This is a genomic window from Streptomyces sp. CB01249 (genome assembly GCF_001905735.1).
Taxonomy (GTDB): Bacteria; Actinomycetota; Actinomycetes; order Streptomycetales; family Streptomycetaceae; genus Streptomyces.
This window is the reverse complement of sequence record NZ_LISW01000002.1, coordinates 111,132-165,685: the sequence shown is the minus strand read 5'-3', so window position 1 is coordinate 165,685 and position 54,554 is coordinate 111,132. Positions and strand designations below refer to the sequence as shown.

Below are 54,554 nucleotides of genomic sequence, written 5' to 3'. Positions count from 1 at the left end.
CTGACCGCGGCCGGGCACACGTACCTCTCCCCCGGCCAGGAGACGACCGCCGAGTCCCGGCTGACCCTGGTCCCGGCGTCGCTGGCGAAGGGCCTGGAGTACGACTACGTGGTGCTGGACGAACCGGCCGCCGTGGTCGACGGCGAACCGGACGAACGCACGGGCCTGCGCCGGTTGTACGTGGCGCTGACCCGTGCGGTGTCCGGCCTGACGGTGCTTCACGCCGCGCCGCTGCCGGAGGAGTTGGCGTAACGAAGTGAACGGGGGCGGGGGGACCCTCGTCCACCCCCGCCCCCGCCCGGTCATCAACCGGCGGTGCAGGCCCGCCCGTTCAGCTTCACGGTGCCCGGGTCGGCCGCCGGGCCCGTCCGGCTGCTGTTGAACCCGAAGTCGATCGAGGCTCCGGGTGCCAGCGTCCGGTTCCAGGACAGCGGCGCGGCCGTCACCGTCCGTCCGTACTGGCCGAGTTCGGCGCTCCAGGTGTGGCTGAGCTTCTGGTCACCGGGCAGCAGCCAGGTCAGGGACCACGGCGTGACGGCCTTGCTGCCGGTGTTCTTCACCGTGACCGTGGTGGTCGAGCCGGTGTTCCACGGGTGCGAGGAGTACGTCACCTTGCAGGCGCGCTCCGGACCCGTGGCGTCACCCGCGTCGTCCAGGTAGGAGGCGATGTAGGCCAGCGGGGCGTTCCAGTTCACCGCGACCTCGTTGGTCGCGTACGAGCCGTTGTCGTCCAGGTAGCACATCGCGGCCGCGCACCCCTTGAGCTTCGCGGCGGCCTCCGGGTCGCCCGAGGTCGGGGCGGTCAGGTTGGGGCCGCCCGCGAGGGACCCGGCCGGCGGGTGCGGCAGGGACGGGTCGGACTCGTGCGCCCAGAACCGGTGGTGCTGGTTCTGCGAGTACCGCTCGCCGTAGCCGGTGACGTACGACTGGTTCAGCGGGTTGCGCCCGAAGAGGTAGTCCGCGCCGCGCAGCACCGCGTCCCGGTAGCCGGTGTCACCGGTGAGGTCGGCGGCGGTGGCCAGCACGATCATGTTGTTCAGGACCTGACTGTTCGAACCCCAGGCGTAGTTCAGGTCCTTGGGCGCGTACGGCACGCCGTACAGCTGGTCCTCCGTCTGCGCCTTGTACTGGTCGGCGGCGGTCGTCACGACGTTCCGTACGTCCGCGAGCTGGGCGGCCGTCAGGTCGTTCGGGACCGTGGCCAGGGTCAGCACGCCGAGCCCGGCGGTGCCGCCCCACCACATCCCGCCGTCGGCGGGGAAGGCCGCGTCCACGTCACCGTGCAGCGGCGAGTCCAGCAGCGCCTGGCGGTACGTGTCCTTGCCGGTCGTGGTGAACAGCTCGGCGGCGGCCCAGTAGAACTCGTCGCTCACGTCGTTGTCCTCGTACGTCCCGCCCCCGACGCCGTCGGCCGGGCTGGCGTACACCGCCGGATGCGCCTTCGCGGCGGTCCACGCGGCCTCGGCGGCGGTACGGCACTGGGCCGCGAACTCCGCGTCGAACGGGGCGTACAGCCGGGCGCACTGGGCGGCCGTCGCGGCGAGGTTCAGGGTCGCGGCGGTCGTCGGCGGGTGCAGTTCGCGCTGCTCCGGGTCGAGTTCGGGCCGCATCGGGATGCCGGTCCAGTTGGCGTCGTGCACCTTGTGGTGGGCCATGCCCGCCAGCGGCTGCCCGGCCGGGACCTGCATGCGCATCAGGAACTCCAGCTCCCAGCGCGCCTCGTCGAGGATGTCCGGCACGTCGTTGCCGTGCTCGGGCACCCGCAGCGCGCCGTCGCCCAGCTCGGCGGACTCCGCGCCGTCGGCGGTCAGCGTGCGCTCGTAGGTGTCCATCAGCTCGGCGACCGCGATGCCGCCGTTCACGACGTACTTGCCGTGGTCCCCGGCGTCGTACCAGCCGCCGCGCACGTCGAGCCGGTAGTCGCAGACGCCCGGCTGGCAGGGCACGTCCGTGTCGCCCTTGTTCGGCGCCACACCGAGGTGGCCGGCCGGGCGCGCGTACTCCTCGCCGACCAGGTCCGCGTCGATCGCGATGCCGCTGCGGTTCTGGTAGAAGTACGCCAGCGAGTCGGACCGGAGGCTGTCGTAGAGGTCCGCCCGGATCGAGAAGGGCTCGCTGACCTGGCCGTCCGCCTCGATCGTGAAGCCGTCGCCGGTGGCGGTGGCGTCGCTGAAGTCGAAGGTCTGCACGTTCTGCCGCGAGGTCGGGTCCTCGCCGCCGGGCGTGGTCGTCCCGCTCGCGACGGCCGTCCCGTCGGCCGCTTTCAGCGTCCACGGCAGCGGGTCGGTCGCGTCGGTGACCAGGGTGCCGGTCTTGGGGCCCTTGGGCAGATAGCCGACCTGGTTGACCCGCACGGGCGACCCGGTGTCCGGCTCGTAGACGGGCGGCTCGGCGCCCCCGCGCAGCGACACGTCGTCCACGCAGAAGGTCGCCGCTTCCGCGCCGCCGCCGACCTGGAACGCGACCTGCGCGGTGTCCTGGTCGGCGGACGCGGTGAACACGTGCGTGTGGACGGCCGCCTCGGCCCCGATCTGATCGGTCGCGGACAGATCCGCGGTGTACGGATCGGTCGCCATCTGCACGTTGGTGTGAATGGACAGCGGTACGGTCGAACTCGCCGTGTACGTCAGGGTGTACGCCTCCCCCGCGACGAGCGGGATGTCGTTCTGCCCGACGATCGCGTCCCACGGGTTGGCGGTCCCGCCCGGAACGTCGGCACACAGCCGCCCGTCCACGACGGCGACCGGCGCATTGGCCGTCGACCACCAGGGCGCGACCCCCGCGGAGAAGTCACCATTGGTGATCTGCTCCGGAGCGGGGTCGCCGTCGGCGGCGACGGCACCGGGCGCGGTCAGAATGCCGCCGCAGAGCGCGGCAGCGGCCAGCACGCCGAGCGCCCGCCGTCGGCGCCGGACGGAGGAGGGGGGTGAGGAGGCGTTCACCGAGGGCCTTTCGTCGTGGGGACGGAAGAAGACGATGATGGGAGCGCTCCCACAGCAGACGGGCATGCCGGGGAGGCGCGCCATGGGAGCGATCCCATCACCGCGAGGCCATTGTGGGGCGGGGGGCGCGGGTTGCGCCAGGGTCATGACAGGGCGACGTTCCGTCGCGGGGTGACCCCCGGGTGCCCCGGTCCGGGCCGAGGGTTCCGTCCTCAAACGCCGGACGGGCTGGGTTTGCCCGGCCCGGCAATCTCAGCCCCTCCGGCGTTTGAGGAGCGGGGGCCCGGAGGCAGCGCCCCGCAACCACGGCGCCGCACGCGAACGGCGCACCCGAGCCCGCAAAATCAGCCCCTCCGGCGCTTGAGGAGCAGGGGTCCGGGGGCGGCGCCCCCGCAGCAACGGCGCGCGACCGGCGCACCCAGAGGCACCACACCGCCCCCAGCGCCCCGCGCCTAGCGGTCCAGCACCGCCCGCCACTCCCGTACCGCATCCGCGTCCACCGGCCCGCCCCAGCCACCCGGCCGCGCCGCGCCACCGATGTGCACGGCGTCGATACCCGCGTCCAGGAGCGCCGGAAGGTGCTCCAGCCTCAACCCGCCCCCCACAAGAATCCGCGGCTCGTACCCGGGCTCGCCCCGCCGCCCCGCCTCGGCCACCAACGTCGGTATCCCGGCGTCCACGCCCGCCGCCGCCCCGGCCGTCAGATACGTGTCGAGCCCCGGCAGATCCGCGAGCGACTTGCGCAGCGCGTCCCGGTCCGCCGCCCGGTCGATCGCCCGGTGGAACGTCCACCGGCAGCCGTCCAGCGCGGCGACGAGCCGTTCGACCGCGACGAGGTCGGGGTTCCCGTCCGCGTCCAGGAAGCCGAGGACGAACTCGTCCGCCCCCTCCGCCCGCAGCTCCCGCGCCTTGCGTACGAGTATCTCGACGTCACCGGCCGCGAAACCGTCGGCGACCCTGAGCATCACCCGAAGCGGAATGTCCACCGCGGCACGGATCGCCGCGAAGGTCGCACAGGACGGGGTGAGGCCGTCCGCCGCCATGTCGGTGACCAGCTCAAGCCGGTCCGCACCACCCGCCTGGGCAGCGACCGCGTCCTCCGCGTCGAGAGCGATCACCTCCAGGACTGCACGGTTGCTCATGGGATCCCAATCCTCCAGGAAGCAGCTACAGGTCTAGTCCAATGGCCCAGCCTACGGGGCGGTAGGCCGACGGCGCAGCCCTGACCGTGAACGTGAAGATACGCGAGGCCAAACGGCCGACAGGCGACCGACCGACGGAGCCCGTGCATCCGCAAAGGATCACCCTTGCTTCGACATAGGGGGTGGGGGTATATATGAGACGAGAGGTAGATACCCCCAGGGGGTACCCAGACCGGGGTACCCGGGGACCACCACGAGGAGGGCCGCCCCGTGTCAGCGCCCACGCACACCGCGCACCCAGCGCACGCCGCGCACACCGCACAGGCCGAGGTAGAGCTGGCCATCGGCGGCATGACCTGCGCCTCCTGCGCGGCCCGTATCGAGAAGAAGCTCAACCGGATGGACGGCGTCACGGCCACCGTGAACTACGCCACGGAGAAGGCCCACGTCACCTACGACGGCGCCGCCGCCTCCGTACAGGACCTCGTCGCCACGGTCGAGAAGACCGGCTACACCGCGCACGAACCCGCACCCCCGGCGCGTACGAAGGAAGACGCGGCCGTACCCGCCGCGCAGGCGCCCGACACCTTGCGGCAGCGGCTGATCACGGCCGTGCTCCTCGCGGTGCCGGTGGTCGCGATGTCGATGATCCCGGCGCTCCAGTTCGACAACTGGCAGTGGCTCGCGCTCACCCTCACCGCCCCCGTCGTCACGTACGCGGGCTGGCCGTTCCACCGGGCCGCGTGGACGAACGCGCGGCACGGCGCGGCGACGATGGACACGCTCATCTCGCTCGGTACGTCGGCCGCGTTCCTGTGGTCGCTGTGGGCGCTGTTCTTCGGCACGGCCGGGATGACCGGCATGACGCACCCGTTCGAGCTGACCATCGGCCGCACCGACGGCGCGGGGAACATCTATCTGGAGGCGGCGGCCGGCGTCACCGCGTTCATCCTCGCCGGGCGCTACTTCGAGGCCCGGTCGAAGCGGAAGGCGGGCGCCGCGCTGAAGGCGCTCCTCGAACTGGGCGCCAAGGAGGTCACCGTCCTGCGCGACGGCCACGAGGTGACCGTGGACACGGCGGACCTCCACGTCGGCGACCGCTTCCTCGTGCGCCCCGGCGAGAAGATCGCCACGGACGGCACGGTGGTCGAGGGCTCCTCGGCGGTGGACGCGTCCATGCTGACCGGCGAGTCCGTCCCGGTCGAGGTCGCCGTCGGCGACACGGTGACCGGCGCGACCCTCAACGCGGGCGGCCGCCTCGTGGTCGAGGCGACCCGCGTCGGCGCGGACACCCAGCTCGCCCGGATGGCGAAGCTGGTCGAGGACGCGCAGAACGGCAAGGCGGCCGCGCAGCGCCTCGCGGACCGGATCTCGGCGGTGTTCGTCCCCGTGGTCATCGCGCTCGCGCTCGGCACGCTGGGCTTCTGGCTGGCGGACGGCGCGGGGATCACGGCCGCGTTCACGGCGGCGGTGGCGGTCCTGATCATCGCCTGCCCGTGCGCGCTCGGCCTCGCCACGCCGACCGCGCTGATGGTCGGTACGGGGCGCGGCGCCCAGCTCGGCATCCTGATCAAGGGCCCCGAGGTCCTGGAGTCCACCCGCCGCGTCGACACGATCGTCCTGGACAAGACGGGCACGGTGACGACGGGCCGGATGACCCTCCAGGCCGTCCACACGGCCACAGGCACCACCGAGACCGACGCCCTCCGCCTCGCCGGAGCCCTGGAACACGCCTCCGAACACCCCATCGCCCAGGCGGTGGCGACCGGAGCCGCCGAACGCACCGGCGCCGCGCTTCCCACCCCGGAGGACTTCGCGAACGTCCCCGGCCTGGGCGTGCAGGGCGTGGTCGACGGCCACGCGGTCCTCGTCGGCCGCGAACAGCTCCTCGCGGAGTGGGAGATACGCCTCCCGGCCGGCCTGGCCGCCCGCAAGGCCGAGGCGGAGGCCGCCGGACGGACGGCCATCGCGGTCGCCTGGGACGGCGAGGCGCGCGCGGTGCTCGAAGTGGCCGACGCGGTGAAGGACACCAGCGCGGAGGCGATCGGCCGCCTGCGCCGCCTGGGCCTGAAGCCCATCCTGCTGACCGGTGACAACCGGGCGGTGGCGGAGTCGGTCGCGGCCGAGGTGGGGATCGACGAGGTGTACGCGGAGGTCATGCCGCAGGACAAGGTGGACGTCGTCAAGCGCCTCCAGGCGGAGGGCCGCTCGGTGGCGATGGTCGGCGACGGCGTGAACGACGCCGCCGCGCTGGCCCAGGCCGATCTGGGCCTGGCGATGGGCACCGGCACCGACGCGGCGATCGAGGCGGGTGACCTGACCCTGGTCCGCGGCGACCTCCGCGCGGCCCCGGACGCGATCCGCCTGGCGCGCCGGACCCTGAGCACGATCCGGACGAACCTGTTCTGGGCCTTCGCGTACAACGTGGCAGCGCTCCCGCTGGCCGCGGCGGGCCTGCTGAACCCGATGATCGCGGGCGCGGCGATGGCCTTCTCCTCAGTCTTCGTGGTCGGCAACTCGCTGCGCCTGCGCGGGTTCAAACCCAGCCCGTCCGGCGTTTGAGGACGGAACCGCTCGCGGGGTGGCCCCGAGCCCACGGGGTCACCCCGAGGGGCCGCCTACGCACCCCCCATCCGCGCCTCCAGGCGCGACCGCACGGCCGCCCACTCCTCCCCCGTAATCGAAAAGATCGCCGAATCCCGCAACCGCCCCTCCTCCCCCGGCACCCACGAGGGCGACCAGTTCCGCAGGACACCCTCGAACGTGGCGCCCACCGACTGGATCGCCGCGCGCGAGCGCTCGTTGCGCGCATCGGTCTTCAGGTCGACGCGCGAAACGCCCCACTCCTCGAACGCGTGCCGGAAGAGCAGGTACTTGGACTCGGTGTTCACCCCGGTGCCCTGCGCGGACGCGGCGAGCCAGGTGAAGCCGACCTCGATGGCGGTGAGGCTGTCGTCGCCCATCCAGTAGCGCGGCTCCCAGAAGGCCGTGGCACCGATGACCCGCCCGGACCCCCGGTCCACCTGGACGTAGGGCGCAAGCTTCCCGTCGGCGGCGCGCCCCAACTGGGCGTCGATGTACCCCTCGACCTCCCCGGGCCCGGGCACCCAGGTGTAGCCGTACGAACTCCGGTTCTCCTGCCCCGCGAGCAACAGCCCCTCCGCGTGCCGGTGTTCGAGCGGTTCGAGCCGCACCCGAGAACCTTCCAGAACCGGCCCCACCAGCACGAAAGTCATCGCTCACCCATCCAGTCGGCACCAAGGAGTCAACGGGCCCACGCCCGCGCGTAGATTCCCAGAGCCCCACCCCCCATGTCGCCCGAATATGACCGCACGCCCAACCCCCGTTGTCAGTCCCCCCGTCTACGCTCACCGCATGACTTTGATCGACAGTGCGTGCGAGTTCCCCGGGCACGAGGTCAACCTCGTGTTCGCCCGGGGCCTGTCCCGGGACGCGCTCGTGGCGGGGCTGCGCGAGCAGGACCGGGAGGCGCTGGCCGAGGGGGAGGCGGGGGGTTGGGCGTGGGCCGTGCATGACATGGAGAACTGGGAGATCGAGGACTACGACGACATCGACTACACGCGCCTCTGCTCGCCCCGGGGCGAGATCGTGGTCATCGTGACCGAGCCGTGCAGCGCCAAGGCGCACGGGCCGAACTTCACGTATCTGCGCGATGGGAAGTGGGTCCTCCACTTCAGCTTCGAGGACGTGGAGGAGCGCGTCGGCGACAACCCGGACTACATGTCCGCCGAACTGCTCGCGGCGAATCTCATAGGCCCCGACGCGGAATGCGTCGCCTGGGAGACCGATCCGAGCCACGACTGCGACGCGCACGACTTCGACAAGAGGGAGCGGATCATGCGCGCGATAGCCGCCTGCTTCGGTCTGCCCTCGCCGCCGCTCGCCCGGGAGGTGGCGGCGCTGTGAGCGTCCCCTTCATCGCTCCGGACACGTTCGTCACGTACGCCAAGGGCCTCGACCTTCCCGCCCTGGGCGGGATCTACACGGACCTGGGCCTCCCCGCCCGTACGCAGGGCGCGTCCGACGGATGGGCCTGGCTGACGCACGACGCGGCCACGTACAAGGGCGGCGACCTCGCCACCCGGGCGGGTTACCTCACCGGATTCCGTTACGAGGAACGCTTCGGCCGTCCCAATCCCCTGGAAACCGTGTTCCTGGCCTCCACCCCGGCCTGCGCGTGCCCCCATGGGCAGAACTACTCGGTCCCGCACTGCGAGGCGCACCCGTTCCACTTCATCCACAGCAGGGGCGGCTTCTCGACCACGTACTTCAACTTGGGCGCCCGCCGCGAATCCCGCCGCTCCGGCGACCTGCTCGTACGCGAGCTGCTGGCCGCCGGGATCGTCGGCCGGGAGACCCCGCGTTACGAGACCGAGCCCGGGTTCAACGCGGACGGCGCCGTGACCCGCCGGATCATCGCCGACCACTTCGGCCTGCCCGCCACCGCCTGAGCGGCGGGCGCACCGGACCCCGCCTCACCCGAAGAGGTTCAGCTCCCCCTCCCGCGCCCCGGCCAGCTCGTACCGCGTGCCGGTCAGCGGCCGGCCCGCGTACAGGCGGATCAGCGTCGCCCCGTCCCCGGCGTACCGGCCCCGCTCACGGCCGCCGTCCTCGGGCCCGCCGTCCTCGGGGTCCTCGGGGCCGAGCCGCAGCTCCCCGTCCGCGCCGGTCAGCCGGGCGGTGAGCGGGACCGGGCTCCGCTTCCGGGACACCGCCGCGAGGAGGTCCAGGGCGGGGGCGAGCCCGACCCCCGCATAGGCCCCCTCCGCGCCGAACGCCTCGCGCACGTCCCCCGCGTGCACCCACTCGCCGAGCGCAATCGCGTCCATCACCCCGCCCGCCGCCGCGATGACCGCACCCGCCTCGGTCATCCCGCGTTCCAGCTCGTCCACGATGCGCGCGTTCGTCCAGTCGGCCCGCTCCGCGATGTCCCGGTCATTGGCCTCCGGGCTGAACACCCCCCGCTCGAACCGGCCCTCCACCACCCGCGTCAACGCGGCCCCGCAGTGCGCGAGCACATCCCGCACGGTCCAGCCGGGGCAGGCGGTGCGCAGCTCGAAGTCACGGCCGTCCGCCTCGCGCAGCAGCGGCACGAAGACGTCCCGCTCGGTGCGCAGCAGCAGACCGGGCAGTTCCGGATCACGTTCGTCAGCCATGGCCACAACATAACGCCCGCCTGCGGAGGGGGACTTCGGGCGGCCCGCGCCGTGACCGGCCGCCGGGCCTACCCTCGTACGCATGACGGACGAACACCGCACGCAGGACGAGGAAGCGCTCCGCGCCCGCTGGCACGACGCCCTCGTCGCGGCCCGGGGCGGCGCGGACGGCCCGGATCCGCTCCCGTACGCCGACAACCTTCTCGCCCGCTGGGCGGAGCCGCAGCGCAAGTACCACACGACCGCTCACCTCGCGGCGGTCCTGGACCGGATCGACACCCTCGCCGGGCACGCCGCCGACGCGGACGCCGTACGGCTTGCGGCCTGGTTCCACGACGCGGTGTACCGGCCCGACCGGTCGGAGAACGAGGAGCGCAGCGCGGTGCTCGCCGAGCGGGCGCTCCCGGAGGCCGGGGTGCCGGACGCGGTGACCGGGGAGGTCGCCCGGCTCGTCCGGCTCACCGTCACGCACGACCCCGCCCCCGGCGACACCGACGGCGAGGTGCTGTGCGACGCGGACCTGGCCATCCTCGCGGCGCCGCCGAAGGAGTACGGGGAGTACGCCGCGCAGGTCCGCGAGGAGTACGGCTTCGTGCCGGACGAGGCGTTCCGGGAGGGGCGGGCGGCGGTGCTGCGGCAGCTCCTGGGACTGCCGCAGCTGTTCCGTACGCCGTACGGGATGAGGGAGTGGGAGCCGAAGGCCCGGCAGAACCTGCTGACGGAACTCGAACTGCTCACGCGCTGAGCCGTGGCGGCCGGGCGGCCGGGGAATGTCAGGAACGTTTCCGCTGTTGCCACCTGTCATGCCTGACTCCGCCGTGCGCACCTCTTCCCGTATGCCCCTGGCCGTATACATTCTCGGCCTCTCGGTCTTCGCCCTGGGCACGAGCGAGTTCATGCTCTCCGGGCTGCTGCCCCCGATCGCGGACGACATGGACGTGTCGATTCCGCGCGCCGGACTCCTCATATCCGCGTTCGCGATCGGCATGGTGGTCGGCGCCCCGCTGCTCGCCGTGGCGACGCTGCGGCTGCCGCGCCGCACCACGCTCATCGCGCTGATCTCGGTCTTCGGCCTCGGCCAGGTCGCGGGTGCGCTCGCGCCGACGTACGAGGTGCTGTTCGCGTCCCGCGTGGTCAGCGCGTTCGCGTGCGCGGGCTTCTGGGCGGTCGGGGCGGCCGTCGCCATCGCGATGGTGCCGGTGAACGCGCGGGCCCGCGCGATGGCCGTGATGATCGGCGGGCTGTCCATCGCGAACGTGCTGGGCGTCCCGCTGGGCGCGTTCCTCGGCGAGAACCTGGGCTGGCGGTCCGCGTTCTGGGCGGTCGGCGCGGCCTCGGCGGTGGCCCTGGCCGGCGTGATGACGCTGATCCCGCGCATCCCGCTGCCGGACGAGAAGCCGCAGCTCAAGCGGGAGATGGGCATCTACCGCGACCGCCAGGTGTGGCTGTCGATCGTGATCACCGCGCTCGCGGCGGGCGGCGTGTTCTGCGCGTTCAGCTACCTCGCGCCGCTGCTGACGGACGTGGCCGGGCTCGACTCCGGCTGGGTGCCGACCGTCCTCGCGCTGTTCGGCGTGGGAGCCCTGGTCGGTACGACGATCGGCGGCCGGGTCGCGGACGCGCACCTCTTCGGGGTGCTGCTGAGCGGGATCGCGGCGTCGACGGTGTTCCTGGGGGCGCTGGCGCTGTTCGCGTCGAACCAGGCGGCCGTGATCACGCTGTCGTTCCTGCTGGGCCTGTCGGCGTTCTACACCGCGCCCGCGCTGAACGCCCGGATGTTCAACGTGGCGGGCGCCGCGCCGACGCTGGCGGGGGCGACGACGACCGCCGCGTTCAACCTGGGCAACACGGGCGGGCCCTGGCTCGGCGGCACGGTGATCGACGCGGACTTCGGCTTCGAGGCGACGGCATGGGCGGGCGCCGCGATGACCGTGGCGGCGCTGGTGGCCGTGGTGTTCTCGCTGCGGCTCCAGCGGGCGCGCGGCTCGGCGGCGTCGCGGCTGGTGGCGAAGGGTTCGCCGCAGGCGGCGCCGGTGGAGTCGACGGAGTGCGCGACGGGCTGAGGCGTACGGCTGAGGCGTACGGCGGGGGCGTACAGCGGGGGCGCGCGGCGGGGGCTTGAGGGGCTTACGGCTTCGGCGCCGGGCGCCCCTTCGGCCGCCGCAGCCCGGCCTCGGTCAGCCGCCGGACGAGCTCCTTCGAGCCGATCTCCCGCGCCCCGGCCCGCACCGCGTCCTCGTACCGCGTGGCCGGGATGTCGTAGTGGTCGCGCTCGAAGGCCCGTTCCGGGGCGCCGATGGACGCCGCGAAGGCGTGCAGCTCCTCGAAGGACACATCGCTGACCAGGTGCGACCAGAGGCGGCCGTGCCCGGGCCAGGTCGGCGGGTCGATGTAGAGCGTCATCGCCTCACCGCCGGAGTATGCCGCTGAGCGCGCCGACCGGCGCGACCGCCACCGCGGCCTTGGTGCAGACCCAGTGCGGGTGCGGCCCGAGCTCCGGCTCGACGTCCAGCGCGTGCGGGTCGCCCGCGTCGCAGACCGGGCAGAGCGGCCAGCGGCCGTACGCCTCCAGGAGCGCGTCCTGGACGTCCTGGGCGACGAGTCCGACGACGAACTCCGCCCCCTCCGGCCACTGCTCCACCCACCAGCGGCGGTGCGTCACGGCGTCCTCGACCATGGACACGATCTGCGCCTCGGCGACGTCCCCGGCGGCGAGGTCGGCCATCACAAGGGCGCGGGCGGTGTGCAGCGCCTGCTCCAGGCGGTCGGGCCGGTCGGACTCCGGCGGATTCTGCTCCATGCAGCCATTGTCCACCCGGATGGCGGCGTCAACGGCTTTCGCCAAAGGTCACACCAAAGAGGGTTGACGCCTTTCCGACTTGAAAATATCTTTCAAAGGTGACCAATGACCTGAAGGAAAGTTTCAGTACGGATTCGCCGCCCGCCCCGGCGGCCCTGGCCGCCAAGGTGCGGACGCTGTCGCCGTCCATGACCCGCTCCATGCAGCGCGTCGCCGAGGCCGTCGCAGGCGACCCGGCGGGCTGCGCCGCCCTGACGGTCACCGGTCTCGCCGAGCTGACGGGCACCAGCGAGGCGACGGTGGTCCGCACCGCCCGCCTCCTGGGGTATCCGGGCTACCGCGACCTGCGCCTCGCGCTCGCCGGCCTCGCCGCCCACCAGGAGTCCGGCCGCGCCCCCGCCGTCACCGCGGACATAGCGGTGGACGACCCCATCGCCGACGTGGTCGCCAAGCTGGCCTACGACGAGCAGCAGACCCTCGCCGACACCGCCGCCGGGCTCGACACGGTGCAGCTGGGCGCCGCGGTCGCCGCCGCCGCCACCGCGCGCCGCATCGACATCTACGGCGTGGGCGCGTCCTCCCTCGTCGGCCAGGACCTGGCCCAGAAGCTGTCCCGGATCGGCCTCATCGCCCACTCCCACACGGACCCGCACCTCGCGGTGACCAACGCCGTGCAGCTCCGCTCCGGCGACATGGCCATCGCGATCACGCACTCCGGCTCGACGGGCGACGTCATAGAGCCCCTGCGCGTCGCCTTCGACCGGGGCGCGACGACGGTCGCGATCACCGGCCGCCCCGACGGCCCCGTCACGCAGTACGCGGACCACGTGCTGACGACGTCCACGGCGCGCGAGAGCGAGCTGCGCCCGGCCGCGATGTCGAGCCGCACCAGCCAGCTCCTGGTGGTCGACTGCCTGTTCATAGGCGTCGCCCAGCGTACGTACGAGACGGCCGCCCCGGCCCTCGCCGCCTCCTACGAGGCGCTGGCCCACCGCCACACCCCGCGCACCCGCTGACCGTCACCCGGACGCCTTCCGGCAGCGCCCCGCAACAGCCCCGCATCCGCACGCCGTACGAGAAAGCAGAGCCGCCCTCCATGACCTCCCTGACCGACGCCACCCCCGACGGCTACGGCGAGCTGCGCGCCGAGCTCGCGACCCTCACCACCGAGGCGTTCCGCCCGGAGCTCGCCGAGATCGACCGGCTGGCCACCGCGGACATCGCCCGGATCATGAACGGCGAGGACCAGACCGTCCCGGCCGCCGTCGCCGAGCGGCTGCCCGAGATCGCCGCCGCGATCGACGCCACCGCCGAGCGCATGGCCCGCGGCGGCCGCCTGATCTACGCGGGCGCGGGCACCGCGGGGCGGCTGGGCGTGCTGGACGCCAGCGAGTGCCCGCCCACGTTCAACACGGACCCGGCCGATGTCGTCGGCCTGATCGCGGGCGGCCCGTCCGCCATGGTCACCGCCGTCGAGGGCGCGGAGGACAGCAAGGAGCTGGCCGCCGCCGACCTGGAGGCGCTGGAGCTCACCGCCGACGACACGGTGGTCGGCATCTCCGCCTCGGGCCGTACGCCGTACGCGATCGGGGCCGTGGAGCACGCCCGGGCGAAGGGCGCCCTGACCCTCGGCCTGTCGTGCAACGCGGACTCCGCGCTGGGCGCCGCCGCCGAGCACCCCCTTGAGGTCGTCGTCGGCCCCGAGCTGCTGACCGGCTCCACCCGGCTCAAGGCGGGCACGGCCCAGAAGCTCGTGCTCAACATGATCTCGACCATCACGATGATCCGCCTCGGCAAGACGTACGGGAACCTCATGGTCGACGTGCGTGCCTCCAACGAGAAGCTGCGGGCCCGCTCCCGGCGCATCGTCGCGCTGGCCACCGGCGCGTCCGACGAGGAGATCGAGACGGCTCTCGCCGCCACGGACGGCGAGGTGAAGAACGCCATCCTGACGATCCTCGGCCAGGTCGACGGCCCCACGGCCGCCACGCTCCTCACCGAGTCGGCCGGCCACCTCCGCGCCGCACTCGCCGCCGCCCCCCGCACCACCTGACCCCCACGCACGTCCCCCGCACAGCAAGGCACCACGCACCATGGCTACAGAAGACAAGAACCGCGCCACTGCCGCCGCGATCCTTCCGCTCGTCGGTGGCGCCGCGAATGTCAGCTCCATCGCCCACTGCATGACCCGGCTCCGGCTCGGGCTGCACGACCGTTCGCTCGTCCAGGACGACGCGCTGAAGGCCGTCCCCGCGGTCATGGGCGTGGTCGAGGACGACACGTACCAGATCGTCCTCGGTCCCGGTACGGTCGCCCGCGTCACCCCGGAGTTCGAGAAGCTGGTCGAGGAGGGCAGGGCGGAGGCCCCGGCTCCCGCCCCGGCCGACGCCTCCCCGCTCACGGCGGAGGAGCTGGCCGCGCAGGGCGCCGCGATGAAGGCGGCCCGCAAGGCGAAGAACGCGACGCCGTTCAAGCTGTTCCTGCGCAAGATCGCCAACATCTTCGTGCCGCTGATCCCGGCCCTGATCGGCTGCGGCATCATCGCCGGGCTCAACGGCCTGCTGGTCAACCTCGAATGGCTGCCGTCGGTCACCCCGGCGCTCGCCGCGATGGCCTCCGGCTTCATGGCCCTGATCGCGGTCTTCGTCGGCTACAACACCGCGAAGGAGTTCGGCGGCACGCCGATCCTCGGCGGTGCGGTCGCGGCGATCATCGTCTTCCCGGGCGTCGCGAACATCGAGGCGTTCGGCCAGAAGCTCTCCCCCGGCCAGGGCGGCGTCCTCGGCGCCCTCGGCGCGGCGGTGCTCGCGGTGTACGTGGAGAAGTGGTGCCGCCGCTGGGTGCCGGAGGCGCTGGACGTGCTGGTCACGCCGACGCTGACGGTCCTCATCTCCGGCCTGGTCACGATCTTCGGCCTGATGTACGTGGCGGGCGAGGTCTCCACCGCGATCGGCGACTTCGCGGACTGGCTGCTCTCCAACGGCGGCGCGGGCGCGGGCCTGATCCTGGGCGGCTTCTTCCTCCCGCTGGTCATGCTGGGCCTGCACCAGGCGCTGATCCCGATCCACACCACGCTGATCGAGCAGCAGGGCTACACGGTCCTGCTCCCGATCCTCGCCATGGCCGGTGCGGGCCAGGTCGGCGCGGCCATCGCCACGTACTTCCGCCTCCCGCGCAACGAGTCGATCCGCAAGACCATCAAGTCCGCCCTGCCCGCCGGTTTCCTGGGCGTCGGCGAACCCCTGATCTACGGCGTCTCGCTGCCGCTCGGCCGCCCGTTCATCACGGCCTGCGTGGGCGGTGCGTTCGGCGGCGCGTTCGTCGGCTTCTTCAACCAGCTGGGCGACGCGGTCGGCTCGACCGCGATCGGCCCGTCGGGCTGGGCCCTGTTCCCCCTCCTCGACGGCAACCACGGCCTGGGCGCGACGATCGCGATCTACGCGGGCGGCCTGCTCGTCGGCTACGTCGCGGGCTTCCTCGCCACGTACTTCTTCGGCTTCAGCGGGGAACTCCTGGCGGAGTTCAACGTGAGCCAGGAGGAGGACACCGCCACGGCAGCGGCGACCCCGGACCCGGCCACGCCTTCCGGAGCGGCGAAGGCGCCGGCGGCGGTCTGAGACACGCGCGAAACGGAGCGGCGGCCCCCTTCACCACGGGGGCCGCCGCTCTGTCGTGGCCGAAGATACGCCAAGGATGACTGAAAACAGCCCCCTCCAAGGAGAGCCGGCGCGGGTCGATGTGAACACCAGCTGATTCAAGCCTGAATCACTTCCGTCCCGCTGGTGACACCCATGCGCGGAGAATCCCTGGGGGGACATTGTCTTCCGCTACACCCGGCCGTTTCGGTCCCGCACGCGCGAAGCGCGCGAGACGGATCTCGGCCTGCACCGCACTCGTTCTCTCCGCCGGCATGCTGCTGGCGGTTCCGGCCTCGGCCGACGACGCCTCCAGGGGCTCCGGCGGCCCCGAGACCCCGGTCACTACGAAGCCGCGCCTGGACCTGAACGGCAACGGCGACAACGACCTCATCTACCGCGGCGTGGACGGCGGCCTGTACGTCAAGACGGGCCCGAACACCCCGGACTACCCGTTCCGCATCCCCGCCACCGACCAGCAGGAGATGCACAAGGACATCATCGCGATGGGCGACCTCAACGCCGACGGCCCGCCCGAGATCGTCACGCTGTCCGCGACCGGCACGCTCACGCTGTACCCGAGCGCGGGCGAGGAGAGGACCTCCCCCGCCACATGGTCCGGTGACGGCTGGCAGAAGTACAACAAGATCCTCTCCCCCGGCGACCTGACCGGTGACGGCCGCAACGACCTGCTCGCGCGCACGCCCTCCGGTGACGTCTACCTCCACGCCTCCACCGGCGCCATCAAGGGCGAGCCCTTCGCGCCCGCGGTCAAGGTGGCCTCCGGCTGGGAGACGTACGACCAGATCGTCGGCCTCAACGACAGCAACGGTGACGGGTTCGGCGATGTCGTCACCCGCACCAGGGCTGGCGACCTGTACTTCCTCGCGGGCACCGGCGACGCGGCGAAGCCCTTCAAGGCGCCCAACAAAATCGGCTACGGCTTCGAGATCTACAACCAGCTCGTGGGTGTCGACGACCTCAACGGAGACGGCCACGGCGACCTCATGGGCCGCAAGCCGAATGGCGAGACGTACATCTACCGGTCCACCGGTCAGGGCGGCTTCCGCACGCGTGCCGCCGATGCCTTCGGCTGGCAGAAGGCCGCCCTGTTCGTCGGCCAGGGCGGCAACCCCGACTTCGGCAAGCATGAGGCCGTGGGCACCACCGACAACGGCAGTTCGTGGTGGTACGACTCCAGGAACAACGGACAGTTCTCCCCCCGCACGTTCTACTACACCGCCCAGTCCGGGCTGACGAGGCTCGTCTCCTCCCTCGACGCCGACGGCCGGGCCGAACTGCTCCAGGTGCAGGGCGGTGGGCTGACCATCGGGAACCACTCCTTCGGCAGCGGCTGGGGCGTCTACGACGATCTCATCGGGCCGGGCGACCTGAGCGGTGACGGCAAGGGCGACCTGCTGGCCCGCGACACCAAGGGCGACCTGTACCTGTATCCAGGCAACGGCCTCACGGAGTTCGGCGCCAAGATCAAGGTCGGCTACGGCTACGGCACGTACCGCCACATCGTCGGCGCCGGCGACCTCACGGATGACGGCAGGGCCGATGTGGTGGCCGTCGCCAAGGACGGCACGCTGTACCTGTACGAGGGCACGGGCCAGGCGTCCGCACCGCTCAAGGCTCGCGTGAAGATCGGCTACGGCTTCGACATCTACGACAAGTTCGCCGCGCCCGGCGACATCAACGGGGACGGCCGGGCCGACCTGGTCGGGGTCAACGGCTACGGCGACCTGTACCGCTACACGTCCTCCGGCACCGGCACGATCAGCAAGCGCATACAGATCGGCTACGGCTTCGACATCTACAACGGCCTGTACTGATCACCACGCCGCCGGCGCCCTCCCTCGCACATGCGCGGGAGGGCGCCTTCGTCGTAGCCCTCAGACCGGAAAACCGTCCGTGGGCAGCGTGACGTCGAACGGCGCGGGAAGCGCGAGCGGCTTACCGAACGGCACCGCGTCGGAGTGCTTGTACGTGCCGTGCTCACTCGGCTCCGTGAACAGGGTGACCATGGCGCCCCGGGTGTCGAACCGGTCGATCAGCAGGTACATCGGCACCCCCGCCCGGGCGTAGGCGCGGTACTTCTTCGTACGGTCCTCGCGGGCGTTGCCCTTCGAGGTGATCTCCACGACGAGGAGGGCGTCGGAGGCGTCCATCGGGTCGAGGGTGTCCGGATCGGCCGCCGCGATCAGCTCGGACGGCATGACTACGACGTCGGGGACGTACAGCTTGCCGAGGGGTGCCGCGTGCACACTCAGCGTCCGGTAGGAACCCAGCTCGTCAGGCAGACGCGCATAGAGGCAGCGCTGCACTTCAGCGGCGATCGCGGCGTGATGCGCATGCGACGGCGGCACCAAGCGGATCCGCTCCGCCTCGATCTCGGCGTGCCATCCCTCGGGCACGTCCAGTTCCCGCCATGCGTCCAACAGGTAGTCCCACGGGGGGCCGCCGGTACCTGGCTGGTGTCCCGCCCTCGCTTCCATCGCCGGCCTCCCTCTCCGAAGCCCAAGCCTGCCCGAGTGACCGGCGCACCGAGCGCCGCTCACCGTTGCCCCTGAACCAACCCCAGCAACACCCCATGCGTCTCCCGGTCCGCAGCCACCACCAGCCCGCCCGCGCCCTGGTCCACCGGCAGCCCGTCGATCCCCGTCACCACGCAGCCCGCCGCCTCGCACAGCGCGATGCCCGCCGCGAAGTGGACGCTGTCCAGGCGGAGGCCGGGGCCGCCGTCGGTGAGGTACGCGGCACGGCGCCCCGCCGCCACCCACGCGACGGCCACCGTGCTGGAGACGACGCGCGGGCGGAACCCGGAGACGAACTCCGGCGCGGCCATGACCTCCACCGCCCGGAACCCCGGCGCATGCGGAAACGGCGGGTCCAGGTTCAGGTCCACAAGCCGCGACCCCGTCGAGGGTATGAGGCGGGCGTCCCGGCCGTCCGAGCCCCGGACCCACGCCCCCGCCCCGTCCGTCCAGAAGACCTCGCCGCTGAACGGATCGGCGGAGGCGGCCGCCGTGATGCGGGAGGAGGCGGCGTCCCGGAGCGCGACGTTCACCGCGACGAGCATGTTGCCCACCGCGTAGTTGAGCGTCCCGCACAGCGGGTCGACCAGCCACCGCCGCCCCGCCCCGGCCGCCCCGGTCGCCCCGCTCTCCTCACCCGTCACCGCGTCATCGGGCCGCGCCGCGCGCAGTACGTCGAGCACGGCCTCCTCCGCCGCGATGTCGGCGGCCGTGGCGAAGTCACCGCCGCCCTTCTCGTACCGCGCCAGCGACGCCCCGTACATCTCGCGTACGACGGCCGCCCCCGCGGAAGCGGCCCGGAGGGCCACCAGCGCATCGCTTTCCATGTCCATGGTCACCATCTCCGCAGGCTAACTCCCGCCCCTCACCCACACCATGAGCTCCGCAGCCCCTCGCCGGACCTCCTCATCCCGGTCCCACGCAAGCGCCGCGCAGGCCGCCGCAAGGTCCGGCACCTCCGCGTCCAGCACCCCGGTCTCCAACCAGTCCGCCTGCCCGTCGTCCGCCCCGGCCACCGCACGGGCAAGCACCCGCACCGCCGCCACCGACCCCACCCGGGCCAGGGCCTCCGCCGTCCGCCGGGTCACCGCCGTGTCCTCCGCGTCCAGCAGCAGCCGCACCAGCACCTCCGCGGCCTCCGGCACCTCCGCGAAGGCCGCGAGGTCCCACCCCGCACCGGCCCGCCGCTCCCACGAGGGAGACGACGCCGCGACCAAGCCCGCCTCCCACGCGCTCATCGCGGCAACTGCCCTTCCCGGTTGATCTCCGTCACCCGCGCCCGCAGCACCGCCCCCGGCGGCGCCTGCCGTACGGAGTCGGCCGGGCAGTCCCACACCACCCCGCCCCCCGGCGGCCGCAGCCGCACGTACGGCCCGACGCGCCCCAGCACCCGCCCGATCCGCCCGTCCCGCACGTCCACCGCGAACGACCCCGGCTCCGGCGTACACGCCTCCAGGCCCTCCTCGCCCGTCACGACGCCGCCGCCCTCTCGTCCAGCACCCGGCTGAGCTGCTGCGCCGCCGCGAGGTTGCAGCGCCCCAGGTCCACCAGGACCGCCGGGTCCTCACCCGCACACGAGGCCGCGTCGATGCGCAGCGAGGGCAGCTTCACCCCGGCCCGCGCGAAGCCCTCTCTCAGCAACGCCACCACCTCCTCCGCCTCCCGAATCTTCGCCACTGCCGCCCTGCGCCGTTCCGTTGTCGTCATGATCCATTCCTTCCACGCTGAGTAATGACGATGCATACCCAGAGTGGTGATTCTCTCGCTAGCCTGGAAGAGCCGCAGGCCCAACAAACCCACGTGTGTAACAGGGAGTTGTCATGCCAGGTCCCAAGAAACTCGACCCCGCCTCTTCTCCTCGCGCCCTCCTGGGCTCCGAACTCCGCCACCGAAGAGAGAGCGCGAACCTCTCCCAGACCGAGCTGGGCGATCTGCTGTACGTCAGCGGCTCGTTCATCGGCCATCTGGAGAACGGCTCCCGAAGCATGCAGATGGACCAGGCGATCAATCTTGACGAGGTTCTGAACGCGGATGGCTTCTTCAAGCGCAACTGTGCGGCTTTGGAGAAGTCGAAGTACCCGGATCACTTCGTGGAAGCGGCGGAGGCAGAGGCGCGGGCGACCGAGATCAAGCAGTACGCGCCGCAGCTCATCCCGGGCCTGTTGCAGACGGAGGCGTACGCACGAGCGGTGTTCAGGGAGTATCAGCCCACGGCCGTCGAGAGCGTGATCGATGAACTGGTGGCAGCCCGTCTCGACCGAACACTGCTCCTCGCCGATCCAACACTGCCGATGTTGTGGGCCGTGTTGGACGAAGCGGTGTTACGTCGGAAGGTTGGCGGACCCGAATGCATGGCGGAGGCTCTCCGCCACATCGCCGACTTGATAAGGCAGCACCGCATCATCGTGCAAGTGCTGCCGTTCTCCGCAGGCGCCCACGCAGCCCTGACCGGCTCCCTCAAGCTGATGTCGTTCGCCGACGAGCCACCACTCGCCTACGCGGACGGCATGGGCATCGGCCATCTGCAAGACGATCCGGCAACGGTCCGGCAGTACGAACTCACCTACGATCTGGTCGTGGCCAGCGCGCTCTCACCGGCAGCGTCCCTGGCGTTGATCGAGTCGGTGGCGGAGGATTACGAACATGAAGCACAACAGTTCTAACTACGATCTGTCCACGGCCACTTGGCAGAAGTCCTCGTACAGCGGCGGCGACGGCGGCAACTGCGTAGAGGTCGCAACTTGGCGCAAGTCCACGTACAGCGGGGGCGACGGCGGCGACTGCCTCGAAGTCCTCGACGGCGTCCCGGACATGGTCCCCGTCCGCGACTCGAAGGTCACCGACGGCCCGGCGGTCGTGTTCGCAACGACCGCCTGGCAGCAGTTCGTCACCGACCTCAAGCACGCCTGAGACGGCAAGAGCCGAACGCCGGTACCACTGACGCACACGGTGGTACCGGCCCTTGACCTCAGCCCCGGCGCGGCTGCTACTCCACCGGTGACCAGGGAGCGGAGCGCAGGTGCGCGACGCTGCGCCGGTCACGGCCCTCCCGGGGCCCGTCAGCGGCCTTGCCCACCGCGACCATGGAAACGATCGCCCAGCCCGGGTTCGGGGCCAGCTCCTTCGTGATCCCTTCCAGGTCGAACGCCCGGAATTGGTGCGCGGCCAGCCCCATGGCCTGGGCCTGGACCGTCATGTGGGCGATGGCCTGGCCGAGGTCGTAGTCCGCGAACTCGGAGTAGAGCACCTGCGTCTCATCGACGTACCGGCGCGTGAGGGTGACGACGAGCAGACCCGCGTCCGTCGCCCAACGGGCCGAGCTCGGCGCGAGGTGAGGCACCATCCGGTCATGCTCCGGCTCACCGGGCCTGCCGGTGAAGAAGCCCCACGGCTGGGAGTTCCCCGCCGACGGCGCCCACCGCGCGGCCTCCAGCAGAAGCCCGAGCGCGTGGTCGTCGACAGCCGCCGCCGGATCGAACCGGTAGGGACTGAATCGCCCGGCAAGCAGGGGGTGTATGCCGCTGGTCGGCCGCTGAGGACGGTGCATGCTCCGCTGCAACCGGCGCCCGCGCGTACGTATTCCGACCGCTGCGAGCGGCCTGATCACGCCTCGATACGCGTGCTAGTGCGCGATGCCATCGATCAGCTCGCGCGCCCCCTGCCGCAGCAGCGCGACCGCGACGGACGTTCCGAGCGTGGCCGGGTCGAGGCGGCCCGCCCACTCGTGGGCGTTGAGGACGGTCTTGCCGTCCGGCGAGAACACGCAGGCCCGGAGCGAGAGTTCGCCGTTGCCCGCGACCCGGGCGAATCCGGCGATCGGGCTGTTGCAGTGGCCCTGCAACACGTGCAGAAGCATGCGCTCGGCCTGCGTCTCCCGGTACGCGTCGGGGTCGCCGAGCGGGCTGATGGCGTCGATGATCTCGGCGTCGCCCTCTCGGCACTGAAGCGCGAGGACCCCCGCGCCGATCGGCGGAATCATCGTCTCGGTCGACAGGACCTCGGTGATGACGTCGGTCCGCCCGATCCGCTCCAGCCCGGCGACGGCCAGCAGCAGCGCGTCCGCGTCGCCCGCGTCGAGCTTCGCCAGTCGGTTGTTCGCGTTGCCGCGCATCGGAACGCACTCGAGGTGCGGATGCGAGGCGGCGAGCTGCGCGACCCGACGCACGGACGAGGTCCCGACCCGGGTCCCGGCCGGAAGCGCGTCGAGGGTGAGCCCGCCGGGGTGGACGAGCGCGTCCCGGATGTCGTCCCGCTTCAGAAAGGCCGCGAAGGTCGTACCGGCCGGAAGGGGCCGGTCCGCCGGGATGTCCTTGACGCAGTGCACGGCAAGATCGGCCTCACCGGCGAGAAGGGCCGCATCCACCTCCTTGGTGAACGCCCCCTTCCCCTCGACCGCGCTGAGGTCCCCCATCCACTTGTCACCCGTCGTCTTCACGGGAAGAACGGCGGTCTCGACCCCGGGATGAAGCACGGCCAACTCGGCACGGACACGCTCCACCTGAGCGAGAGCCATCGGCGAGTCACGGGAAACGATACGAATCAGATCAACCGGCATAGGGGCACGTTAGACCCGTGGATTCGGCAATTCCATCTCCCACGGTGCCCTGTCCGGGGCTGCGCCACCGCATCACCTCGGCGGAGTTCACCAGCTGATGACGCCATCGTGCAGATACAGCGGTCGCCCGCGCTCCAGTGCGGCAACGGCGGCGTCCAGCCGACGCCGCAAACGGTCCCCGACCAGCTCGCGCGCCTTGTCCAGCGGGACGAAGCGCGCCTCGGACAGTTCCTGATCGTGAGGGCGCAGCTCCTCGGCGTACTCCAGCGTGCCGCCGTCGAAGACGAAGGCGATCTGGTCGTCCCACGGGCCATGGGGAGCGACCCAGTCCACGACCAGGAGCCCACGCAGCGAGATGTCCTGGCCCAGCTCCTCCCGTAGCTCACGGCGAACAGCCTCTTCGGGTGGCTCGTTGGCCTCGGCCATGCCGCCGGGAAGGTCCCAGCCAGGTTTGTAGGTCGGATTGACGAGCAGAACCCGCCCGGTGGGGTCCCGGAGGAGCACATCGGCCGCCACACGTTTGCGGGCTTGCTTGGCATTCCCTTCGGCAAGGTACGCGTTCCAGGCGTCGGGGTCGCCAGGCGTCGGAGTCATGGGGTGCCTCCCCTGGGCGTGATGATGTCGGCCAGCAGCAGCATTCTTGCCCGCCGCGCGTCCTCGAATCGCGCCAGGTAGTCCCGTACCGGCCGGTATCCCGCGTGTGACTCCAAGAGGTCTCTCAACTCGTCGAGTTGGCGCAGCACCCGGACGGAGCCAAGGGTGGGGCTTGTGCCGAGGAGATCGTGGCCGACGCCGATCGCCGCATCGAGGTCCGTCCGGTGTACGTGGACTGCCGCGAGTGTAATGCGGCTCAATGCGAGGGACCGCGCGCGGCCGTCCTCACGGAGCCGTACGGCGTTCTCGGCGTGTGCCATCGCCTGATCGTGCCGTCCCAGGTCACGCATGATGAGGGCGGACTCGCTGGCCAGTGCGGCCTTGTCGAAGGGGCTCAGCCAGGGGTGGTCGGCGTCCGCCGGTGCACTGAGTGCTCGGTGGGCCTGCTCCAGGGCCCGGGACGCCGGGGTGCACTGGGAGACCGCGGCCAGGGCGCGGGCGTGCATGGTGTGCAGCCGAGCCACCAGGACCGGGATACGCGGACCTCTCCCGGCGAGATCGAGGCCGGTCAGGGCCCAGTGTGCGGCCTGCGAAGCGTTTCCGCCCTGCAACGCGAGGTGGCTGCTGCTGGCGGCGACGTGCGCGGCCAGGGATAAGTCGCCGGATGTGCGGGCCAGCGGAAGCGCGCGTGTGAAGTGCCGGGCTGCCAGGTCGTCCCGGCCCGAATCGTGCGCCATCCAGCCGGCCATTTCCGTCAAGGCCGCTGCTGCGGCGAAGATCTGCGGCCCGGTGTCGGCGTCGACCAGCCGCGGGGCCACGCGGTCACCGAGGTGATGCACGACCGCCTGGTACAACCGGCCACCGCCCGTCTGCCGGTCGGCGGTACGGAAGGCATTCATCGCAGCCAGGTCATCGCTGTCGGGGAGCGACCGGTCCGCGCCCTGGGCCTCCGCGGTCCCCTGAGGCTCCCACTCTCTTCGCGCCAACCCGAGGAGTTGACCGGGAATGTGGAAGGCGTCGGCGATCTGCTCGAACAGGAAGAGCTTCTCGACCCGGCTCTTGCCGTTCATGTAGTCGTAGAGCCGCCCCTGCGTGATGTCGACGGCCGCTGCGAGGCGTCGGGTGCTGACGCCCCGGTGGTTGAGAAGACGGAAGAGCGCTCCCATGTCGCGTTCGGCGAGCAGCGCGAGCAGACGAGGGTTGTCGAGCAGCCCTGCGACGACATCGCGCGGTTCCGACGCCTGGCGATCCATGACCCGTCCCCCTACTGCCAGTTGCACTGATGCTACGCGCGGCGACCTCCCGGTGACTCCGCCTCGGAGTCACCTCTCGGAGTCCCTTCCTGCCCCGCCGGCGCCGTTGACTGAAGGCTCGATGACGGAAGGAGCAAGAAGTGGCAGACAGCGCTACGACACCTCCGGCGCAGAACGGCCTTCTGGTGGCAGTCGAGGAACTGACCGCCGTGCACGACCGGTACGACAGCCTCCGGTCGGACAACCAGGGAAGCTCGGGCGACGCCCCGTGGCCGGGCGGCGACGGGAACCTGAACGACATCGAGTAGCACTCCAGGAAGGCGGGCCGGCGCGGCTGCCGCGTCGGCCCCGCCGATCGTCCGCATCACGAAGTCCGACTCATCAGGAGGCAGTGGTGGAACATCGACTGATCAAAGCCGTGGAGAAGGCGCTCGGTTGGAATGGAGCGGACGCGCTCGGCGTCCGGTTCGCACGCGGGCACATGGAGGACCCCGGCCTCGTCTCCCGCATCCTGACCCCCAACCGCCTGCTCGACATCGCCATGCGCCGGAGCCTGTACCGGCCCCAGTTCCGGTGCTTCCGTGAGGGCGAGGAAGTACATCCCGCCGTCTACTACACCGACAGCGTCAGCCCGCGCGGCCAGAGCATCTCCATGGTCAACATGCGCAGCCTGGGTTCGCTCCTGCGCGATGGGGCGACACTCATCCTCGACCAGGCCAACGTCTTCGACCCGACGATGGAGGTCACCTGCCGAGCCCTGCAGTGGTGGTCGCACGAGCGAGTGCAGGTGAACGCGTATCTGACGACGAACGACGCCGCAGGCTTCCCGCTCCACTGGGACGACCACGATGTCCTGATCGTTCAGCTCGCCGGCGAGAAGGACTGGGAGGTGCGCGGGACCTCACGCACGGCCCCGATGTACCGGGACGCCGACCCCAACACCACACCGAGCACGGACATCGTCTGGTCCGGCACGATGACGCCCGGGGACGTCATGCACATTCCGCGTGGCCACTGGCACCAAGCCACCCGCACCGGCAGCGGGACCGGCAAGAGCCTGCACGTGACGTTCGGGATCACCAAACGCACGGGGGCGAGCTGGCTCGCCTGGCTGGCCGACTGGTCCCGTGAACACGAGATCTTCCGGCACGATCTCGACCGCGGCGCAGCCGCCGATCGCCGGCCCCTCACCGCGGCCGCCGCCCGGCTCGCGGTCGAACGTACTCCCGCTGACTTTCTGAGGGCGTACGAACAGGAGACGACTCCCGCCCGGCAGGTGCCGTTCCTGGAGATCTTCGGCGACCTCGAAGCCGTCGTGTGCACCACGCACTTCCCGCCCCGGATCGAGGAGAACGGGGCGACGGTCGACGTGGTGACCTCCGGCAGGAAGCTGACGCTCACCGCCAAGGCCCTCCCTTCTCTCCGCCTCCTGCTGAGCGGGCAGCCGGTTCGGCTGGACGAGGTAGCCCCCCTGGTGGGCACCGAGGTGGCCGAAGTGGCGTCGATCCTGGTTGAGGAGGAGATATGCGCCCCGCTCACCCCCGACTTGTCCTCGGGCTACACCGGTCTCGTCACGAACGCTCTCTCCTGACGGCTGCTGCGGACCTCGGCGTTACCGCGATCGACACCAGCAGCAACTACTTCAGCTTCCACTCGCACAGGGTCCTGGCCGAAACGGCCGGTGACCTCTTGCCGGAGTTCACCGTGTCCACGAAGGTCGGTTACTTCCCAGCAGGCAACACCTCGGAACATTCCCTCGACCCCGATCGCCTCCGCACTGCCCTGGACGACGCCTTCCGCGACCTGGGCAGGGAGCCGGACCTGGTGTTCCTGCACAACCCTGAACACAGCCTCTCTCACGGCCCCCGCGCCCAGCGGCAGGACCGCTTGGCAGCCGCCTGCTCCGCACTCGCGGACGCGGCGGCAGCGGGTCTCGTCGGCTCCTGGGGGATCTCCTCCTGGGATCCCCGGCCTTTGGCCGATCTGGCCGAACCTTCGCTCCCACGGCCGGACGTGTTGATGGTCCGCGCCGGGCTCCTCGTCGGCGGCGAGATCCTGGACGCGAGCGAGACCCTCGTCTCCCGCTGGCGACCATCGGCTCTGTGGGGCATGAGCCCCTTCGGCGGCAGTACGACGGAAGGTGTCTGGAAGCGATTCGACCCTCGCGTGTTCGTGGAAGCACCCCAGGACTGCAGCCGGGCGCAAGCGGCCTTCCGGGCAGCCTTCCACCTGCCCTGTGTCGATGCGATGGCGGCAGGCACGAACGATGCCGCGCATCTGGAGGAGCTGAGCAACTCGCTCACCCACGAAGTGAACGTTGCTGCCATCGCTCAGTACCGTCGGCTCGCGGCCCGCAACGGTCAGCGGGACTGAAATCCCGCGACGAGACGGGCAGCCGCCCGCCGCGCCGGTCCCAGCCTGGGATCGGCGTCGTGCGCGTACGGACCCACGACTTTCGCGCAGAAGAACAGCGCCATCAGACGCCCGGACCTGCACTCCAGGTCCGGGCGTCGCTCTGCCCGGACGCGGTCCGCGAGGGCGGGCACGGCGAGGGCGTTGCCCCACAGGATCGCCGCGTCGAGCCCTCGGGGCGCCATCCCCCAGTCCTCCCAGTCGATGATGCGGAACTCCGGGCCGGTGACATTGGCCCAGGTCAGGTCCGCGTGCGCCGGAGCCCACTCGTCAACGGTGAGGTCCGGGAGCTCGGGGAAGACCTGCCTGATGGTGGTCTCGACAAGGTCCTGCGTCATCAGCTCGGTGTCGGGCGTCGCGATACGAGGAGTGTGGTGCGCGGCAAGGGCGTCCAACGAGGTGTTCAGCCCGTCCCACCAGGTGTCCGGCAGCCGTGGATCATCGATCACCAAGGCTGCCTGCCCTACCGGAGGATCGCTCACCAGCTCTGTCTCGTCGGCCCGCCACATGACGGGTTCGGCCTCATCGCGCCAGGTCACCGCCCCGTACCAGCGCGGCATGGCCACCCCGCTCAGAACGGCCGCCGCCTCCGGCCCGTTGCCGCCCTGGGCCTCGATTCGCTGAAACGATCGCCGCTCCACCCGTACCCACGTATTGCGATCGGTGCGGCCGCCGACGGACCGGCGCTTGCGGATCACCGTGTCCCGATCGATGCGGACCTGGAGAGACCTCTCCACGCGGTCAAGCACTTCATCGACTGATTCGACCCGCAGATCCGGCAACTCCGTGTCCCCTTCCCGGGGCTCAAGCCCCGAGCTTCGAGCGCTCTTTGAGTGGAATGGTTGGGTGGGCCTGTACCCGCCCACCCGCCCCCGTTACCCGCAAGGGTTCACTTTTCGCGATCAAGTTGCGACGGACGGTAGGCACGCTTTAGCTTCAGCGAGGACATAGACCTTGAAGACGGCCCCCGCCGGTGTAGGCACACCGACAGGGGCCTGACCACCTCGATCGACCCAGTGAAAGTAGCGATCTGATGGCTGACGCTCAGTCTAGTAGCGCACCCTTCCCCGACCACCCGATGGCGAACCCCGGTTACGGCAAACGTTCCGCGCCGGACGAACGCCCGCGTACGGGCCAGGACTTCACGCACCTCCATCCGCGTGACGCGGCCATCGCCGCGTACATCGACGGGCTGTGCGACGGCGCCGACATCTCCGTAAAGGCGCTCGCGAAAGCCCTCCCGTACGGGCAGTGCGCGGTCCGGACGTCGCTGAACCGCCTTCAGGAGGCGGGGCACCTGCGGCGGGGCAGCGAGTGCGTGGCGAGCGGGGTGAGCCTGCTGTGGGTGACGCGGACGTTCTTTTCCCGCACCGCGCGGGATGATGCGTGGTGGGCGAGCTTCAGCCGGGGCGACGTACCCAAGGAGACCCAACGGGAAACGCGGTCACGGGCGTTCATCCTGCTGGCGGCGCTGGGCCGCCAGGCCCCCGTGCTGTCGCTGTCGCACCGGGAGTGCGTGGCGCTCGAACCCCAGGCGTCGGAGTGGCTACGAAGGGGCGCCACGGAGCCGGAAGTGCTCCGGGCCCTTACCACCGGACTGCCGGACGTAATCCATCACCCGGCGGCGTTCGTCGCCAAACGCCTCCAGACGAAACTTCCCCCGGCCCGCGAACCCCTCCCGGTCCTGCGCACCCTGGAATGCAGCGAGTGCCGCGCGCCGGGCACCCCGGAAGCCCTCCCCGGCGGCAAGTGCCGCCCCTGCGCGGGCAAGCCGACCCGCGAGACCCCGGCACTCCCCGCCCAACAGGTCCGCGCCCAGGCCCGGGCCGTAAGAGCGGGCCTGATCCCCAAGTCGGACCGCCCGGGCCGCTGACGGCAGCACCGCAGTCAACGACTCTGCGCCGGAGGGCGGCCTTCCGCAAGCGAAGCCGATCAGGAGAGGTAAGGCGAAGTGCACAGGTTCAGCTGCGTGCTTCCCTCGTACCTGGCGACCTGCACCCAGACCGCAGTGATCCCATCACTGCCCGCCGGCACGTATGAATTGAATACCTTCCATGTTCCGGCGCCATCGTTATTGGCATGCCACGGGTAGTAGGTGATACCACCACGATAGTAGGTCACACCGAGTCTAATACTCGCGTGATGCCCGTCGGACAGCGAATCATAGACGCTCAATTGCACGCTGGGAATTCCCTTGTCCATGGATTTCCAGCCAGCTATATTCACATCTCCTGTGGCGCCAGTCGTCTTGCAGCTGGTGTAGCGCGCCGTGTTGGCGGCGGTCGCCGGGCTGGTCCCGAACGCCGCAACCATGAGGGCGCTCGCCGCAATAATTCCCAGCTGCGTCATTTTCTTCATTCCGACCTCCACCGGGCCCGCGATTGATTTGCGCGGGATCGCATGCCGACCTCAACGACGAACAGACTGTATCGCTCGGTACGCGCATTTCTCGATGCATTGACGCCTTTACGTCATGTATGCACCACGCCGCCCCCGAGCCGGGCGACGGCGCGGGGGCGGCAGCGGAGCGTCCGGGTGCCGGGTCAGTGGGTGGTGGGGATGAGCGTGGGGCAGACCTCGCCCTCGATCAGGCCGCCCGAGTACTTGAGGAAGTCGTAGTAGAGGACGTCGCCGGTCCTCGGGCCGACGATGCCGTCCGCCGAGAGGCCGTGGTGGCGCTGGAAGTCGGTCAGGGCCGCGTAGGTGGCCTGGCCGTACACGCCGTCGCGCACGAGGTTGTATCCCGCCAGCTCCAGCGCCCGCTGTACGCAGACCACCGCCGTGCCGCGCTGGTCGGGCTTGATGTACGCGACGCCCACGTCGGCCTGGGCGACGCCGGCGAGCGAGGTGACGGCGATGGCGGCGGCACCGAAGGCGACGGCTCCGCGGCGGAGGGCGGTCTTGATCATGGAAGGTTCCCCATCTCATAAGCGGTCACGGGCCGCCCCGGCAGGGCAGTCCGTGACTCGGACGGGACTCATGCTCAAGGCCGCGTCAGCCGTCCCACCAGGACTTCCCGTCCCTGAGACATCCCGGGCCAACCGGACACCACCGACCGGTGCGTCCACCCCGTCCCACCCGCGTCCCGGCCGCGCTTCCCGACGCGGGACGCGCCTACGGGGCGACGGGCGCGGCCGACCGCGCCACCCGCTCGACCATCGCACGGTGCGCCGCGCGGGCGGCCTCATCGATCGGCTGCTCGTGCTCGGGACGCAACCCGGTCCGGCCGTCGAGCCCCTCGCGCAGGATGTCGGCGTGACCGGCATGCCGGTTGGAGTCGCCGAGGACGTGGATCAGGACGGCGAACAGGGTCGTGCGGTCATAAGGTTCCGGCCACCACGGCACGTGCCCCGGGGCGTCGAGGGAGAGCGCGTCGATCGTCGCGTCGGCGTGCTGCCACGTACGCCTGTAGAACGCGACGACCTGTTCGCAGGTCTCCCCCTCGTCCGCCCACAGATCGCTCCCGTCGGCGTCCTGCCACCGGGGCAGCGGCTCGGGGGAAGGCCGCCCGAAGACCTCCCCGAAGTACCGCGCCTCCACGGTGGCCACATGCTTCACGAGCCCGAGCAGATTCGTCCCGGTCGCCGTCAGCGGCCGCCGCGCGTCGTACTCGGACAGCCCGTCGAGCTTCCAGAGCAACGCCTCACGGTCGCGCCGGAGCCGCTGGTGCAGAACGTCTTTCGCCGTCTCATCGATCATGCGACGCGACCCTGCCACGGAGGCCCTGGGCCCTCAAGGCCCGCCGACCTGCTCGTGCGGAACCTCCCCCCTCACCCGGCGAAACGATATCGCGCACCAAGAAAGAATGATATCGTTTTGTTCCCGGGTTACGGAGTGAGGAGCACCGACATGGCCAGGACCGTCATCGACCTCGACGAGGCCATGGTCGCCGAGGCCATGCGTATATTCGGCACCAAGACCAAGGCCCAGGCGGTGCGCCTGGCCATGGAGGACGCGGTCAAGCGGCACCTCCGGCAGGAGGGCTTCGACGCCATGGACGCCGGGGAGCTCGACTTCAGGGAGATCGTCGAGAGCACCGGCCCCCGCAACGCTGACGGCAGTCTCAAGCGCGAGGGCGGCCGGGCCGCCTGATGCAGGACCGCTATCTGATCGACAAGTCCGCGCTCGCACGGTGGACGAAGCCTGCCGTCAAGCATGTGCTGAAGCCGCTGCACGAGCGATATCTGCTCGCCGTCTGCCAACCCACCGAGTACGAGATGGTCCACTCGGCCCGGGACAGCTCCGAGGCGACCAGGATCAGCACCTGGCTGCACGCCTTCGACTACCTCCACGTCACGGAGAACACCTTCGCCCGCGCCCTGGAGGTCCAGCGCCACGCCCTTCACGCAGGTTTCCACCGGACCCTGTCGCTCCCGGACCTTCTGATCGCCGCGACCGCGGAGCTGAACCGGTTGACCGTCCTGCACTACGACGGCGACTTCGACATGATCGCCTCGCTCACCGGCCAGCCCGCCGAGTGGGTCGTCCCACCGGGCAGCGCCGACGGCTGAGCGGGGGCCTCCGGGCCGCTACACCACCGGCTCCGCGCTGCCCGTGATGAGCTAGTACGGAGCCTCCACCCCGTCACCGATCACCCGCAGCCCGACCTGTGCGGCCAGCCAAGGCGCGCGCTCGGCCTCGCGCTGCTTGACGTGTACGTAGACCGTGCAATCGTCCGCAGGCTCCATCAGTTCGAGGTCGCGAACGTTCACACACAGCGTCACGAAGGCCCCTCTGGCTCCTCCGGGACCCAACCCGGCCTCGGGTGCGGCTGGCCACCCCAAGAAATCCCACCGCACCGTCGCCGGGGTGCCGTTCAACGCTTCGAGGAACCCCGGAACGGTCTCCGGCTCATCCCCCAAGGCAAGCCAGCGAATCGGCAGGTACTCCGCCGGATCATCGCCCGGGCCTGGCGACCCGCTCTCGTCACAGGCGTACCACGTTCCGTACTGCAGGAACTCCGACAGCGCCTTCAACGCGTCGGGCGAGGAGATCACGGCCGTGTAGTCGACTTCGAAATCCCTGAGGTCGGCGATCCCGAGCAACCCGTCGACCGCGCGCAGCGCCGCCGAAGGATCAGCCGTCCTCAGGATGGGCACCGCGTGCGAGTTGGACATGCCGTCCATCCTCCCGCCGCCGACCGCGGAAGCGCTCGCGGTTTTACGCGCGGCGACCGGCGATCATGAGGGAGGCGGGCTCTCCGCGATCAGCTTCAGCAGCCCCGGGAAGCGGGATTCGATGTCCTGGCGGCGGAGTTGGGCCATGCGGCTGTTGCCGCGGTCCACCTGGCGGACCAGGCCCGCTTCGCGGAGGATCCGGAAATGGTGGGTCCGGGTCGACTTGGAGACGGGCAGGCCGAAGGACGTGCAGGAGCGTTCGGTGCCGTCCGGCTGGGCGGCCAGGGTCGCCACGACCAGGTAGCGCATGGGGTCGGACAGGGCCTTCATCACGACCTGGAGCTCCATCTCCTCCGGGGTCGGATGCCCTTCGGCGTCCGGCATGACGCACCTCCTCCGCTTCGCTGACGGGTCCCCGCCACCAAGGTACTACTTGCGTCGTACCTGACGCCGTGCCAGCCTATCCGGCGCCAGGTACGAAATCTCTCGTACCTGGCTGCCCTCGCCTGCCCCCTCACCCCCGGAGCCCTCTCGTGCTACAGACCGCCCCCGCCCGGCAGGGGCTGACGCTCGCGGTCGTCCTGCTCGCCGTCTTCGTGGTCCCGACCTCGATATCCGGCACCGCCGTGGCCCTCCCCGCCATCGGCGCCGACCTCCACGCGGGCTCGGCATCCCTTCAGTGGGTGGTGAACGCGTTCAACCTGGCGTTCGCCTGCTGCACCCTCGTCTGGGGCTCGCTCGCCGACCGCATCGGCCGCATCCGCGCCTTCACCACGGGCGCCGCGATCTTCACCGCCGCGTCCGTCGCCTGCGCCGTCACGCCCAACGTGTACGTGCTCGACGCGGCCCGCGCGGTCGCCGGGATCGGCGGGGCGGCGCTCTTCGCCTGCGGGAGCGCGATCATCTCGACGGCCTTCGACGGCGCAGCCCGCGCCAAGGCGTTCGCGCTCTTCGGCACGGTCGCCGGGATCGGCGTCGCGCTCGGCCCCACCGTCTCGGGCCCGGCCGTGGACGGACTCGGCTGGCGCTGGATCTTCGGGCTGCACGCGGTGGCCCTGGCGCTCGTGCTGCTCTGCCTGCCCGCCGTCGCGCGTACGGTCGCGGAGCGACCCGACACCGACGCACCCCGCCTCGACCTGCGCGGCGCCGCCGTCTTCGTCCTCGCGATGCTCGCGCTCACGTACGCCATCGTGCAGGGCTCGCAGTGGGGCTGGACCGCGCCCGGCACGATCGGCCTGCTCGCGCTCGCCCTCGTCCTGCTGGCGCTGTTCACCGCGCACTCACGGCGGACCGAGGCCCCGCTGCTCGACCTGTCCGTCCTGCGGAACAAGGCGTTCCTCGCGTACTGCCTGGTGCCCGTGGCGGCCTCGTTCGGCTTCGTCACGCAGCTCACGTACCTGCCGACGTATCTGACGACCGTCGCCGGACACAGCCCGTCCGCAGCGGGGGCGACGATGCTGCTGCTGACGCTGCCCGTCCTCGCCCTGCCCCTCGCGGGCGCGCAACTGGTGCAACGCGGCACCCCCGCGACCGCCGTCGTCCTGGCCTCGCTCGGCTTCCTCGTGGTCGGCGACCTCGCCCTGCTGCTGCTCGGCCCGGACACCTCCACCCTCGGCATGGCCGTGCCCATGCTGCTCACCGGGGCGGGCATGGGGCTGTCCGCCGGACTGGTGGACGCCCAGGCCCTCGCCCTGGTCGACCCCGCGAAGGCGGGCATGGCGGCCGGATTCCTCAACACCCTCCGCCTGGGCAGCGAGGCCGTCGCCGTGGCCGTCTTCGGCTCGGCGGTCGCGGGCCTCGCCGCCGGACGGCAGGGCACCGGAACGTACCCCGCCGCCTACGACTCCGCCTTCCACACGCTGCTCTGGGCGATGGCGGCCGTCTGCGCGGCGCTCGCGGCCGCCGTCGTCACGCTGGCCCGCAGGGAACCGCGGGCCTGAGGGGCCCTACGCCGTACGCAACTCCGCGAACACCCCTCGTACCTCCACGTCCTCCGGCGTACGCCAGGGGCCGGACACGTACCCCTCCATGTCCGCCGGGCCGTCCGCGGCGGGTCGCAGGAGGCGGTTCACGCGGAGGGTCACGTCCCTGGTCCATACGTACGTGCCCGTGGGGTTGTCCGTGGCCTTGGCGGCCGTGACGCCGAGGGGGCTCCCGGGTCCGGAGTGGGTGATCGTCGGGTCCGGGGCGTCAGTGACGCTCTGGGCCTGGGGCTCGGCGCGCCCGTCGAGAAGGGCGAACAGCTGCGCCACCAGGACCGGGTCATGGCAGCCGTCGTACACCCAGCGCTTCCCGAGCACGCCGTGCGTGGTCATGCCGACGAACGCGTCCTCCGCGCCGCCGAGCGCGGCGCCCCGGTAGGTGAGCGGCACGAAGTACGGCACCGGCCCGTCGCCCGAGGTGTCGGTGACCACCATGAACTCGATGCCCACCTCGCCCTGCGGATCGTCCAGCCGGAAGCCCCCGGACCTGACGAGGGAGGGGCGCGTGGGGCCCACGTACCAAGGGCGGGTGGGAAGCCAGGTGGTGAGCAGTTCGAGCTTGGTCGGCGACAGGGTGGTGCGGTGGATGACGGCCATGCCGGAGGTCTCCCATGGGTCGCGTGAACAGCTGCTTTCCCTGCGCGCGGGGGCGTTGTCAGACCCGCGCGCTAGGTTGAGCCTATGACCTCTGGGGGCAACACCACCGTGCGTATCAGGCCGCAGCAGTTCCACGAGACCGCCGGCCTCGATGACTGGCGCGTCGTCGGCGAGGGCGCGTGCGCGTACTTCCGCACCGGCGGATCGTTCACGGCCGGTACGCGCTTCGCACAGGCCATCGGCGAACTGCCGGACCTCGGCGACGACCACCCGGACATCGATGTGCGACGGGACGGCGTGACCGTACGGCTGATCACGCTCACCGATGAGTACTTCGGGATGACCAGCCGTCATGTCGAGGTGGCCCGCCGGATATCGGAGGCGGCGCGGTCCCTCGGCCTCACCGCCGACCCGACCCTCATCCAGACCGTGCAGGTCACCGTCGACGCTCTCGACGGCCCCGCCGTGGTCGCGTTCTGGCGCGCCCTGCTCGGCTACGAGCACCGCGCGGGCAGCCCCGAGGACCTGGTCGACCCGCGCAGGCGCGGCGCCCCCTTCTACTTCCAGCGGATGGACGCCCCGCGCCCCCAGCGCAACCGCGTCCACGTCGACGTATGGGTGCCGCACGACCAGGCCCGGGCCCGGATCGCCGCCGCCCTGGCCGCCGGGGGCAGGCTGCTGAACGACGCGGACGCCCCGCACAACTGGGTCCTCGCCGACCCCGAGGGCAACGAGGCGTGCATAGGGGTGGCCGGTCCGCCCGGACCGGCCACCGACTAGCGCTTACGCCTCACCAGGTGGTCGGCGCCGGAGGCGGGACCACCTCCGGGCGGTCGTCGCAGGTGATCGTGTTGGGCAGCAGCCACGGCGCGAGCCAGCCGCCGTCGTTGCCGCCCAGGTCCGTCAGGCCGAACTCCGAACCGGTCGACGGGAAGTTGAACGAGCCGCAGTTGTTGACGCCCACCGCGCCCACGTTGCGCGCGTCCACGTTCTCGAAGGTGGCGCCGCCCGCCGCGCGGGCGCTCAGCACCGAGGTCCCCGTGCCGTCGACCCTGATGTCCTTGAAGTGGATGTTCTTGATGACGTACTGGTCCTTCACGCCCCAGTCCGAGACCAGCATGACCGCGTTGTACGTGCTGTCCAGGAAGTCGTTGCCGGTGACGCGGATATCGGCGCCGTCGATGCTCCGGTCCAGGGCGTAGACCCACAGCGCGCCGAGCCCGATCTTCCAGTTCAGCTCGAACGTGCCCGCGCGGACCGTGGTGTTGCGCGCGAGATCCACCTTCCCGGCAAAGGGCTCGGCGCCGAAGCGGGAGCCGAGGTGCAGGGCGCTGCCCTCGCGGACCGGGTCGGCGACGAGGTTGTCGGAGACGGTGATGTCGCTGCCGCCGTAGATCGCGATGCCGTTGGCCAGGACCGGCGTCTGCACGGTGTTGTGGTCGAAGGTGTTGCGGGCGTTGGTGGTCTTCTCGGCCCACATGGCGAGGCCGTCGTCGCCCGAGTTGCGTACGAAGGTGTTCGTGACGCGCGAATCGGTCACGCCCGTGTGGAAGTTGATGGCGTCCGCGATCTGGTCCACGATCACGGTGTCGGAGACCTTCAGGTTCCTCATCGGCCCGTCGAACCACATGCCGACCTTGGTGTGGCTGATGTGCAGGCCCGAGATGGTCGAATCGCTCATCGCGCCGCCGATCGCGTTGACCTGGTCGGTGTCGATGCGCTCGCGCACGTCGCCCTCGATGGCGAAGCCGGACAGATGCACGTTGCGGCTGCCACCCTCGGCCGCGGACTTCCCGTAGAAGCCGACGCCGGTGTGCGTCGAGCCGTCGGCGGCGGGCTCGGCGAGCGCGACCTCGCGGCCCTTGATCTTCGTGTACCAGCTGCCCGCGCCGGTGATCGTGACGTCGTCCACGACGATGTGCCGGTCCACGCGGTACGTCCCCGGCGGGATGTACACCTTCAGATGGGTGCGCCGGGCGAACGCGATCGCCTTCTCGATCGCCCCCGCCGCGTCGCGCCGCCCGGTCGGATCCGCCCCGAACGCGAGGACGTTGGCGGCGAGGAGTTCGACGTGCGGCAGCCCGACCCGCTCGGAGTCCAGCAGGTCGATCGCCGTCCACGCGGCCCGGCTCCCGGCCGGAACGGTCAGCCGTACGGTGTCGCCCGCGCGGTAGGTACGGCCGAGCAGCAGGCGCTGCTCGTCGTAGAAGTGGCTCGGCCGGAACGGCTTGTCCACGACCGGCGCGGGCGTCGTCTCGGCGGGCACGCAGCCGCACTCGGTGATCCACCAGTCGGGGTGGAGCAGCCCGGCGCCCGGGTCGTTGGAGAACGGGTACTGGTTGTACAGCCAGGAGTACTGCGAGGTCAGCGTCATCGTGGACCGCTTGGAGCCGTTCACCGAGACGTCCAGCGGCGCCGTGATCCCGCCGCCGCCCGGCGCGTCCGGGATGCTGTAGCGCACGGTGATCGCGTTGGCCGCCGCGGGCAGCGTGAACTCCACGTGCTGCCCGGGCGCCAGCTTGACCGCCTTGCGCCCCGACGCCTCGGACGGCAGCGTGTACGCCTCCCGGTCCGGCCCGATGACCGTGCCGTTCGTGGTGGCGTTCTCGGCCTCCTGCTCCGCGAACGCCACCTTCGCGCCCCGCCCCTGCACCAGCGCGGGATCGAGGGCGGCGCGCGTGACGACCGGGGCCGGAGCGGCGGCGGACCGGGGCCCGGCGAGCGCGGGCGCACCGGCCAGCACCCCGAACCCGACGGCGGCCGCGGTCACCGAGGCGACCGTGGACGCGTACAGCCCGGCCCGACGCGGTCTTCGCACCGCCGCCGCGACAGCGGCGATCTTCCGTGACATCGCATGCCCGTTTCTCTGAGGAGTCGACGGGGCTCAACAGCCGTACACGCGTGGGGAGGCCGCCACCGTCGTGAGTGAGGCGACAGTAGGGCGCGCGGCGACCCTCCCACAAGACTTATGCGAGGAGATTTCCTCCGCGTGAGGCTTGCGTGCACTATCTCGTCACCTTTTTGCGTTCAGGTACGCAACGGATTCGCTCAGTCCTCCACCACCGTGAGCGTCAACTCCGAGTCCGCGTGCACCGTCACCCGTACGGGTACGAACTCCGTCGCATCGATCCGGGACTCCCCCGTGCCCGGGTTCAGGGCGTAGCGCGGGTGGGGAGCGGGGCCGACCTGCCAGCGGACGCGGTGGCCCGGGGCGAAGCGGTGGGCGGTCGGGGTCATCGGGATCGTCACGCGGACCGGGTCCGCGCCCGTGGTGCGGAGGCGGGCCAAGCCGTCGCAGACGTTGACCGACCGGCCCTCCGGGTCCACGTCGCACAGCCGGACGAACACCTCGCCGTGCCCCGTGTCCGTGGAGGCGCTGATCCGGGCGGAGACCGGACCGAGGACGGTGAGGGGTCCGTCCAGGGCGGGCCCGGTGAACGTGAAAACGTCCGCGCGCGCCTCCAGGGACGCGTTGTCGCGCTCCCCCGCCGTACGGGAGAGCAGCGCGCCGCCCAGCGTGGGGACCGGCTCGTCCGGGTCGTGGCGGAAGGAGGCGACGGGCGCGGTGTCCGTGGGGGCCTCGTGGGTGAGGTGGCCGTCGGCGGTCGGGTACCAGGAGGCCGTGGACGCCTCCGGGGGCCACGCGTCCAGGTCCCGGACACCCGCCTCCGCGCCGCCCACGTGCACGCGCACCGGTGTCGGGCGCAGACCGGACGGGTCGTCGCACAGGTGGGCCCGGAGCCAGGCCAGCGATTCGGTGAACACCTCGGCCCAGCCCGCCTGGAGCGCCGAGGTGTGGGTCCACGGGCCGACGAGCAGGGACACCTCGCCGCCCGCCCGGCGCAGCCGGTCGTACTGCGCGAAGGTCTGGTCCACGAGGGCGTCGTGCCGGCCGGTGACGAGGGCGGTGGGGACGACCGCCGCCCCGGCCGCCGCCCCTTCCGCCGCCATAGCCAGGGACGCGCCCTCCCAGTACGGGTCGTCCGCGTCCGGGTGGGCCATCACCTCGTCCAGCCAGGGGATCTCACCGCCGAGCGCGTCCGCGTATGCCCCGCGCAGCGGACGCGCGGTGACGGCGGAGCGCAGTCGGCGCTGGAGGCGCAGGGTCGCGCGGAGGAACGCGCCCATACCCCGGTGCTGGTAGGTCATGCCGGCGCCCACGGCGAGCGCGGTCTCCAGGTTGAGGACGCCGTCGGCGTGGAAGAGGGCGTACGGATCATGCAGCCCCACCTGCACCACCATGGCCTTCAGCTCCGGCGGCGGATCGAGGGCCAGCGCCCACTGGACGTACCCGAGGTAGCTGGGGCCGACGGTGCCCAACCGCCCGTCGAACCAGGGCTGTTCGCGCAGCCAGCCGACCGCCGCGAGGCCGTCGGCGGGCTCGTTGCGCCAGAGGTGGAAGCGGCCGCCCGAGCCGCCCGTGCCCCGGCAGCTCTGCACGACCACATGGAAGCCCTGTTCGGCGAAGAGGATGCCGTACTGCGGGGACCACGGCACTCCCCGCCCGTACGGCGTACGGACCAGGAGGGTCGGGAAGTCGCCCCCGGCGCGCGGGAAGTAGTGGTCGGTGAGCAGAGGGCTGCCGTCGGCGGCGGGGACCGTCAGACCGCGCTCCACGCCCACCTTGTGGCGCGCGGCGGGCAGACCGCGCCAGGAGGCGCGCATCAGCCGGGAGGCGAGCGGCGGCTTCGCGGACGACGGCGTCCATGCGGCCCGGGGGCGGGCGTCGTGCGTCGGTCGGGTCATCTTTCGCCTCCATCGGTACGTCATGCAGCGGTGCGGGAACCCCGCACTCCATTCTCGTACTAAGTACGAGAATACTGGATGCTTGGATGGCCCCGAAGGCGACCCGGGTGAGAGAGGCTGAGCACGTGACCCGCACCGAAGGTGCCGGAGGCATCGATCCACGCGTTCTCTGGCGGGAGCAGGACCGGCCCCGGCGCGGCCGCAGACCCGCGTTCAGCCGCGAGGCGATCACGGCAGCCGCCGTCGCCGTCGCGGACGCCGAGGGGATCGACGCGGTCACCATGCGGCGGGTCGCCGCGGAGGTGGGCGCCGGCGTCATGTCGCTGTACAGCTACGCCCCCGACAAGGAGACGCTGCTCGACCTGATGATCGACCACGTCTCCGGTGAGCTGCCCACATCCGGCCCGCTCACCGGCGACTGGCGCGCCGACCTCAAGACCATCGGCCGCCACCAGCGCGCGAACATGCTCCGCCACCCCTGGCTGCCCGCCGCCGTGCAGGCCCGCCGCACCCTGGGCCCCCGAACCCTCGCCTTCGTGGAGCACGCCCTCGCGGCGCTGCGGCCCATCGGGCTCGACGGGGCGGCCCGGCTGGAGATCTTCGCCCAGCTCACGTCGTTCGTGGCGGCCCATGTGGCCTACGAGGTCGGCCAGGCCCGCGCGGCCCAGGACCCCGGGCGGGCGGCCGCCGATGCGGCGTATCTGGCGGAGGTCGCGGCGGACGGCAGCCATCCGGAGCTCGCGGACGCGCTGGCGACGGCCGGGCGGCCGGTCACCCCGGACGCCATGTTCGACCGCTTCCTCACCCGTCTCGTGGACGGCCTCGACGCGGGCTGAGCTCCCACTCGTACACGTACGCGTACACACGAAGACACCGGCCCCCGGGGACGAATCCCCGGGGGCCGGTGTCTTGGTACTGCTGGAACTGCCGATCCGTCAGGATCAGAAGTCCATGTCACCGCCCGGCATGCCGCCCGGAGCGGCCGCGGCGGCCTTCTCCGGCTTGTCGGCGATGACGGCCTCGGTGGTGAGGAACAGCGCGGCGATCGACGCGGCGTTCTGCAGCGCGGAGCGCGTGACCTTCGCCGGGTCGAGGATGCCCTCGGCGATCATGTCGACGTAGTCGCCGGTCGCGGCGTTGAGGCCGTGACCGATCGGCAGGTTGCGGACCTTCTCCACGACGACGCCGCCCTCGAGACCACCGTTGACGGCGATCTGCTTGAGCGGGGCCTCCAGGGCGAGCTTCACGGCGTTGGCGCCGGTCGCCTCGTCACCCGAGAGCTCCAGCTTCTCGAAGACGGCCGAGGCCTGGAGCAGAGCCACGCCACCACCGGCGACGATGCCCTCCTCGACGGCGGCCTTGGCGTTGCGCACCGCGTCCTCGATGCGGTGCTTGCGCTCCTTGAGCTCGACCTCGGTCGCGGCACCGGCCTTGATGACGGCCACGCCGCCGGCCAGCTTCGCCAGGCGCTCCTGGAGCTTCTCGCGGTCGTAGTCCGAGTCGGAGTTCTCGATCTCGGCACGGATCTGGTTGACGCGGCCCTGGACCTGGTCGCTGTCACCGGCGCCGTCGACGATCGTCGTCTCGTCCTTGGTGATGACGACCTTGCGGGCGCGGCCGAGCAGGTCGAGACCGGCGTTCTCCAGCTTGAGGCCGACCTCCTCGGAGATGACGGTGCCGCCCGTGAGGATGGCGATGTCACCGAGCATGGCCTTGCGGCGGTCGCCGAAGCCCGGGGCCTTGACGGCGACGGACTTGAAGGTGCCGCGGATCTTGTTGACGACCAGGGTCGACAGGGCCTCGCCCTCGACGTCCTCGGCGATGATCAGCAGCGGCTTGCCGGACTGCATGACCTTCTCCAGCAGCGGAAGGAGGTCCTTCACGTTGCTGACCTTGGAGTTGACGATCAGGATGTACGGGTCGTCCAGGGACGACTCCATGCGCTCCATGTCGGTGGCGAAGTACGCCGAGATGTAGCCCTTGTCGAAGCGCATACCCTCGGTGAGCTCCAGCTCCAGACCGAAGGTCTGGGACTCCTCGACGGTGATGACGCCTTCCTTGCCGACCTTGTCCATGGCCTCGGCGATGAGCTCGCCGATCTGGGTGTCGGCGGCGGAGATGGAGGCGGTCGAAGCGATCTGCTCCTTGGTCTCCACGTCCTTGGCCTGCTCCAGGAGGGCGGCGGAGACGGCCTCGACGGCCTTCTCGATGCCCCGCTTGAGAGCCATCGGGTTCGCACCCGCGGCCACGTTGCGCAGGCCCTCGCGGACGAGCGCCTGGGCGAGAACGGTGGCGGTGGTCGTACCGTCGCCGGCGACGTCGTCCGTCTTCTTGGCGACCTCCTTGACCAGCTCCGCACCGATCTTCTCGTACGGGTCCTCCAGCTCGATCTCCTTGGCGATGGAAACACCATCGTTGGTGATCGTGGGGGCGCCCCACTTCTTCTCGAGGACGACGTTGCGACCCTTGGGGCCAAGGGTGACCTTGACGGCGTCGGCGAGCTGGTTCATGCCGCGCTCGAGACCGCGCCGGGCCTCCTCGTCGAACGCGATGATCTTGGCCATGTGAAGTGGTCCTCCCGGACAGGGGTGGATTGCTCCGGACCGAGTGGCGCCCGCGACGGACGGCCTGCGTGCCCTGCGGTTCCTTCCCCGCCTGGCGTGCGGGCCTCACCGGCCCGGTCCAAAATTCTGTCACTCTCACCTGGAGAGTGCTAAGCCCAATGATTAGCACTCGGCCCCCGAGAGTGCAAGCGCCCCCGGCCGGAGTGTGGACAACCCCCGGACGCGGCCGGGCAACGCGAAGGGTCCGTACCTCTGGAGGTACGGACCCTTCGTACGTGCGTGGCGTCGCGGCCGACGTGCCGTGCCGGGCTCAGCCGACGGCGAGCTTGACCATGTCCGCCTGCGGCCCCTTCTGGCCCTGCGAGATCTCGAACTCGACCCGCTGACCTTCTTCGAGGGTGCGGTACCCGTCCATCTGGATCGCGCTGTAGTGGACGAATACATCCGCACCACCGTCGACCGCGATGAAGCCGTACCCCTTCTCCGCGTTGAACCACTTGACGGTGCCCTGAGCCATGCCTAACTCCCCTGTAACGTGTGTGCGCCGAAGCGCGTCGACCGCGGCTGAATGTATCTGCCCAACTGCCCTGTGCAACAGGTCAATCGGACGACAATTCTGCGCAGCGCCGATCGCCCGAATATGAGGAATTCATGAGTTTGCGGGGCAAGTCGGGCCCGACAAAGGCGACTTAAGGCGCAAGAGGCGCAGGCACATTGGCTGCTTCTGATCGTGGCGCGGCGCATTCTCATATGCGAGGGGCACGGGCAGCGAAGGGGACTTCCCACACTCTACCCCGCTCAACCATGCAGAATTGCCCCCTCCGCTTCTCTCGCGGAGGGGGCAATTGCGGTGACGCTAAGGAGCCTTGGGCTCAGCAGCCGCCGGCCACTGCGGGGATGATCGAGACGCCGGCACCGTCGGGGGTGGCCGCGTCGAGGCCGCCTTCAAAGCGCACGTCGTCGTCGTTGACGTACACGTTGACGAAGCGGCGCAGCTTGCCCTGGTCGTCCAGCACGCGGGCGGCGATGCCCGGGTGGTCCTTCTCCAGCGAGGCGATGACCTCGGAGAGGGTCGCGCCCTCGGCCGGAACCTCGGCCTGGCCGCCGGTGTAGGTGCGGAGGATGGTGGGAATGCGGACCTTGACGCTCATGGCGGTGCCTTCCTGAAGTCTCGGGTGGTCAGCTGGTGGCGAGTCCGGCGGCGCGGAAGGCGTCCAGGCTCGGGCGGATCGTGGCGGTCGCCTGCGAGGTGTCGGCCACCGCGTCCAGCGTCTTGAGGCCGTCACCCGTGTTCAGGACGACGGTGGTGAGCGCCGGGTCGAGCAGGCCGGCGTCGATCAGCTTCTTCGTCACGCCGACCGTCACCCCGCCCGCCGTCTCGGCGAAGATGCCCTCGGTGCGGGCCAGGAGCTTGATCGCGTCCACGACCTGCTCGTCGTTGACGTCCTCGACGGCGCCGCCGGTGCGGCGGGCGATGTCCAGGACGTACGGGCCGTCGGCCGGGTTGCCGATCGCGAGGGACTTGGCGATCGTGTTCGGCTTCTGCGGGCGGACCACGTCGTGACCGGCCTTGAAGGCGGTGGAGACCGGGGAGCAGCCCTCGGCCTGGGCGCCGAAGATCTTGTACGGCTTGTCCTCGACCAGGCCGAGCTTGATCAGCTCCTGGAGGCCCTTGTCGATCTTCGTGAGCTGCGAGCCGGACGCGATCGGGATGACGATCTGGTCGGGCAGCTGCCAGCCGAGCTGCTCGCAGATCTCGTACGCGAGCGTCTTGGAACCCTCGCCGTAGTACGGACGCAGGTTGACGTTGACGAACCCCCAGCCCTCGCCCAGCGGGTCGCCGATGAGCTCGGAGCAGAAGCGGTTGACGTCGTCGTAGTTGCCCTCGATGCCGACCAGCTCACCGCCGTACACCGCGGCCATGACGACCTTGCCCTGCTCCAGGTCGTGCGGGATGAACACGCAGGAGCGCAGGCCCGCACGCGAGGCGGCGGCGCCGACCGCACCGGCGAGGTTGCCGGTCGAGGAGCAGGAGAGCGTGGTGAAGCCGAAGGCGCGGGCGGCCTCGACGGCGATGGCGACGACGCGGTCCTTGAAGGAGTGCGTCGGGTTGCCGGAGTCGTCCTTCACGTACAGGCCGCCGGTCACACCCAGCTCGCGGGCGAGGTTGTCGGCCTTGACCAGCTTGGTGAAGCCGGGGTTGAGATTGGGCTTGTCGGCCACATCGGCGGGCACCGGCAGCAGCGGCGCGTAACGCCAGATGTTGTTCGGGCCGGCCTCGATGCGCTTCTTCAACTCGTCGGGAGAGCCGCTCGGCAGGTCGTACGCCACTTCGAGCGGCCCGAAACAGGACGCGCAGGCGAAAATGGGACCGAGTGCGAACCGTTCACCGCATTCGCGGCAGGAAAGAGCCGCGGCGGGACCCAGGTCCACAGAGGATTCGGTGTGTGCTGCGACGGTTTCAACAGCCATGATGGCGAGGCCCTTTCTCCTCATCTTCCTCACGACGCGTTTCGCCGCGAGACGGAATTGGCACCTTCCCCACCTGACCTCGCGGTCGGCAGGAGGGTTGCCGGGACTTCAACGGGCCGTTCCCTCTGTCCCTCTGGATGAGCGCTGTGGCGACGGATCATGGATCCGCGCATTTGTCGGCGGACCGACCCCGGCATGCGATGGCCGTCCGCGTTGTTCAAGACTGTAACCGAAGGACCGGACGGGTGAGATAGCCGTCCGTACCGCGAGATGGATCACATACAGGGAGTATCGACCGTGCTCGAAGAGGTCGAACGCTGGCTGACCAGGCGTTCCTGGTCAGCCGCCGACCACCCGCCGGGGAGTGTGCGGGCCGCCGCGAACGGTACGGGCGTGAGCGTCGTTCTACCGGCCCTCAACGAGGCCGCGACCGTCGGCGACATCGTCGCCACGATCCGGCGCGAGCTGATGGAGCGCGTTCCGCTGGTGGACGAGCTGGTCGTGATCGACTCGGGCTCCACGGACGCCACCGCCGAGGTCGCCCGCCGCGCGGGCGCCCGGGTCGTCCACCGCGACGCGATCCTGCCCCGCCTCCCCGCCCTCCCCGGCAAGGGCGAGGTGCTGTGGCGGTCGCTCCTGGTCACCAGCGGCGACATCCTGTGCTTCATCGACGCGGACCTGAAGGACTTCTCGGCGGACTTCGTCTCCGGCATCGTCGGGCCGCTCCTCGCCCACCCCGAGGTGCAGTTCGTCAAGGCGATGTACGACCGGCCGCTCGGCGAGCTGCCCGGCCAGGGCGGCCGCGTCACCGAGCTGGTGGCCCGCCCCCTGCTGAACCTCCACTGGCCGCTGCTCGCGGGCTTCGTCCAGCCGCTGGGCGGCGAGTACGCCGTACGCCGCTCGCTCCTGGAGCGGCTGCCCTTCCCGGTCGGTTACGGGGTCGAGCTCGGCCTGCTCGTGGACGCGCTGCACACCGTGGGCCTCGACGCCCTCGCCCAGGTGGACGTCGGCGTCCGCGTCCACCGCCACCAGGACGGCCAGGCGCTCGGCCGGATGGCCGCCGCGATCTACCGCACCGCGCAGGTGCGGCTCTCCCGCGGCCATCTGGTGCGCCCCTCGCTGACCCAGTACGAACGCGGACCGGGCGGGTTCGTACCGCGCACGTACCCGGTGGACACGCAGGAGAGGCCGCCCATGTGCGAGATCGAGGAGTACGTGGCACGGCGCGCGGCCTGATCACGACCCCACGCCGTCCGGCTTCGTACGTTTGGGCGGATCGGGTTCGGGCTAGATTCCGGCCATGGTCTCCGAGCACGCCCCCCAGCCCGCTGCCCAGGTCCTCGTCGCGTCCAACCGCGGCCCCGTCTCGTACGCCGTGGGCGACGACGGCACCCTCGAAGCGAAACGGGGCGGGGGCGGACTCGTCTCCGGCCTCAGCGCCGTGGACGACAAGATGTGGGTCTGCGCCGCCCTCGGCGACGGCGACCGCGAGGCGGTGCGCCGGGGGGTCGGCGAGCCGGGTGTCCGGATGCTCGACATCGACGCCGGGGTGCACGCCGACGCGTACAACGGCATCGCCAACTCCGTGCTGTGGTTCGTCCACCACATGCTGTACCAGACGCCCGTCGAGCCCGTCTTCGACGCGGAGTTCCGCAGGCAGTGGGCCTCCTTCGAGACCTACAACCGCGCCTTCGCCGAGGCGCTGGCCGAGGAGGCGGGAGAGGGCGCGGCGGTCCTGGTGCAGGACTACCACCTCTCGCTGGTCCCCGGCATGCTCCGCGAGCTCCGCCCCGACCTGCGGATCGGCCACTTCTCGCACACCCCGTGGGCACCCGTCGACTACTTCCGGCTGCTCCCCGACGACATCGCCGAACAGCTGCTGCGCGGCATCCTCGGCGCCGACCGCGCCGCCTTCCTGACCCGCCGCTGGGCGGACGCCTTCATCGGCTGCTGCACGGAGATCCTGGGCGGCACCGGCCGCACCCGCATCGGCGTCCACGGCCTGGGCGCCGACGCCGGATTCCTGCGGAGCCGGGCGCACGAGGCGGACGTGGACGAGCGGATGGCGGCCCTGCGCGAGCAGATCGGGCCCGACCGGAAGACCATCGTCCGGGTCGACCGGACGGAACTGTCCAAGAACATCGTCCGGGGCCTGCACGCCTACCGCACGCTGCTGGACGAGCGCCCCGAATGGCGCGAACGCGTCGTGCACGTCGCCTTCGCCTACCCCTCGCGGCAGGACCTCGCGGTCTACCGGGAGTACACCGCGGAGGTCCAGCGGGTCGCCGACGCGATCAACAAGACGTACGGCACGGACGGCTGGACCCCGGTCGTCCTGCACGTGAAGGACGACTTCGCCCGCTCGCTCGCCGCGTACCGGCTGGCCGACGTCGCCCTCGTCAACCCGATCCGGGACGGCATGAACCTGGTCGCCAAGGAGGTCCCGGTCGTCTCCGACGAGGGCTGCGCGCTGGTCCTGTCGCGGGAGGCCGGCGCGTACGAGGAGCTGGGCGAGCACGCCTTCACGGTCAACCCGTACGACGTCTCGGCCACAGCCGACGCGCTGCACGAGGCGCTGACGCTCCCGGACGACGCGCGGGCCGCCCGCACGGAACGGCTGGCCGAGGCGGCCACCGCGCTGCCGCCGCAGCAGTGGTTCCTGGACCAGCTGGACGCGCTGCGGCGCGATTAGCGACTAGGCGAGGCGGTCGGCGAGTTCGCGCAGGTACGCCACGACCGCGCCGGGCCCGGGCAGGGACAGGTCGGCGCGGTCGGCGAGCTCCGGCACCTCGGCGCTGCCGCTGCAGATGAGCAGCCCGGGGACGGCGTCCTCGTCCCGTGTCCGGAGCTTCTCCACGGCCGCGAACGCGGCGAGGTCGCCCAGGTCGTCGCCCGCGTACAGCACGGACGTGGCGCCGATCTCGCGTACGTACTCGGTGAGCGCGACGCCCTTGTCCATGCCCGGCGGGCGCAACTCCAGGACCAGGCGCCCCGGTTCCACGATCAGCCCGTGGCGCGCGGCCAGCTCGCCGAGGGGCCCGCGCAGCGCGTCGAACGCGGCCTGCGGGTCGGCGGCGCGGCGGGTGTGCACCGCGAGGGCGTGGCCCTTGTCCTCGGTCCAGGTCGCGGCCTCCCCCAATACGCCGGGGAGCTCGGCGCGCACGGCCGCGACGCCCGGGTGCGGTTCGGGGGCGTGCACGGTCCCGGTCACGGCGTCCCAGCGCTCGGCGCCGTAGTGCCCGAGCACGACGAGGTGGTCGAGCCCTTCCACTCCGGCGACCCCGGCAAAGCGCACGGCGACCTCGGCGGGGCGCCCGGTGATCACGGCCACGGACGCGACCTTCGGCGCGAGGGCGGCGAGCGCCGCCACGGCTCCGGGGTGCGCCCGCGCCTGCTCGGGGTCCGGCACGATGTCCGCCAGCGTCCCGTCGAAGTCGAGCGCGACGAGGGCCTGGGCCGGCCGGGCGAGGATGGCTTCCAGGCCGTCACGGCCTGCGGTGGTCTGTGGGGTGCCCATGCGCTTGAGCGTATCCCCGCACACCCCCGCCGCGGGGGCGCTGCCCCCCGTACCCCCGCTGCTCAATCGCCGCAGGGGCTTGAAATAGCCACCGCCCTCCCGGGGCTCCGCCCCGCACCCCGCTGCTCAATCGCCGCAGGGGCTTGAAGTGGCCGTCGCACTATCCAGCCCCGCCGGCGTTTGAGGCGCGGGGTCCGGGGCAGCGCCCCGGTTTCGGGAAGGGGCGGGGTGGGGTACAGGCCCGCCGCAGGCGCAGCGCAGGCGCACGCGCCCCCTACCGCCGCCCCCGCCGAGCATCACGGACGCGCCGAAGGCGATTCACCGTCACCGGATCCTCCTCCAGCGCCCGCCGGTCATCCAGCAACGCATTCAGCAACTGGTAATACCGCGTCGGCGACAACCCCAACCGCTCCCGGATCGCCCGCTCCTTCGCCCCCGCCCCCGCCCACGACTGCCGCTCCACAGCGAGCACCGCGCGATCGCGGTCGGACAGCGGCGCGGACTCGGCAGGGCCGTTCGGGGGGTGGGCGGTCATATCAGCCAATATATGGCGCGCCCCACCCCCGCGGAACGCGGAGGCTACTCCGCCGCTTCCGCCGTCGTCGCATCCCGCGATATCCGCTCCAGCACACCCTGCGGGCTGGACCCGGGCTCGACCGCCTTGCCGATGTTCTCCTTGATCGACTCGCTCGCCGCCGCCCAGGACGTCTTGCCGAACGGGTAGAACTCCGACTCCGGCAGCGCCGCCAGGAACTGGTGCAGCGGCTTGTACTTGGCGTCGTCCTCCATCGCCGCCGACGCGCTGTTCGTGGGCGGCAGCAGGTCGTACATGTCGGCGAACTGGATCACGTTCTTGTCGGTGAACAGGTAGTCGAAGAACTTGCCGATCTCGACCCGGTGATCGTTCTGCTTGAAGCCCATGATCCAGTCGGCGACGCCCATGGACCCCTCGGTGGGCCCGTGCTCGCCGGGCAGCGGGACCATGCCGACCTGCACACCCTGCTTCTGCGCCTCCTCCATCAGCGTGGGGTGGCCGTTGAGCATGCCGACCTTCCCCTTCGAGAACTCCTCGAACGCCTTGGCGCGGTTCAGCTTGCCGGGGGCGACCGGGCCGACGAGGCCCTTGTCCACGAGGTGCGACTTCAGCCAGTCGAACGTCTTGACGTTCTGCTCGGAGGCGATGTCGTACGAGCCGACCTCATCGGTGTAGGCGCCGCCCCCGCTGAGCATCCACATCAGGGTCTCGGCCTGGGACTCCTCCGGCCCGAGCGGCAGCGCGAAGGGGTAGGACACCCCGCGCTGCTTGAGCGCGGCGGCGTCGGAGGCTATGTCGCTCCAGGTCCTGGGGGCGTTGAGCCCGGCCTGCGAGAAGAGCTTCTTGTTGTAGAAGAGCAGCCGGGTGGAGGCGACGAACGGCAGCCCGTACTGGATGCGGTTGACCTGCCCCGCGTCGATCAGCTTCGGCAGGAAGTTCGCCTGCGTGGGGATGCTCAGCATCTCGTCGGCGGAGTAGAGCTTCCCGGCCTTCGCGTAGTCCGCGTAGGCGCCGATCTGCGCGATGTCGGGAGCCTCGCCGTCCTTGACCATCTTGGCGACGTCGCGGTCGATGTCGGTCCAGGGCAGGACGGTCACGTCGACCTTGATCCCGGGGTGGGACGACTCGAAGGCGCGGGCGACGCCGTCCCAGTACTTGTCGGACTTGTTCGCCTCGCTGGTGCCGTAGTCGGCCGCGACCAGCTTCAGCGTCACGTCGCCGGAGCCGCCGCTCGTGCCGCAGCCCGACAGCGTCGCCGTCATCCCCATCACGGCGACAGCCGCCGTCAGTCCCAAGTAACGCCGTCGCACAGCTCAGTCCGTCCTCGTCGATTACACCGCCCGCGGCTCCCACGTCCGCGCGGGGCACTCCGGGTGAGCTGCGATTTTCCCCGCCACCGGCGTAGAGGTCTACACCACGGAGGTATCGCTTCCACAACGCAGCAGCATTGCACGGGGCCCGCGGCGACTGCTAAGTAGGTCTCGACGTACGGGCCTTATTGGTCCAGACCTTTAGCCGACGGCGCGTCAGTTCCCTTACGGGCCCGTTCCGTCGCCCCGAGCCCGCCCAGCCGCAAGGAGCCGCTCCGCATGTCGCGTACCGCATCTGAGATTGCCACCCAGCCCAGCTGCTGGCGGCGTGCCGCACAGGCGGGCGCGGAGTTCGAGGGGCTGCCGAAGCCGGGCGAGCGCGTCGCCGTCACCGGATGCGGCACCTCGTGGTTCATGGCCATCGCGTACGCGGCCCTGCGGGAGGCCGCGGGACAGGGCGAGACGGACGCGTACGCCTCCTCGGAGTTCCCGGTGGGACGGCCGTACGACCGGGTGGTCGCGATCACCCGCTCCGGTACGACGAGCGAGGTGCTGGCGCTCCTGCGCGAGCTGCGCGGGAAGACCGCGACCGTCGCGCTGACCGGCGACCCGAGGACCCCGGTCATGGAGGCCGCCGACGCGGTCGCGGTGCTGGACTGGGCGGACGAGGAGTCCGTGGTCCAGACCCGGTTCGCGACGACCGCGCTCGCCTTCCTGCGGGCGGGTCTGGAGGCGGCCGGTCCGCTTCCCGCGGGCGTGAAGACGGTCGCCGAGGCGGCGGTCGACGCGGAGCTGGCGGTGACCGAGCCGCTGGCCGAGGCGGTGGTCGCGGCCGAGCAGTGGACGTTCCTGGGGCGCGGCTGGACCTACGGCCTCGCCCAGGAGGCCGGGCTGAAGATGCGCGAGGCGGCGGGCGCCTGGACCGAGTCCTACCCGGCGATGGAGTACCGCCACGGCCCGATCGCGATCACCGGTCCGAACCGGGTGGCCTGGGTCTTCGGCGCCCTGCCCGAAGGACTGGCCGGCGAGGTCGCGGCGGTCGGCGGGACGCTCGTCGCGCACGGGACGGCGGACCCGATGGCCGACCTGATCCGCGCACAGCGGCTCGCGGTGGTCCTGGCCGAGTCGAAGGGGTACGACCCCGACCACCCGCGCAACCTCTCGCGCAGCGTGATCCTGCCGGAGTAGGGCCCGCGCGGACGGGGAACGGACCCGGGATCGGGCAGGCGCGGAGCCCTTCCCGGGCGGCCTTCTCGACAAACCGGGCCCTTCCCCGTAACCGGTACCGGGATTTTGTATGGATGCGCAACAAACAGCACTAGTGGACTAGACCTTTTGGGGTCCCTCGGGCGAAACTGTTCCACGTGAAACACGTCATCGCCCTCGATGTGGGCGGCACCGGAATGAAGGCCGCACTGGTCGGGGCCGACGGCGCCCTGCTCCACGAGGCACGGCGCGCGACCGGCAGAGAGCGCGGCGCCGACGCCGTCGTGGAGTCGATCCTCACCTTCGCCGCCGACCTGCGCGCGTACGGCGAGGAGCACTTCGGCGAGAGCGCCCTCGCGGCCGGTGTCGCCGTACCCGGCATCGTGGACGCGGAGAAGGGGGTCGCCGTCTACGCGGCGAACCTGGGCTGGCGTGACGTACCCATGCGGCAGCTGCTCGGCGAACGGCTCGGCGGCGTGCCCGTGGCGCTCGGCCACGACGTCCGCACCGGCGGGCTCGCCGAGGGCCGGATCGGCGCGGGTCAGGGCGCCGACCGCTTCCTCTTCATCCCCCTCGGCACCGGGATCGCCGGAGCCATCGGCATCGCCGGTGCGATCGAGGAGGGCGCCCACGGCTATGCGGGCGAGATCGGCCACATCGTGATCCGGCCGGACGGCCCGGACTGCGGCTGCGGCCAGCGCGGCTGCCTGGAGACCCTGGCCTCCGCCTCCGCCGTCAGCCGCGCCTGGGCGGCCGCGTCCGGCGACCCGAAGGCGGACGCCGCCGACTGCGCCAAGGCCGTCGAATCCGGCGACCCGAAGGCCGTCGAGGTCTGGCAGAACGCCGTCGACGCGCTCGCCGCCGGACTCGTCACCGCGCTCACCCTGCTGGACCCGCGCACGCTCATCATCGGTGGCGGGCTCGCCGAGGCCGGGGAAACCTTGTTCACACCACTCCGTGCGGCCGTCGAGGAACGCGTCACGTTCCAGAAGCTGCCCCACATCGTCCCGGCGGCCCTCGGGGACACCGCCGGATGCCTGGGCGCAGGGCTGCTCGCCTGGGATCTACTCTCCACGGAGGTATCCGCCTGATGGCCGGACGCGCAGACAGCACCGTTCTCGCAGGGGCCCGGGTGGTACTGCCCACCGGCACCGTCGAGGACGGCCGGGTGACCGTCGAAGGCACCCGCATCTCCGGCACCCAGGCCGAGAACGCCCCGGTCCTGGACCTCTCCGGCCACTGGATCGTCCCGGGCTTCGTGGACATGCACAACCACGGCGGCGGCGGCGCGTCCTTCACCTCCGGCACCGTGGACGAGGTCCTGACCGGCGTCCGCACCCACCGCGAGCACGGCACCACCACCCTCGTCGCCTCCACGGTCACCGGCGAGATGGACTTCCTCGCCGAGCGCGCCGGCATCCTCTCGGAACTGGTCGAACAGGGCGACCTGGCCGGTATCCACTTCGAGGGCCCCTTCATCTCCCCCTGCCGCAAGGGCGCCCACAGCGAGGCCCTGCTGCGCCACCCGGACCCGGCCGAGGTCCGCAAGCTGATGGACGCCGCGCGCGGCACCGCGAAGATGTTCACCCTCGCGACCGAGCTGCCCGGCGGCATCGAGTCCGTACGGCTGCTCGCCGAGCACGGCGTCATCGCGGCCATCGGCCACACCGACGCCACGTACGAGCAGACCGTCGAGGCGATCGACGCGGGCGCCACCGTCGCCACGCACCTCTACAACGCGATGCCGGCCATCGGCCACCGCGCGCCCGGCCCGATCGCCGCCCTCCTGGAGGACGAGCGGATCACCGTCGAGCTGATCAACGACGGCACGCACCTGCACCCGGCCGCGCTCGAACTGGCCTACCACCACGCGGGCGCCGACCGCGTCGCCCTCATCACCGACGCCATGGACGCGGCCGGCTTCGGCGACGGCGTCTACCAGCTCGGCCCGCTCGCCGTGAACGTCGAGAACGGCGTCGCCCGACTGGTCGAGGGCAACTCCATCGCCGGCTCCACCCTCACCCTGGACACCGCCTTCCACCGCGCCGTGACCATCGACCGCATCCCCGTCGAGGACGTGGTCACGTCGATCTCCGCCAACCCGGCGCGGCTCCTCGGCGTGTACGACAAGGTCGGCTCGCTGGAACCCGGCAAGGACGCCGACCTGGTCGTTCTGGACGAGGACTTCCGCCTCAAGGGCGTCATGCGCAAGGGCGAATGGATCGTCCGCCCCGACACCGCCGCGAACTGACTCCCACGTAACGAAGAGACGGCGGTTGGCCCCGAGGTCTGGGCCGACCGCCCCCTCTTTGGCATGATCGCCTGGGAAACCAGCATGGAAAGCGCGTTCCGGCAAGGAATCAGCGCGCAGCACGGAACGAACGCGAAAGGGCGGCCGCGGTGATCCTCACGGTCACGCTGAACACGGCACTCGACCTCACCTACTCCGTCCCCGCCCTCGTGCCGCACTCCAGCCACCGGGTCACCGACCTCTCCGAGCGCCCCGGCGGCAAGGGCCTCAACGTCGCCCGCGTCCTCACCGCCCTCGGCCACGACACCGTCGTCACCGGCTTCGCCGGCGGCGCCACCGGGAGCGTCCTGCGCGACCTGCTCGCCGCGCTCCCCCGGCAGAGCGGCACCCTCACCGACGCGCTCGTCCCCGTCTCCGGCGACACCCGCCGCACCCTCGCCGTGGCCGACGCGGCGACCGGCGACACCACCCAGTTCAACGAGGCGGGACCGCACGTCACCGCCGACGAGTGGACCGCCCTCCTCGGCGCGTACGCGGACCTGCTGAAGACCGCCGACGCCGTCGCCCTGTGCGGCAGCCTGCCGCCCGGCATCCACGTCGGCGCGTACGGCGAACTCGTCCGGCTCGCCCGCACCGCCGGCGTCCCCGTCCTCCTGGACACCAGCGGCGAACCGCTGCGACGGGGCATCGCCGCCCGCCCCGACCTGATCAAGCCGAACGCCGACGAGCTCGCCCAGCTCACCGGCTCCCGCGAGCCCCTGCGCGCCACCCGCGACGCCCGCCGCCGCGGCGCCCACGGCGTCATCGCCTCGCTCGGCCCGGACGGCATGCTCGCCGTCACCCCGGACGGCGTCTGGCGGGCCTCGCCGCCCGCGCCGGTCAAGGGCAACCCGACCGGAGCGGGCGACTCCGCCGTGGCCGGACTGCTCTCCGGCCTCGTGGAGTCCCTGAGCTGGCCGGACCGGCTGCGCCGGGCGGTGGCACTGTCGACGGCGACCGTGCTGGCCCCCACCGCGGGCGACTTCGACCGCGCGGCGTACGAGGAGCTGCTGCCGCGCGTCGCCATCGAGGAACACGCAGCGGGGGCGGCCTGACGCCGCGCCCCGCCCCGCACCGGGCCCGCCCGCCGGACCCGAGAAACAACAGAGGTCAGCAATGCCGCTCGTCAGCACCGGTGAACTCGTCTCGGCCGCCCAGGCCCAGGGAC

At 71.2% G+C, this 54,554-nt stretch carries 59 protein-coding genes and 1 riboswitch (2 of these 60 cut by a window edge); of the genes, 28 read left to right on the top strand and 31 right to left on the bottom strand.

Translation table 11 applies throughout. The features are described 5' to 3' along the window. Nucleotides 1-252, top strand: the final stretch of a protein-coding gene (locus AMK18_RS09065) for a HelD family protein (protein WP_073862427.1). The gene continues 1,821 nt to the left of window position 1, outside the view; the window shows 252 of its 2,073 coding nt (coding positions 1,822-2,073); its start codon lies beyond the left edge, outside the window; the stop codon is at nt 250-252. Nucleotides 253-305: 53 nt separating this feature from the next. Here the strand turns inward: AMK18_RS09065 and AMK18_RS09060 are convergent, their stop codons facing one another. Together AMK18_RS09060 and AMK18_RS09055 are read right to left on the bottom strand one after the other, a co-directional pair. Then, the gene (locus AMK18_RS09060) at nt 306-2,942 is read right to left on the bottom strand and encodes a glycoside hydrolase family 9 protein (protein ID WP_079199252.1); all 2,637 of its coding nucleotides are present in this window, start codon (nt 2,940-2,942) and stop codon (nt 306-308) included. Nucleotides 2,943-3,394: 452 nt separating this feature from the next. Continuing rightward, the gene (locus AMK18_RS09055) at nt 3,395-4,084 is read right to left on the bottom strand and encodes a copper homeostasis protein CutC (protein ID WP_073862426.1); all 690 of its coding nucleotides are present in this window, start codon (nt 4,082-4,084) and stop codon (nt 3,395-3,397) included. 351 nt (nt 4,085-4,435) lie between these two features. Here AMK18_RS09055 and AMK18_RS09050 point away from each other — a divergent pair, with 351 nt between their 5' ends. Further along, on the top strand, nt 4,436-6,646 hold the full coding sequence (locus AMK18_RS09050; protein ID WP_241836565.1) for a heavy metal translocating P-type ATPase: 2,211 nt from the start codon (nt 4,436-4,438) through the stop codon (nt 6,644-6,646). Nucleotides 6,647-6,702: 56 nt separating this feature from the next. Here AMK18_RS09050 and AMK18_RS09045 read toward each other — a convergent pair whose 3' ends face one another. Further along, entirely contained in the window at nt 6,703-7,320 is a 618-nt protein-coding gene (locus AMK18_RS09045) for a GNAT family N-acetyltransferase (RefSeq protein ID WP_073862424.1), read from the bottom strand. Between the two features lie 145 nt (nt 7,321-7,465). On the opposite strand from AMK18_RS09045, the gene AMK18_RS09040 reads away from it, so the two are divergent. Then, nucleotides 7,466-8,011, top strand: coding sequence for a hypothetical protein (locus AMK18_RS09040; protein WP_073862423.1), 546 nt, complete (start codon nt 7,466-7,468; stop codon nt 8,009-8,011). Then, a complete protein-coding gene (locus tag AMK18_RS09035; RefSeq protein ID WP_073862422.1) occupies nt 8,008-8,556 on the top strand; it encodes a hypothetical protein in 549 nt (182 codons plus the stop codon). Before AMK18_RS09040 ends, AMK18_RS09035 begins: the two co-directional genes overlap by 4 nt. Nucleotides 8,557-8,580: 24 nt before the next feature. Here the strand turns inward: AMK18_RS09035 and AMK18_RS09030 are convergent, their stop codons facing one another. After that, nucleotides 8,581-9,261: a maleylpyruvate isomerase family mycothiol-dependent enzyme gene (locus AMK18_RS09030; protein WP_073862421.1), complete on the bottom strand. Its 681-nt coding sequence runs from the start codon at nt 9,259-9,261 to the stop codon at nt 8,581-8,583. Nucleotides 9,262-9,343: 82 nt separating this feature from the next. Between AMK18_RS09030 and AMK18_RS09025 the strand changes: the two genes are divergently transcribed. Further along, nucleotides 9,344-10,006 carry an HD domain-containing protein gene (locus tag AMK18_RS09025; RefSeq protein WP_073862420.1) on the top strand — a complete coding sequence of 221 codons (663 nt, stop codon included), beginning with the start codon at nt 9,344-9,346 and terminating at the stop codon, nt 10,004-10,006. A gap of 91 nt (nt 10,007-10,097) precedes the next feature. Then, nucleotides 10,098-11,324, top strand: a complete 1,227-nt coding sequence (locus tag AMK18_RS09020; protein ID WP_073863205.1) for a Cmx/CmrA family chloramphenicol efflux MFS transporter — start codon at nt 10,098-10,100, stop codon at nt 11,322-11,324. A 64-nt stretch (nt 11,325-11,388) separates the two neighbouring features. Here AMK18_RS09020 and AMK18_RS09015 read toward each other — a convergent pair whose 3' ends face one another. Beyond that, complete coding sequence (locus AMK18_RS09015) at nt 11,389-11,664, bottom strand: DUF4031 domain-containing protein (protein WP_018101548.1); 276 nt, start codon at nt 11,662-11,664, stop codon at nt 11,389-11,391. Nucleotides 11,665-11,668: 4 nt separating this feature from the next. Next, the gene (locus AMK18_RS09010) at nt 11,669-12,061 is read right to left on the bottom strand and encodes a hypothetical protein (RefSeq protein WP_018101549.1); all 393 of its coding nucleotides are present in this window, start codon (nt 12,059-12,061) and stop codon (nt 11,669-11,671) included. Between the two features lie 98 nt (nt 12,062-12,159). Here AMK18_RS09010 and AMK18_RS09005 point away from each other — a divergent pair, with 98 nt between their 5' ends. The 4 genes from AMK18_RS09005 to AMK18_RS08990 all read left to right on the top strand — a co-directional run bounded on the left by AMK18_RS09005 (nt 12,160) and on the right by AMK18_RS08990 (nt 17,534). Then, on the top strand, nt 12,160-13,077 hold the full coding sequence (locus AMK18_RS09005) for a MurR/RpiR family transcriptional regulator (protein WP_018101550.1): 918 nt from the start codon (nt 12,160-12,162) through the stop codon (nt 13,075-13,077). 80 nt (nt 13,078-13,157) lie between these two features. Beyond that, a complete protein-coding gene (gene murQ, locus AMK18_RS09000) occupies nt 13,158-14,114 on the top strand; it encodes an N-acetylmuramic acid 6-phosphate etherase (RefSeq protein WP_018101551.1) in 957 nt (318 codons plus the stop codon). Nucleotides 14,115-14,154: 40 nt separating this feature from the next. Continuing rightward, the gene (locus AMK18_RS08995) at nt 14,155-15,678 is read left to right on the top strand and encodes a PTS transporter subunit EIIC (protein WP_073862419.1); all 1,524 of its coding nucleotides are present in this window, start codon (nt 14,155-14,157) and stop codon (nt 15,676-15,678) included. Nucleotides 15,679-15,971: 293 nt separating this feature from the next. Next, the gene (locus tag AMK18_RS08990) at nt 15,972-17,534 is read left to right on the top strand and encodes an FG-GAP repeat domain-containing protein (protein WP_107422332.1); all 1,563 of its coding nucleotides are present in this window, start codon (nt 15,972-15,974) and stop codon (nt 17,532-17,534) included. Nucleotides 17,535-17,594: 60 nt separating this feature from the next. Here AMK18_RS08990 and AMK18_RS08985 read toward each other — a convergent pair whose 3' ends face one another. The 5 genes from AMK18_RS08985 to AMK18_RS08965 are packed head-to-tail and all read right to left on the bottom strand — an operon-like array spanning nt 17,595 to nt 19,943. Further along, nucleotides 17,595-18,197: a Uma2 family endonuclease gene (locus AMK18_RS08985; RefSeq protein WP_073862417.1), complete on the bottom strand. Its 603-nt coding sequence runs from the start codon at nt 18,195-18,197 to the stop codon at nt 17,595-17,597. A gap of 59 nt (nt 18,198-18,256) precedes the next feature. Beyond that, complete coding sequence (locus AMK18_RS08980; protein ID WP_073862416.1) at nt 18,257-19,078, bottom strand: inositol monophosphatase family protein; 822 nt, start codon at nt 19,076-19,078, stop codon at nt 18,257-18,259. Nucleotides 19,079-19,087: 9 nt separating this feature from the next. Continuing rightward, nucleotides 19,088-19,474: a HEAT repeat domain-containing protein gene (locus AMK18_RS08975; protein WP_073862415.1), complete on the bottom strand. Its 387-nt coding sequence runs from the start codon at nt 19,472-19,474 to the stop codon at nt 19,088-19,090. Continuing rightward, nucleotides 19,471-19,710, bottom strand: a complete 240-nt coding sequence (locus AMK18_RS08970) for a hypothetical protein (RefSeq protein WP_018101555.1) — start codon at nt 19,708-19,710, stop codon at nt 19,471-19,473. Before AMK18_RS08970 ends, AMK18_RS08975 begins: the two co-directional genes overlap by 4 nt. Further along, nucleotides 19,707-19,943, bottom strand: a complete 237-nt coding sequence (locus AMK18_RS08965) for a hypothetical protein (RefSeq protein WP_018101556.1) — start codon at nt 19,941-19,943, stop codon at nt 19,707-19,709. The genes AMK18_RS08970 and AMK18_RS08965 overlap by 4 nt, the downstream gene beginning before the upstream one ends. Nucleotides 19,944-20,056: 113 nt before the next feature. On the opposite strand from AMK18_RS08965, the gene AMK18_RS08960 reads away from it, so the two are divergent. Next, nucleotides 20,057-20,899 carry a helix-turn-helix domain-containing protein gene (locus tag AMK18_RS08960; protein ID WP_073862414.1) on the top strand — a complete coding sequence of 281 codons (843 nt, stop codon included), beginning with the start codon at nt 20,057-20,059 and terminating at the stop codon, nt 20,897-20,899. After that, a complete protein-coding gene (locus tag AMK18_RS08955; protein ID WP_073862413.1) occupies nt 20,880-21,146 on the top strand; it encodes a DUF397 domain-containing protein in 267 nt (88 codons plus the stop codon). The genes AMK18_RS08960 and AMK18_RS08955 overlap by 20 nt, the downstream gene beginning before the upstream one ends. 76 nt (nt 21,147-21,222) lie before the next feature. On the opposite strand, the gene AMK18_RS08950 is transcribed toward AMK18_RS08955, so the two are convergent. The 4 genes from AMK18_RS08950 to AMK18_RS08935 all read right to left on the bottom strand — a co-directional run bounded on the left by AMK18_RS08950 (nt 21,223) and on the right by AMK18_RS08935 (nt 24,638). Next, a complete protein-coding gene (locus AMK18_RS08950) occupies nt 21,223-21,783 on the bottom strand; it encodes a nitroreductase family protein (protein ID WP_073862412.1) in 561 nt (186 codons plus the stop codon). Nucleotides 21,784-21,858: 75 nt separating this feature from the next. Further along, on the bottom strand, nt 21,859-22,791 hold the full coding sequence (hemC, locus tag AMK18_RS08945) for a hydroxymethylbilane synthase (RefSeq protein ID WP_073862411.1): 933 nt from the start codon (nt 22,789-22,791) through the stop codon (nt 21,859-21,861). 87 nt (nt 22,792-22,878) lie between these two features. Then, complete coding sequence (locus AMK18_RS08940; protein ID WP_073862410.1) at nt 22,879-23,385, bottom strand: NUDIX domain-containing protein; 507 nt, start codon at nt 23,383-23,385, stop codon at nt 22,879-22,881. Further along, a complete protein-coding gene (locus tag AMK18_RS08935; protein WP_073862409.1) occupies nt 23,382-24,638 on the bottom strand; it encodes a helix-turn-helix domain-containing protein in 1,257 nt (418 codons plus the stop codon). Before AMK18_RS08935 ends, AMK18_RS08940 begins: the two co-directional genes overlap by 4 nt. Before the next feature lie 140 nt (nt 24,639-24,778). Here AMK18_RS08935 and AMK18_RS34850 point away from each other — a divergent pair, with 140 nt between their 5' ends. From AMK18_RS34850 to AMK18_RS08925, 3 genes are all read left to right on the top strand, one after another. Next, nucleotides 24,779-24,946 (top strand): hypothetical protein, encoded by a 168-nt coding sequence (locus AMK18_RS34850; RefSeq protein ID WP_198956968.1) that lies wholly within the window; start codon nt 24,779-24,781, stop codon nt 24,944-24,946. Between the two features lie 86 nt (nt 24,947-25,032). Next, nucleotides 25,033-26,229, top strand: coding sequence for a JmjC domain-containing protein (locus AMK18_RS08930; protein WP_073862408.1), 1,197 nt, complete (start codon nt 25,033-25,035; stop codon nt 26,227-26,229). After that, entirely contained in the window at nt 26,226-27,011 is a 786-nt protein-coding gene (locus AMK18_RS08925) for an aldo/keto reductase (RefSeq protein WP_073863204.1), read from the top strand. The genes AMK18_RS08930 and AMK18_RS08925 overlap by 4 nt, the downstream gene beginning before the upstream one ends. Here the strand turns inward: AMK18_RS08925 and AMK18_RS08920 are convergent. Next, nucleotides 26,999-27,832, bottom strand: a complete 834-nt coding sequence (locus AMK18_RS08920) for a hypothetical protein (RefSeq protein WP_073862407.1) — start codon at nt 27,830-27,832, stop codon at nt 26,999-27,001. The two genes, AMK18_RS08925 and AMK18_RS08920, sit on opposite strands and share 13 nt — an antisense overlap. A gap of 296 nt (nt 27,833-28,128) precedes the next feature. Here AMK18_RS08920 and AMK18_RS08915 point away from each other — a divergent pair, with 296 nt between their 5' ends. After that, on the top strand, nt 28,129-28,923 hold the full coding sequence (locus AMK18_RS08915; protein ID WP_241836517.1) for a hypothetical protein: 795 nt from the start codon (nt 28,129-28,131) through the stop codon (nt 28,921-28,923). A 59-nt stretch (nt 28,924-28,982) separates the two neighbouring features. Here AMK18_RS08915 and AMK18_RS34620 read toward each other — a convergent pair whose 3' ends face one another. The 3 genes from AMK18_RS34620 to AMK18_RS08900 all read right to left on the bottom strand — a co-directional run bounded on the left by AMK18_RS34620 (nt 28,983) and on the right by AMK18_RS08900 (nt 30,749). Beyond that, on the bottom strand, nt 28,983-29,408 hold the full coding sequence (locus tag AMK18_RS34620; RefSeq protein WP_073862405.1) for a hypothetical protein: 426 nt from the start codon (nt 29,406-29,408) through the stop codon (nt 28,983-28,985). A gap of 185 nt (nt 29,409-29,593) precedes the next feature. After that, nucleotides 29,594-29,959: a peptidoglycan-binding domain-containing protein gene (locus tag AMK18_RS08905; RefSeq protein ID WP_018101563.1), complete on the bottom strand. Its 366-nt coding sequence runs from the start codon at nt 29,957-29,959 to the stop codon at nt 29,594-29,596. A 205-nt stretch (nt 29,960-30,164) separates the two neighbouring features. After that, nucleotides 30,165-30,749 carry a DinB family protein gene (locus AMK18_RS08900; RefSeq protein ID WP_073862404.1) on the bottom strand — a complete coding sequence of 195 codons (585 nt, stop codon included), beginning with the start codon at nt 30,747-30,749 and terminating at the stop codon, nt 30,165-30,167. Nucleotides 30,750-30,899: 150 nt separating this feature from the next. On the opposite strand from AMK18_RS08900, the gene AMK18_RS08895 reads away from it, so the two are divergent. After that, nucleotides 30,900-31,142 carry a type II toxin-antitoxin system VapB family antitoxin gene (locus tag AMK18_RS08895; protein ID WP_073862403.1) on the top strand — a complete coding sequence of 81 codons (243 nt, stop codon included), beginning with the start codon at nt 30,900-30,902 and terminating at the stop codon, nt 31,140-31,142. Continuing rightward, a complete protein-coding gene (locus AMK18_RS08890) occupies nt 31,142-31,561 on the top strand; it encodes a PIN domain nuclease (protein ID WP_073862402.1) in 420 nt (139 codons plus the stop codon). Before AMK18_RS08895 ends, AMK18_RS08890 begins: the two co-directional genes overlap by 1 nt. A gap of 51 nt (nt 31,562-31,612) precedes the next feature. On the opposite strand, the gene AMK18_RS08885 is transcribed toward AMK18_RS08890, so the two are convergent. Together AMK18_RS08885 and AMK18_RS08880 are read right to left on the bottom strand one after the other, a co-directional pair. Further along, the gene (locus tag AMK18_RS08885; protein WP_241836516.1) at nt 31,613-32,167 is read right to left on the bottom strand and encodes a hypothetical protein; all 555 of its coding nucleotides are present in this window, start codon (nt 32,165-32,167) and stop codon (nt 31,613-31,615) included. 63 nt (nt 32,168-32,230) lie between these two features. Continuing rightward, nucleotides 32,231-32,551 carry an ArsR/SmtB family transcription factor gene (locus AMK18_RS08880; RefSeq protein WP_073862400.1) on the bottom strand — a complete coding sequence of 107 codons (321 nt, stop codon included), beginning with the start codon at nt 32,549-32,551 and terminating at the stop codon, nt 32,231-32,233. A gap of 149 nt (nt 32,552-32,700) precedes the next feature. Here AMK18_RS08880 and AMK18_RS08875 point away from each other — a divergent pair, with 149 nt between their 5' ends. After that, nucleotides 32,701-34,107: an MFS transporter gene (locus AMK18_RS08875; protein WP_073862399.1), complete on the top strand. Its 1,407-nt coding sequence runs from the start codon at nt 32,701-32,703 to the stop codon at nt 34,105-34,107. Nucleotides 34,108-34,113: 6 nt separating this feature from the next. Here AMK18_RS08875 and AMK18_RS08870 read toward each other — a convergent pair whose 3' ends face one another. Continuing rightward, the gene (locus AMK18_RS08870; protein ID WP_073862398.1) at nt 34,114-34,746 is read right to left on the bottom strand and encodes a maltokinase N-terminal cap-like domain-containing protein; all 633 of its coding nucleotides are present in this window, start codon (nt 34,744-34,746) and stop codon (nt 34,114-34,116) included. An 84-nt stretch (nt 34,747-34,830) separates the two neighbouring features. Here AMK18_RS08870 and AMK18_RS08865 point away from each other — a divergent pair, with 84 nt between their 5' ends. After that, nucleotides 34,831-35,526, top strand: a complete 696-nt coding sequence (locus tag AMK18_RS08865) for a VOC family protein (RefSeq protein ID WP_073862397.1) — start codon at nt 34,831-34,833, stop codon at nt 35,524-35,526. A gap of 10 nt (nt 35,527-35,536) precedes the next feature. On the opposite strand, the gene AMK18_RS08860 is transcribed toward AMK18_RS08865, so the two are convergent. Further along, nucleotides 35,537-37,597: a glycosyl hydrolase family 28-related protein gene (locus tag AMK18_RS08860; RefSeq protein ID WP_073862396.1), complete on the bottom strand. Its 2,061-nt coding sequence runs from the start codon at nt 37,595-37,597 to the stop codon at nt 35,537-35,539. Nucleotides 37,598-37,794: 197 nt separating this feature from the next. Continuing rightward, a complete protein-coding gene (locus AMK18_RS08855) occupies nt 37,795-39,492 on the bottom strand; it encodes a CocE/NonD family hydrolase (RefSeq protein ID WP_073862395.1) in 1,698 nt (565 codons plus the stop codon). A 125-nt stretch (nt 39,493-39,617) separates the two neighbouring features. Here AMK18_RS08855 and AMK18_RS08850 point away from each other — a divergent pair, with 125 nt between their 5' ends. Continuing rightward, nucleotides 39,618-40,328: a TetR/AcrR family transcriptional regulator gene (locus AMK18_RS08850; protein WP_073863203.1), complete on the top strand. Its 711-nt coding sequence runs from the start codon at nt 39,618-39,620 to the stop codon at nt 40,326-40,328. A 105-nt stretch (nt 40,329-40,433) separates the two neighbouring features. On the opposite strand, the gene groL is transcribed toward AMK18_RS08850, so the two are convergent. From groL to thrC, 4 genes are all read right to left on the bottom strand, one after another. Further along, entirely contained in the window at nt 40,434-42,056 is a 1,623-nt protein-coding gene (gene groL / locus AMK18_RS08845; RefSeq protein WP_073862394.1) for a chaperonin GroEL, read from the bottom strand. 310 nt (nt 42,057-42,366) lie between these two features. Next, entirely contained in the window at nt 42,367-42,573 is a 207-nt protein-coding gene (locus AMK18_RS08840) for a cold-shock protein (RefSeq protein WP_003967346.1), read from the bottom strand. 355 nt (nt 42,574-42,928) lie between these two features. Further along, a complete protein-coding gene (locus tag AMK18_RS08835; protein ID WP_018101573.1) occupies nt 42,929-43,207 on the bottom strand; it encodes a MoaD/ThiS family protein in 279 nt (92 codons plus the stop codon). 28 nt (nt 43,208-43,235) lie between these two features. Further along, nucleotides 43,236-44,528 (bottom strand): threonine synthase, encoded by a 1,293-nt coding sequence (thrC, locus tag AMK18_RS08830; protein ID WP_026171321.1) that lies wholly within the window; start codon nt 44,526-44,528, stop codon nt 43,236-43,238. 17 nt (nt 44,529-44,545) lie between these two features. Further along, a riboswitch (SAM riboswitch) is annotated at nt 44,546-44,672 on the bottom strand. 153 nt (nt 44,673-44,825) lie between these two features. Here thrC and AMK18_RS08825 point away from each other — a divergent pair. Both AMK18_RS08825 and AMK18_RS08820 read left to right on the top strand, forming a co-directional pair. After that, entirely contained in the window at nt 44,826-45,764 is a 939-nt protein-coding gene (locus AMK18_RS08825; RefSeq protein WP_073862393.1) for a glucosyl-3-phosphoglycerate synthase, read from the top strand. 64 nt (nt 45,765-45,828) lie between these two features. After that, nucleotides 45,829-47,220 (top strand): alpha,alpha-trehalose-phosphate synthase (UDP-forming), encoded by a 1,392-nt coding sequence (locus AMK18_RS08820; RefSeq protein WP_018101576.1) that lies wholly within the window; start codon nt 45,829-45,831, stop codon nt 47,218-47,220. 3 nt (nt 47,221-47,223) lie between these two features. Here the strand turns inward: AMK18_RS08820 and otsB are convergent, their stop codons facing one another. From otsB to AMK18_RS08805, 3 genes are all read right to left on the bottom strand, one after another. Beyond that, on the bottom strand, nt 47,224-48,045 hold the full coding sequence (gene otsB / locus AMK18_RS08815) for a trehalose-phosphatase (protein ID WP_073862392.1): 822 nt from the start codon (nt 48,043-48,045) through the stop codon (nt 47,224-47,226). 274 nt (nt 48,046-48,319) lie between these two features. Next, complete coding sequence (locus AMK18_RS08810; protein ID WP_018101578.1) at nt 48,320-48,580, bottom strand: DUF3263 domain-containing protein; 261 nt, start codon at nt 48,578-48,580, stop codon at nt 48,320-48,322. Between the two features lie 44 nt (nt 48,581-48,624). Next, nucleotides 48,625-49,842 carry an ABC transporter substrate-binding protein gene (locus AMK18_RS08805; protein ID WP_241836515.1) on the bottom strand — a complete coding sequence of 406 codons (1,218 nt, stop codon included), beginning with the start codon at nt 49,840-49,842 and terminating at the stop codon, nt 48,625-48,627. A gap of 327 nt (nt 49,843-50,169) precedes the next feature. On the opposite strand from AMK18_RS08805, the gene AMK18_RS08800 reads away from it, so the two are divergent. From AMK18_RS08800 to AMK18_RS08780, 5 genes are all read left to right on the top strand, one after another. Further along, on the top strand, nt 50,170-51,078 hold the full coding sequence (locus tag AMK18_RS08800) for an SIS domain-containing protein (RefSeq protein ID WP_018101580.1): 909 nt from the start codon (nt 50,170-50,172) through the stop codon (nt 51,076-51,078). Between the two features lie 215 nt (nt 51,079-51,293). Then, nucleotides 51,294-52,187, top strand: a complete 894-nt coding sequence (locus tag AMK18_RS08795; protein ID WP_234011779.1) for an ROK family protein — start codon at nt 51,294-51,296, stop codon at nt 52,185-52,187. Further along, nucleotides 52,187-53,347, top strand: coding sequence for an N-acetylglucosamine-6-phosphate deacetylase (nagA, locus tag AMK18_RS08790; RefSeq protein ID WP_018101582.1), 1,161 nt, complete (start codon nt 52,187-52,189; stop codon nt 53,345-53,347). The genes AMK18_RS08795 and nagA overlap by 1 nt, the downstream gene beginning before the upstream one ends. A gap of 149 nt (nt 53,348-53,496) precedes the next feature. After that, a complete protein-coding gene (locus AMK18_RS08785; protein ID WP_073862390.1) occupies nt 53,497-54,441 on the top strand; it encodes a 1-phosphofructokinase family hexose kinase in 945 nt (314 codons plus the stop codon). A gap of 61 nt (nt 54,442-54,502) precedes the next feature. After that, a protein-coding gene (locus tag AMK18_RS08780; protein WP_073862389.1) for a class II fructose-bisphosphate aldolase crosses the window boundary here: on the top strand, nt 54,503-54,554 show its beginning. 800 nt of this gene lie beyond the right edge of the window; 52 of the gene's 852 nt are visible here — the first part of the coding sequence; it begins with the start codon at nt 54,503-54,505; its stop codon lies beyond the right edge, outside the window.

Bases quoted from the DNA above. Each gene is read 5' to 3' on its own strand.
- AMK18_RS09055 (WP_073862426.1), bottom strand. From the start codon at position 4,084: ATGAGCAACCGTGCAGTCCTGGAGGTGATCGCTCTCGACGCGGAGGAC.
- AMK18_RS09050 (WP_241836565.1), top strand. From the start codon at position 4,436: ATGACCTGCGCCTCCTGCGCGGCCCGTATCGAGAAGAAGCTCAACCGG.
- AMK18_RS09045 (WP_073862424.1), bottom strand. From the start codon at position 7,320: ATGACTTTCGTGCTGGTGGGGCCGGTTCTGGAAGGTTCTCGGGTGCGG.
- AMK18_RS09030 (WP_073862421.1), bottom strand. From the start codon at position 9,261: ATGGCTGACGAACGTGATCCGGAACTGCCCGGTCTGCTGCTGCGCACC.
- AMK18_RS09025 (WP_073862420.1), top strand. From the start codon at position 9,344: ATGACGGACGAACACCGCACGCAGGACGAGGAAGCGCTCCGCGCCCGC.
- AMK18_RS09020 (WP_073863205.1), top strand. From the start codon at position 10,098: ATGCCCCTGGCCGTATACATTCTCGGCCTCTCGGTCTTCGCCCTGGGC.
- AMK18_RS09015 (WP_018101548.1), bottom strand. From the start codon at position 11,664: ATGACGCTCTACATCGACCCGCCGACCTGGCCCGGGCACGGCCGCCTC.
- AMK18_RS09010 (WP_018101549.1), bottom strand. From the start codon at position 12,061: ATGGAGCAGAATCCGCCGGAGTCCGACCGGCCCGACCGCCTGGAGCAG.
- murQ (WP_018101551.1), top strand. From the start codon at position 13,158: ATGACCTCCCTGACCGACGCCACCCCCGACGGCTACGGCGAGCTGCGC.
- AMK18_RS08995 (WP_073862419.1), top strand. From the start codon at position 14,155: ATGGCTACAGAAGACAAGAACCGCGCCACTGCCGCCGCGATCCTTCCG.
- AMK18_RS08990 (WP_107422332.1), top strand. From the start codon at position 15,972: ATGCTGCTGGCGGTTCCGGCCTCGGCCGACGACGCCTCCAGGGGCTCC.
- AMK18_RS08985 (WP_073862417.1), bottom strand. From the start codon at position 18,197: ATGGAAGCGAGGGCGGGACACCAGCCAGGTACCGGCGGCCCCCCGTGG.
- AMK18_RS08980 (WP_073862416.1), bottom strand. From the start codon at position 19,078: ATGGTGACCATGGACATGGAAAGCGATGCGCTGGTGGCCCTCCGGGCC.
- AMK18_RS08975 (WP_073862415.1), bottom strand. From the start codon at position 19,474: ATGAGCGCGTGGGAGGCGGGCTTGGTCGCGGCGTCGTCTCCCTCGTGG.
- AMK18_RS08965 (WP_018101556.1), bottom strand. From the start codon at position 19,943: ATGACGACAACGGAACGGCGCAGGGCGGCAGTGGCGAAGATTCGGGAG.
- AMK18_RS08960 (WP_073862414.1), top strand. From the start codon at position 20,057: ATGCCAGGTCCCAAGAAACTCGACCCCGCCTCTTCTCCTCGCGCCCTC.
- AMK18_RS08955 (WP_073862413.1), top strand. From the start codon at position 20,880: ATGAAGCACAACAGTTCTAACTACGATCTGTCCACGGCCACTTGGCAG.
- AMK18_RS08950 (WP_073862412.1), bottom strand. From the start codon at position 21,783: ATGCACCGTCCTCAGCGGCCGACCAGCGGCATACACCCCCTGCTTGCC.
- hemC (WP_073862411.1), bottom strand. From the start codon at position 22,791: ATGCCGGTTGATCTGATTCGTATCGTTTCCCGTGACTCGCCGATGGCT.
- AMK18_RS08940 (WP_073862410.1), bottom strand. From the start codon at position 23,385: ATGACTCCGACGCCTGGCGACCCCGACGCCTGGAACGCGTACCTTGCC.
- AMK18_RS08935 (WP_073862409.1), bottom strand. From the start codon at position 24,638: ATGGATCGCCAGGCGTCGGAACCGCGCGATGTCGTCGCAGGGCTGCTC.
- AMK18_RS08915 (WP_241836517.1), top strand. From the start codon at position 28,129: ATGGCGAACCCCGGTTACGGCAAACGTTCCGCGCCGGACGAACGCCCG.
- AMK18_RS34620 (WP_073862405.1), bottom strand. From the start codon at position 29,408: ATGAAGAAAATGACGCAGCTGGGAATTATTGCGGCGAGCGCCCTCATG.
- AMK18_RS08905 (WP_018101563.1), bottom strand. From the start codon at position 29,959: ATGATCAAGACCGCCCTCCGCCGCGGAGCCGTCGCCTTCGGTGCCGCC.
- AMK18_RS08900 (WP_073862404.1), bottom strand. From the start codon at position 30,749: ATGATCGATGAGACGGCGAAAGACGTTCTGCACCAGCGGCTCCGGCGC.
- AMK18_RS08895 (WP_073862403.1), top strand. From the start codon at position 30,900: ATGGCCAGGACCGTCATCGACCTCGACGAGGCCATGGTCGCCGAGGCC.
- AMK18_RS08890 (WP_073862402.1), top strand. From the start codon at position 31,142: ATGCAGGACCGCTATCTGATCGACAAGTCCGCGCTCGCACGGTGGACG.
- AMK18_RS08885 (WP_241836516.1), bottom strand. From the start codon at position 32,167: ATGTCCAACTCGCACGCGGTGCCCATCCTGAGGACGGCTGATCCTTCG.
- AMK18_RS08880 (WP_073862400.1), bottom strand. From the start codon at position 32,551: ATGCCGGACGCCGAAGGGCATCCGACCCCGGAGGAGATGGAGCTCCAG.
- AMK18_RS08870 (WP_073862398.1), bottom strand. From the start codon at position 34,746: ATGGCCGTCATCCACCGCACCACCCTGTCGCCGACCAAGCTCGAACTG.
- AMK18_RS08865 (WP_073862397.1), top strand. From the start codon at position 34,831: ATGACCTCTGGGGGCAACACCACCGTGCGTATCAGGCCGCAGCAGTTC.
- AMK18_RS08860 (WP_073862396.1), bottom strand. From the start codon at position 37,597: ATGTCACGGAAGATCGCCGCTGTCGCGGCGGCGGTGCGAAGACCGCGT.
- AMK18_RS08855 (WP_073862395.1), bottom strand. From the start codon at position 39,492: ATGACCCGACCGACGCACGACGCCCGCCCCCGGGCCGCATGGACGCCG.
- groL (WP_073862394.1), bottom strand. From the start codon at position 42,056: ATGGCCAAGATCATCGCGTTCGACGAGGAGGCCCGGCGCGGTCTCGAG.
- AMK18_RS08840 (WP_003967346.1), bottom strand. From the start codon at position 42,573: ATGGCTCAGGGCACCGTCAAGTGGTTCAACGCGGAGAAGGGGTACGGC.
- AMK18_RS08835 (WP_018101573.1), bottom strand. From the start codon at position 43,207: ATGAGCGTCAAGGTCCGCATTCCCACCATCCTCCGCACCTACACCGGC.
- thrC (WP_026171321.1), bottom strand. From the start codon at position 44,528: ATGGCTGTTGAAACCGTCGCAGCACACACCGAATCCTCTGTGGACCTG.
- AMK18_RS08820 (WP_018101576.1), top strand. From the start codon at position 45,829: ATGGTCTCCGAGCACGCCCCCCAGCCCGCTGCCCAGGTCCTCGTCGCG.
- otsB (WP_073862392.1), bottom strand. From the start codon at position 48,045: ATGGGCACCCCACAGACCACCGCAGGCCGTGACGGCCTGGAAGCCATC.
- AMK18_RS08810 (WP_018101578.1), bottom strand. From the start codon at position 48,580: ATGACCGCCCACCCCCCGAACGGCCCTGCCGAGTCCGCGCCGCTGTCC.
- AMK18_RS08805 (WP_241836515.1), bottom strand. From the start codon at position 49,842: ATGACGGCGACGCTGTCGGGCTGCGGCACGAGCGGCGGCTCCGGCGAC.
- AMK18_RS08800 (WP_018101580.1), top strand. From the start codon at position 50,170: ATGTCGCGTACCGCATCTGAGATTGCCACCCAGCCCAGCTGCTGGCGG.
- AMK18_RS08795 (WP_234011779.1), top strand. From the start codon at position 51,294: ATGAAGGCCGCACTGGTCGGGGCCGACGGCGCCCTGCTCCACGAGGCA.
- nagA (WP_018101582.1), top strand. From the start codon at position 52,187: ATGGCCGGACGCGCAGACAGCACCGTTCTCGCAGGGGCCCGGGTGGTA.